Raw genomic sequence first — 55,810 nt, 5'->3', positions numbered from 1 at the left:
ACCGGTGCCCTGAAGCACGGCTCCCACCGCAGGCACCGTCCCGCCCCGGTCGCCGCGGGAGACCACGACACCGTCCTCGTCCAGTACGACCTGGGTGCCCGCGCCCGAGGGCAGCGGTGCCCCGAACTCGGTGGTGAACTCGACCAGGTCGTCCGCGAGCGAACACGTGAGGTCCTGACGGGGCAGCTCGGTGGGCACGGCCCCGGGGCGACCGCAGTTGCGCACCTTGCCCGGCACCCGGTTGACGCCCTCCACCGCGTGGACGGCGGACCCGGCGCGCACGGTGACGCTGCTGGACAGGTCCGCCACCCGGGCACGCCGCCCCCCGTCCTGGAGGACCAGCGCGGCCCGGGAACCGACCGCCATGGACTGCAACTCGCCGTCCACCACCGACAGTCCGGCCGTCGTGCCCTGGACGCCGTCCGCGTCGGATGTCACGAAGAACCCGCCGTTGACACCGACCAGGGAGCCCAGGCGCCGGGCCACGGTGGAGGTCTTCTCGCGGTCGGCGGTGTTGCCGCCGTCGCTGGCCTCGACCGTCCCCCGCAGCCGTCTGGGATCGACCACGGCCACATGGATGCGCTGTGCGTCGGCCGGCTGTCTTCCGTCGTACCCCGTCCACTCCACGGACGTCCGGAAACCCGCCCCCGACACTGCCGAGTTGAGAGACCGGGCCTCGCCCTGGGTGCCGTACCGCCCGACCCTGACCTGCCAGCCCATCGTGCCGCGCGGGGTGTCCGCGTAGGCGTCCCAGGTCACCCGCTCCAACCGGGGCTCGAACCCGGCCGCCCGCAGCTTCTCGGCGGTGGCGTCGGCCCAGGAGCGGTCGCCGAGCAGGGCCCAAGTGGGCGCCCCCGTCAGGCGGTTGACCGCTGGCGCCTGCACCGTGACCGTCCAGACACCTGCGGCCTCCGGGATGTCCAGCACTCCGGTGCGCACTTCGACCCCGGGAGCCACGTACTGCGTGGTCCACGAGATCCGGTCGCCGTCCGCGGCGCTGTCCCGCGCACTCGCGGCGGCGGAGGGGGCGAACGCGATGAGGGTCAGCGCGGTTCCCACCGCGAAGCCCCGTGCGGTCCTGCGGTGTCCACGGTGTCGTGCGTGTTCGAGCGTCGACCTGATGGGCCGACCGCTGCTCTGGTGGCCCGGCTGCGTGCCGCCCGCACCGCCGCCGTTCCCGGCAATCACAGACATGGCTCTCCCGTCCTAGGACCGTGCGGCACCCGGGCGCCGCGCCCGCCATCCCACTCCCGCACGAAGGCCGGCACGTGAAGAAGCGGGCATGAGAAGGGAAAGCTTCGCTGATATCCGCGGGTCCGAGAAGGCGGCCTGTGGAGCGTTTCCAGTCGTCCTTGACAGGTGCCCGACAGTCGAGGCCCGTCGAACACCGGCTCTGCGGGGGAGAGGTGAACCCCTCGCGGGACCGTGCCCGCGTCAGCGGCTCTTGCGTACCCGGGCCGCCGCGCGGGCTTCCGCCGCCTTACGCGCCTCGGCGGCCTTGCGGGACTCCTTCGCGGGCCGGCCCGCCTGGGAACCGAGGCCGCGGAAGGGGGCGTTGCCGGTCTTGGTCTTCGTCACGGTCGGCGGACGCTTCGCCCCGGTGATGGCGGTCAGCTTCGCCTCGCCGGAACGGACCTGGGTGACCGTCGGCCGGATCCCGGCGTCGGACATCATCCGGTTGACGTCGCGTCGCTGGTTGGGCGTGACCAGCGTGACCACGGTCCCGGACTCCCCGGCGCGCGCGGTACGCCCGCCGCGGTGCAGGTAGTCCTTGGCGTCGGCCGGCGGATCGACGTTGACGACGAGGTCGAGGGTGTCGATGTGGATGCCCCGCGCGGCGACGTTGGTGGCGACCAGCACGGTGATCTCGCCGTCCTTGAACTGGCCGAGGGTGTGCGTGCGTTGGGGCTGCGACTTCCCGCTGTGCAGGGCGCCGGCCCGTACGCCGCTGGCCCGCAGGTGACGGGTGAACTGATCCACGCCGGCCTTGGTGTCCAGGAACATCAGGACCCGGCCGTCGCGTGCGGCGATCTCGGTCGCGGTCGCGTACTTGTCGGCCGGGTGGATGTTCAGCACGTGGTGTTCCATCGTGGCGACCGAGCCCGCCGCCGGGTCGACCGAGGTGAGCACCGGGTCGTGCAGGTGGTCGCGGACCAGCTGATCGACGTTGCGGTCGAGAGTGGCCGAGAACAGCAGGCGCTGCCCGTCGGAGCGCACCTGCTCCATGATCTCCGTCACCTGCGGCAGGAAGCCCAGGTCACACATCTGGTCGGCCTCGTCCAGCACCGTGATCCGCACCTGGTCCAAGTGGCAGTCCCGGCGCGAGACCAGGTCGGTCAGGCGCCCCGGCGTCGCGATGAGCACGTCGACCCCGGCCCGCAGCAGCGCCTGCTGACGGTTGATGGACAGCCCGCCGACCACCGTCGCCAGCCGCACGTCCAACGTTCGCGCGTACGGTGCCAGAGCGTCGCTCACCTGCTGCGCGAGCTCCCTGGTCGGCACCAGGACCAGCGCGAGCGGTCGCTTCGCCGCCGCGCGTGAGCCCGCCGTACGGGTGAGGAGGGCCAGTCCGAAGGCGAGCGTCTTGCCGGACCCGGTCCGCGCCCGGCCGAGCACATCGCGACCGGCCAGCGCGTTGGGCAGGGTGGCGGCCTGGATCGGGAAGGGCTCCGTCACCCCGAGGCCGGTCATCGTCCGTGTCAGTTCCGACGGCAGCCCCAGGTCGGCGAAGGAGGCGGCCGGAGGCAGACCAGGGGTCACCGGCTGCGGCGTCGAGGGCTCGCCCGGTGCTCCTTGCGCGCGATGCGGTTCACCCGCGTGGGGGAGTCCGGAGGCCGACGGCTTCGCGTTCATGGGCACCTTTCTGGGTCGGGCGCCCCGGGAACGGCCCGGGGCCCGTACCTCTCGGCACGGGCCCCGGCGAGGTCGAAGCGTGCCCTCATTTTATCAGCGGCGCCCGGAGCCCTGCCGCTCCGGGCGGCGCGATCACCCGACGTGACCGAGCCCTGGATGCCCCGCTGCCTGACGGTTGGGGCCCTTTTCGCCCTGGGCCGGGCGGACTTGGCCGGTCGAATCTTCTCGGACTTCGCCATGGATCATCGCTGTTGCTCTCTGGTGAGGGACCGTTTCACCGTGTAGCGTCACTGTCAGCTGTCGTGGTTCGCAGTACCTGCCCGCGCCTTGGCGCGGGCGCTTTGCTGTGCAGTGCCGGACCAGGGCGATCACCTCCAGGGCCGCGCGGTGCGGCGCCTGACGTCGACTGAGAGGTACCAGCATGGCCAGCGGAACCGTCAAGTGGTTCAACGCCGAAAAGGGCTTCGGCTTCATCGCCCAGGACGGCGGCGGACCGGACGTCTTCGCCCACTACTCCAACATCAACGCCTCCGGCTTCCGTGAGCTCCAGGAAGGCCAGGCGGTCACCTTCGACATCACCCAGGGCCAGAAGGGCCCGCAGGCGGAGAACATCACCCCCGCCTGAACCAGCCCCCTCAGCTCCTGAGGTCGGTGCGATCTTCTGTCGGTCGGCGAGGCGTCCAGTACGCCGCGCCGGCCGACAGGCCGTTGCAGGCCCCCCGCCCCTTGTGTCCCCGTCCGGTGCCAACGCCGTGACATGCCAGGATGTGGCCATGGTGTGGCTGGGGAAACGCGGGTGGCGGACGGTCGGAAGCATGGCCGCCGCGGGCGCGGCACTGGCGGTGACGGCCTGCGGCACGGGCAGTGCCGACGACGCGCGCGCCGAGGACCGCGAGACGAAGTACCGGCGCGTCATCGAGGACCCCCACCCACGTCCCGCCGACGTCATCGAAATGGCCGGCGCCCCCGTCTCCGTGGCCCGCGCCGACGACGGCTCGCTGCTGCTGACGTACGAGGCCGCCAACGTCGAGGACGACGAGGGACCCGCCGCCACCGCCTGGCGCATCGTCGACCCCGGCGGCAGAACGGTCGCCGAGCACGCGGAACACGCGGACGCGGAGGCGACACGCGTCAGCTTCGAGGGCGTACCGGGGGGATTCGTACGGGTGCCCCAGGGGGAGGGCGCCGAGGGAGCCTACGTCCTCGACGTCCACGGTGAGCGGCGCGGGACCGTCGTCGCGAAGACCCCGATGCGGGCCCGGGCGGGCGACGTCCTGCTCACGGAGACGGAACCGACGCTCGTCTACCGTCCCGCCACCCGCACCGTGGCACCCCTGGCCGGGGTGCCGCAGGACGCCGTCCACGTCGCCGTCGACGAGCGCGGCACGGTCTGGAGCCTGGACCAGTCCCTCACCGACGAGCCCGACCGGGTCGTGTGGCAGCGCGACGCCCGGACCCTCGGCTCACAGGCCGTCCCCCAGCCGTACGCGGGCGGCGTCCTGACCGCACGGGGCGACACCGTGGCGCTCGCCCTCACCACGGACGACGGCGTAGCAGGCCTTTTGACGTCCACCGACGCGGGCGCGCACTGGACGACGCAGCACGCCGTCGGCATTCCGTGGAAGAACCTGAAGAGCGGCTCGGACCTGCTCGCCCTGGGGCTCCTCGCCGACGGGCGACTCCTCGTCGGCGAGGAAGGCGGCCCCCACTGGCTCGCCACCGACCCCACCGACACCGCCTTCCGCCGGCTCGAGACCCCGGCCCCCTTCACCTCCCTCACCGCCCACGGCACCACCCTCTACGGCATCGTGGACACCGTCACGTCGACGTACGACCTGGCCAAGGGGGAAGGGCTGTGGATCTCGGAGGACGCCGGGCGCGAATGGCGGCGTTACGAGCAGCGCGGCTAGCGTCGAGGACCTTGGAGTCGCCCGCCGTCGCGGGGAGTTCCACGGTGACGCTCATCCCGCCCGCGGGCCGTGGGGTGAGGGCGAGGGTTCCGTCGTGCGCGTGGGTGATGGACTGGACGATGGCGAGGCCGAGGCCGACGCCGTCGTGATCGGTGTGGATGCGTTCCGTGCCGCGCTGGAAGGGCTCGGTGAGTTTCGAGGCCAGCCGGGGCGCGAGGACGTCGCCGGTGTTCTCGACGGTGAGCAGCACGGTGTCCGGGCCCACGGCGGTACTGACCCGCACGGTGCCCCGCTCGGACAGGTTGTGGACGATCGCGTTGTGCACGAGGTTCGTGGTGAGCTGGAGCAGGAGCGCCGGCGAGCCGCTCGTGGGAGCGAAGTCGGCGCAGGTCTCGACGGTGATGCTGCGCTTCTCCGCCAGGGGCAGAAGGGTCTCGGTGGCCTCTTCCGCCAGGAGGGACAGATCCACCGGCTCTCGGGTGAAGGAGCGCTGGTCGGCGCGGCTGAGCAGCAGCAGCGCCTCGGTGAGGTCGATCGCGCGGGCGTTGACGGCGTGGAGGCGCTCGACGAGTTCGCCGGTGACCCGGCTCGGATCGGTGCGGGCCACGTCGAGAAGCGTCCGCGAGATCGCCAGGGGAGTGCGCAGCTCGTGCGAGGCGTTGGCCGCGAACCGCTGCTGTTCGGCCACATGCGCTTCGAGTCGGGCGAGCATCGCGTCGAAGGCGTCGGCGAGTTCGCGGAACTCGTCCCTGCGGCCCGGCAGCCGGACCCGGTGGGAGAGTGAGCCCTTCGTCGCCCTGCGCGTGGCGTCCGTGATGCGGCTGAGCGGGGCGAGCATCCGGCCGGCGAGGATCCAGCCGCCCACGAGGCCGAAGACCAGCAGGAACGCCAGCACCGCCGCCGCCCTCGGCGCGAACGTGCCCAGCAGGACGGACCGGATGGGGAAGACACCGCCGGTGGGCCGGTCGTCGGGGTTGTAGAGCATCGCGCGGTCGGGGACGTACCGCAGGAGGAACACCCAGACCGCCGCGAGCAGCAGGGTGCCGGCCAGCATGAGGAACCCGGCGTAGCTGAGGGTGAGCCTGACGCGCACGCTCAGGCCGGGTGCCCTATCCATGGCGGCCGCCGTCCTGTCCGTCCTTGGGCCGCGCGTCGATGCGGTAGCCGACGCCGGGCACGGTGGCGATGATCCAGGGTTCCCCGAGGCGCTTGCGCAGGGCCGAGACCGTGATCCGGACCGCGTTGGTGAACGGGTCGGCGTTCTCGTCCCATGCGCGTTCCAGGAGTTCCTCGGCGCTGACGACACCCCCCTCCGCGGCGACGAGCACGTCCAGTACCGCGAACTGCTTCCTGGTCAGCGCGATGTAGTGGCCGTCGCGGTACACCTCGCGGCGGAACGGGTCCAGGCGCAGGCCCGCGATCTCGCGCACCGGAGGCCTGCTGTGGGCCCTCCTGCGGTTGAGCGCCCTGAGCCTGAGCGCGAGTTCTCTGAGCTCGAAGGGCTTGGTGAGGTAGTCGTCGGCGCCCAGCGCGAACCCGGAGGCCTTGTCGTCGAGACGGTCGGCGGCCGTGAGCATGAGGATCGGCATGCCGCTGCCGGAGGCGACGATGTGCCGGGCGATCTCGTCACCGGACGGGCCGGGGACGTCGCGGTCGAGGACAGCGATGTCGTAGGTGTTCACGTCCAGCAGCTCCAGGGCGGTGTCGCCGTCCCCCGCGATGTCGGAGGCGATCGCTTCCAGACGGAGACCGTCGCGGATGGCCTCCGCCATGAACGGTTCGTCCTCGACGATCAATACACGCATGTCATCGATGCTACGAGTCGCCGCATATCGCCGACGTATCGAAAACCGCATACGCGCCCGCAACACCGCGCCGCCTTGACTGGCGGCATGATTCGGACCCCACTGCGCCCCGCGGCGGTCGACGTTGCCTGCCCGCGGATGTACGCCGATCCCACCCAGGCCCCCAGGACCCCAGGACGCAGCAGTGACCGGTGACGCACGAGGACAGACGATGACGGAGCGGGCGGTCACGGCCGGGACCGAGCAGCCGGTGACCGAGCAGACCGGCCCCGGCCACGGAAACCCCGGCCCCGACTCCCGGCGCCCCAGGTCCGGGGCCTGGCGCACCGCCCCGCGCCGGGCGCTCCGCGGCGTCTCCCGGCCGGAGACCTGGAGACGCGGCCCCGTGCCCGCGGTCCTCGCGCTGTGCCTCGGCCTGCTCATGCTGCTGCACGGGCAGGTCACGAACGCGCGGGGACTGGGGAGCCTGGTGGAGACCTTCCTGCCGTGGTTCGGCCTGTTCGTCCCGGTGCTGCTGGTCGCGGCCGTGTGGCGCCGCTCCGCCTCCACCATGGCCGCGCTGCTGCTGCCGGCCGTGGTGTGGCTGAACCTCTTCGGCGGGCTGCTCGGCGACAAGTCCCACACGGGCGGCGACCTCACCGTGGTCAGCCACAACGTCGGCGCCGACAACCCCGACCCGGTCGCCACGGCCCGCGAGCTGGCCGCCTCCGGAGCGCACCTGCTCGCGCTGGAGGAGATCACCCCGCAGGCGCTGGGAGAGTACGAGAGGGAGCTGGCCAGGACGTACCCCCACCACGAGGTCCGGGGCACCGTCGGCCTGTGGAGCAAGCTGCCGCTGTCGGACACCCGCACGGTCGACGTCGCGATGCAGGGCATGGCCGGACCACTCGCCGAGAACCTGTCGCCCGAGGAGAGGGCCGCCACGCCCCGGGCACTGCGCACGACGGTGGCCACGGACCAGGGACCGCTCGCGGTGTACGTGGCGCACCTCGGGTCCGTGCGGCTGATGCCCAGGAACGGTTTCTGGACGGCCCAGCGGGACGCCGGCGCGCAGGCGCTCGGCAGGGCCCTCGCCGCCGAGCGCAACGAGCGGGTGGTGCTGCTCGGCGACCTGAACGGCACCACGGACGACCGCGCGTTGACCGGCCTCACCTCCCGGCTGCGCTCCGCCCAGGAGACCGCCGGGGACGGGTTCGGCTTCACCTGGCCGGCGACGTTCCCGGTGGCCCGGATCGACCAGATCCTGGTCCGTGGCGTGCAGCCGCGGAGTGCGTGGGTGTTGCCGGCCACCGGCAGCGACCACCTGCCGGTGGCGGCGGGGATCAGCTGGTGAGCACCGGGCACCACGGCGGGCGACACCGGCCCGCGGACGCCGACGACATACGGCGGATCGGCCCTGTGCCGTGTGTTCACAGTTGAGGCCAACGCCCTTAAGCTGAGCGGCCTTCGCGTCTGGGGAGGTCTCGTGAAGGGGCTCCGAACGCTCGTCGTCTGCCTTGTGATCACGTGTGCCGCGATGGTGTCACCGGCCTCGGCCGTGACCCCGACCGCGGCCGTGACGCCGACCTGGTCGGCGCTGCCGGTGCCCCCGGCGGCCGCCACGCCGCTGACGGTGGCCGATCTCGCCGCCCGAGGCCCGGCGGAGGCCTGGGCCACCGGCTACGAACACGCCGCCGACGGACTGCGGCCGATGCTGTACCGCTGGGACGGCACGGCCTGGAGCCGGGACACCGGCTTCCCCGGCGCCGGGGAACCGGGCTGGCTGCGCAAGGTGCAGTTCGTCGGCGAGGAGGTGTGGATCTTCCAGAACCGGATGGGCGCGGGCGACATCCTGCGCCGGTCGGCCACCGGGTGGGACGCCCTCCCGCTGCCGCAGACCCTGTGGACCTACCAGGACTTCGCCGCCGTACCCGGCGCCGCGTGGGTGGTCGGCGAGGACGACACCGGGCTGAAGGTGCTGCACCACGACGGTTCCGGCTGGAGCGCCCAGTCCGTCCCGGACGGCGTCCGGTACGTGATGGGGATCAACGCCCGCACCGCCACCGACGCCTGGGCCTGGGCGGACACCGACACCGGCAGCACCGTCCTGCGCTGGGACGGCACGGCCTGGCGGGACGCGCACGTGCCCCTGCCGGCGAACGCCAACGTGCACACCATCCTGCTCGAACCGGCCGGCCGGATCACGATCGGCGGCAGCCAGTACACCGACGGCGCGCCCCGCACCTACCTGATGACCTTCAACGGGCATGCCTGGCGCACCACTTCCCCACCGCTGGGCGACACCTACACCGAGTCCATGGCGCGCGGCGCGGACGGCGCGCTGTGGCTGGCGATGCGCAGCGACCGCGCGTTCCAGTCGAAGTACGCGCGCGTGTCCGGCACCCGTACGACCTTCTCCTACGGCCCGGAGCGCACGAACGCCATCGACGTGCACCCGCGCGCACTGGCGAGGGCCGGGTCCTCGCTGCTGTCGTTCGGGACCGTCGAGATCTACGGCTCCAAACCGAACCTGATGAGCGAGCGGCTGGGAGGCTGACCATGGCACGCAGACTTCTCCTCGCCGTCCTCGCCGTCGCCATGGCGCTCGTGGCCACCCTGAGCCCGGCCGCGGCGGACACCCTGTCCTGGCAGCACCTTCCGGTCCCGGCACAGGTGCGCCCGCAGGCCACGCTGAACGAAGCCGCGGCCACCGGACCGGACCGGGCCTGGGCGGTGGGTGCCGACGCAGTCGGCCGCGAGGCGCCCGGCTTCCCGCTGGTGCTGCGCTGGGACGGGACCGCGTGGCAGCGGCAGAGCCTGCCCGGGGTCGCCTGGCAGGGCGAGCTGCTGTCGGTCGCCGCCACCGCACCGACCGCGGTGTGGGCGGTGGGCCGGGACTCGGCGGGCGGCGCCCGGCTCCTGCGCTTCGACGGCGTCGCCTGGTCCGAGAGCCGTCCCCCGCGCGGGGTCCAGCTGACCAGGGTGGTCACCGGCGGCGGCGAGACGTGGCTGATCGGCTCGCGGGACGGCGTACAGGTCCTGCTGCGTCGGGACGGGCGCGGCTGGCAGGAGGTGCCCGTGCCGCCCGGATGGGTCTACGGCCTGCACGTCCTCGCGGCCGACGACGTCTGGGCCGCGGGCGAGACCGGCTCGGGCGCGGCCGTGTCGCACTGGGACGGGCAGGCGTGGCAGCAGACGGTCGTGGACGGGTACCCGAGGTCGGCCGTGGGCAGTGTGCTCGCCGTCTCCCCGACCGAGGTGTGGGCCGGAGGCACCGGCGGGTTCGTCGGCGGCCCGGTGGGCCGGCCGATCCCGCCCCTGCTGGCCCGCTGGGACGGGCAGAGCTGGAAGCGGGTGACGATCCCCACCGACTTCGGCGGGGTCACCTCCCTGACCCCGGACGCCTCCGGCGAGCTGGGCTGGGTGGCCGTGGCCAACGCGCAGAAGTGGGGCCCGCCGGGCAGCTACCCGCCGCTCGTCCCCGGCCCGGACTTCCTCGCCTGGGACGGGCAGTCGTTCGCCGAGTACAGCGAGCCGACGGTGCCCGGCGAGGGCGACTCCCGCACGCTGCGGCTCGCGCCGGTACCCGGCACGCGGACGGTGTGGTCGGTCGGCCGTGCCACCGGCCCCGAGAACACCTTCGCCCCGCGCATCCTGCGCTTCGGCTGAGACACGGACGCCGGGGCCGCCGTCGCGGAGGGGGTGCATAGGATCACGGAATGGCACTGCGACCGGTTCACGTGAACATGAAGGCCCTGGACGCCTCGGCGGTCGGCCGGTTCTGGGCGGATGCGCTCGGCTGGACCGCCTACAGTCCCGGCGTGACCACCTACGTCGGTCCCCCCGGCGGCCTCGTCTGGCCGGACCCGGCCGTCCTCGGCATCGACGTCGTGCCCGTCCCGGAACCCAGGACGGCGACGAAGAACCGTGTGCACCTCGACCTCGCCACCACCTCCGCGGCCCATCAGACGGAGTTGGTCGAGCGCCTGAGGACGCTCGGCGCGACACCCGTCGACGTGGGCCAGGGGCAGGTGCCGTGGACCGTCCTGGCCGACCCCGAGGGCAACGAGTTCTGCGTGCTGGAGCCCCGGGAGGTCTACCGGGACACCGGGCCGGTCGCCGCGGTGGTCGTCGACTGCGCGGACCCGCGCGCGATGGCCCGGTTCTGGGACGCGGCCGTGGACTGGACCCTGCTCGACGTGACCGACGACCACGCCACCTTCCGCTCCGCCAAGAACACCGGCCCCTATCTCGAGTTCCTCCGCACGCCCGACGCGAAGACCGCGCCGGACCGCGTCCATCTCGACCTGCTGCCGTACCCCGGCGACGACAAGCCGGCGGAGGTCGCGAGGCTGCGGAGCCTCGGCGCCACCGACCTCGACGTGGGGCAGGGAGACGTGCCCTGGACCTGCCTCACCGATCCGGACGGCCACGAATTCTGCGTACTTGCCCCGTCCTGAGACGAGACGGGCGGCGCCCCTTGACGTCAGTCGTCCGCTGTCAGGGGTGCGTCGGAGACCCGCGCCCCCGTGGCACCGCGCGTCACGAGCAGTGCCGCGCCGAGATCGGCCACCATGTGCGGGTCCGAGAGGGAGCGGCCCGTCAGCTCCTCGACGCGGCGCAGCCGGTAGCGGACGGTGTTGGGGTGGACGTAGAGCCGTTCCGCCGCGGTCGTGGCGGAGCCACCGGCGGCGAACCAGCTCTCCAGCGTGTCCAGGAGCCTGACGCGTTCCAGGCCAGGAAGGTCGAGTACGGGTCCGAGCACCACGTTCATCAGGTGCGCGGCCTCCGCGGGTGCGGCGGCGACGAGCATGGCGAGCGGGTTGTCGTCGAAGCGGGCCACACCCGGGGCGTCGCCCGGCAGGCCCGCGAGCGCCAGGCGGGCGAAGCGCAGGGCCTGGGGCGTGTCGCGCAGGGAGGCGAAGGAAGGGCTGACGCCCACGCGGGCGCCGGAGCGCCGCAGCAGGCGCAGGGCCGTGGCCTCCGCCTTCGGTGTGGCGACGGCGATGAGGCCGATCTGCTGGTCCGGCAGCAGCCGCCAGGCGGAGGCCAGATGAGCCTGTCGCAGCGAGGCCTCCGCGCCGGGCAGGGGCTCCACGCCGGGGGAGTCCGCGGACGCCGCGACGACGGTGTAGGGGCCGCGTTCCGGCAGGCCCAGCTCGCGAGCCGCTTCCCACAGGGTGATGCGGTCGGCGATCACGCCGGAGAACAGCGCCTCGACCAGGGCCGAACGCCGGGCGCCGCGCTGCTCGGCCAGCTCGGCGCTGGTCTCCCGGTGCGCGGCCGCCACGGCTTCGGCGTACAGGCCGAACAGGTGCCACAGGTCCGCCGAGCGGTCCACCAGCTGGATGTCGGGGACCAAGGGGTGGGCGCGCGCCTCTGTGAGGATCTCGGACCACACGCACTCGAAGCCGATCCGGTAGGCGTGCAGGATGTCCGGCAGCGGCATGCCCTGCTCGGCGCGGGTGCGGCCGGTCTGCCGGGCGGGATCGGGGTCCGGGCCGATGAGACCGAGCAGATGGCGCAGCAGCAGGTCCACGTTGGCGGTGCAGGACGTGCGCAGCGAGTCGAAGGGGATGAGCGACTCGTCGGCGTACACGGGGACCTCGGAACGGATGCGTTCCGCGATCCGCCCGCCCAGCTCGGGGTACCGGCCGTGGATCACCGCGAGCACGTCTGAGAGGTCCATCAGCGCAGCTTAATGCGGCTGTTTTGTTCGCGGGAACAGTTGGCGGCGTGGGACGGTGTCGTATCGCCCATAGGCGAGGGCCGTGGTTCGGCGCACGATGTCGCCCACGTGAACAACGGATGTCGACGGTGAGTTCGTGGAGGCAGGCATGGCGAATCTGGCGGAGTTCCTGGTGCGGACGGCGGCCCGGCAGCCGCGGCGCCCCGCACTGCGACTGGGCCTCGACAGCGTCTCCTACGGGGAGTTGGACGAGCGCAGCGCCCGGGCGGCCGCGCTGTTGCGGGCCGAGGGCGTACGCCCCGGCGATCGCGTCGCCCTGATGCTGCCCAACGTCCCCGAATTCGTCGTCCTCTACTACGGCGCCCTGCGCGCCGGGGCGATCGTGGTGCCGCTGAACCCGCTGCTGAAAGAACGGGAGACCGCCTACCACCTGACCGACTCCGGAGCCGTGCTGCTCCTCGAATGGCACCAGGCACCCGGCGAGGGCGCCCAGGGCGCGGCGAGTGCCGGAGTGCGGCGCATCGCGGTGGAGCCCGCGTCCCTCGCCGCGCTGCTCGCCGGGCACGAGCCGCTGACCGAGGTGGCGCGGACGGCCGGCGACGACATCGCCGTCCTGCTGTACACCTCCGGCACCACCGGCAAGCCCAAGGGCGCCGCGCTCACCCACGCCGGGCTGCGGCACAACACCGAGATCATGGAGTCCCGGGTCGCGCAGATGACGTCGGACGACGTGGTCGTGGGATGTCTGCCGCTGTTCCACATCTTCGGCCAGATCTGCACGATGAGCGTGGCCATCCGCAGCGGCGCCTCGCTCACCCTCGTGCCCCGGTTCGAACCGCGGGCCGTCCTGGACGCCATCGCCCGGGACCGGGCCACCGTGTTCGAGGGCGTGCCGACCATGTACGCGGCCCTGCTCCAGCATCCGGCGGAGGCGGACGTGTCGACGCTGCGGATGTGCATCTCCGGCGGCGCGTCACTGCCCGTGGAAGTGCTGCGCGCCTTCGAGGAGCGCTTCGGGTGCGCGGTGCTGGAGGGTTTCGGGATGTCCGAGACCAGCCCGGTGGTGACCTTCAACCACGTCGACCGCCCCCGCAAGGCCGGGTCCATCGGGACGCCGATCCAGGACGTGGAGGTCCGGCTGCTGGACGACCAGGGCCAGGACGTGGACCCCGGCGCGATCGGCGAACTGGCCGTGCGCGGCCCGAACGTCATGAAGGGCTACTGGAACCGCCCCGAGGCGACGGCGATCGCCATCCCCGACGGCTGGCTGCGCACCGGTGACCTCGGCCGGCGGGACGAGGACGGTTACCTCTACATCGTCGACCGCAAGAAGGACATGATCATCCGCGGTGGCTACAACGTGTACCCGCGCGAGATCGAGGAGGTCCTGCACGAGCACCCGGCCGTCGGCCTCGCCGCGGTGGTGGGCGTACCGCACCAGGAGCTCGGTGAGGAGATCGCCGCCGCGGTGGTGCTGCGCCCGGGCGCGCAGGCGACGCCGGACGAGCTGCAGCGCTACGTCAAGGACCGGGTGGCGGCGTACAAGTACCCCCGGGCCGTGTGGCTGATGGACTCCCTGCCGACGGGGCCGAGCGGCAAGATCCTCAAGCGGGAGATCAGCGCGCCGGCAGCGCGGCCGAGGGGCTGAGGGCCGGGCCACCGGGACTCGCCCGCGCTAGGTGTGGGGCGGCAGCAGGGGGCCCAGCGGGCCGAGATCGAGGTTGAGGTCCTCCAGCGCATAGCCGTGCTCGGCGCACAGGTCGGCCAGGCGGTCGTGGAGGGCCAGCAGGGTGGCTCCCAACTCCTCCTCCTGTTCGTCGGTGAGGTCTCCCGCGTCCACGCGGCGCAATGCCTGGCGCTCGATGAGCTGGCGCAATAGCTCGACCACGGTGAGCACGAGCTTCAGGAGGTCTTCCTCGACCGTGTCACGGTCGGTGTACATGCGGTGGGCCGGGCGCGGGGCTGCCTCGTCTGGCAGGGGAGGCGCTTTGAGCAGCCGCAGCGCCTGGGACATGCTGTCCCCGACGCCCTCCAGCGCGGGTGCCGGGGGCGGCGACGGGCGAGGGGTCTGCCGCTGGGGGCGTTCGCGTTCCTCACTCACCGGGGCCGCCCTCCTGCGGCGCGATGGCCGGGCGTGTCTCGGAGCTGACGGACACGACCAGGGCGCGCAGGGAGATACGGACGAGGTCGATGCCGGCGATGGAGAGAACGATGTCGCCGGTGATGACGACGCCGCCGCTGAGCAGCCGGTCGAGAAGGTCCACGAGGGCCACCTGGCGCCCGGGAAGCGGCTCTCCGTACCTGTCGACCGTCATGGGGCGCGCTCCTCGCCGGCAGCCGCGTTCCGAGGTTCGGCCGGCGGCATGGCGAAGGAATACGGGGCCCAGGGACCGGTCACCTCGACACGAACGCCGTGGAAGGCTCGGGCGGCCTCGGCGATGGCGGCCCGGAACGGCTCCGCGTACGCGTCGGGGATCAAGTAGGCGTCGTTGAGGACGTTCTCGGCGGGACCGCTCAGGCTGCCGCTCTGGGTGGGGTGGCGCACGCGCTGGGAGGCGTATCGGGAGCCGATGGCGTCGACGGCCGCGGCGGCCTTCTGCGCCTGGCTGTAGACGGCTTCCTGGGCGTTGTGCTGGGCCCTGCGGCGCTGGAGGTACGCCTTGCCGGGAGTGGCGGTGCCGGCGGCATTTCCGCTTTCGGGCGGGGCAGCGGAGGTGGGGTCGAGGTAGATCTTCACGCCGAACTCGGTGTGGTCGGCGAGCTGGGCGAGCCTGTCGGCGAAGACATTGTGCTGCTCGGCGAGCGCTCGGCGGGCGCGGTCGTCGTCCTGGTAGACGGTGGCCATACGAAGGGGCAGGACGGTGGCGTGCAGGGCGAGTGACTGGATGACGTCGTGGTGGGCGCGTGCGACGCTCTCGAGCCACTCCAGGTCCTCGAAGTGGTGCTTCAGTCCGTGCTCGCCGAAGTCACGGTGGGGGACGTGGCCGGCGGCGAGGGCCAGGGGCGGCTGAGCGGCGTCGGGGCCGGCGGTGAGGAGGAGGACGGGTGAGCCGTAGATCCCGCGGAGCCCGGTGGCGGCGTCGCGGAGGTCCGTCGTCAGGGGGGCCACGGCGTAGACGTAGGTGAGGGTGTCGTCAGGTGTGCTCATGTGCGGCGCCCCCGTGCGGTTCCCTCACCCGTCTCGGGCTCCTCGCCGGTGGCACGGGTTAGTTCCTCGCCGTCGACGCGCTCGCGGCGCAGGGCCTCCAACTCGGCGCGCAGGCGCCGGTTCTCCTGCTCGAGAGGGCTGCCCGTGTGCCGGGAGGAGAGTGAGGGGTCGTGCTCCCACCAGTCGATGCCCATCTCTTTCGCCTTGTCGACGGAGGCGACCAGGATCCGGAGTTTGATCGTCAGCAGTTCGATGTCGAGGAGGTTGATACGGATGTCGCCGGCGATGACGATGCCCTTGTCGAGGACTCTCTCCAGGATGTCGGCGAGGCTGGAGGTGCTTTGTCCGTACGGCGTCGGGGCAGCGCGCGACGGGAAGGATCCCAGTCGGTCGGGTAGTGGCTCGGACACGTGGGAAGCCTCCCTTGACCCTCAGGGGTGTTGCCGGCGGAACTCCGCGATCTCTGTCAACCGGTCGATCAGTTCGTCCTCCCGGCGGTCGAAGGTCTCCTCGTCGATCTCGCCGCGCAACAGCCGCTGCTCCAGGTCGGCCAGCTCGCGCCGGACGGGGGCCGGGTCGTAGTACTCCTCTTCGGCCTTCTCAGCGACCCGTTGGGCGGCCCATACGACGGCCTCCACCGGTGCGACGGGAAGGGTGAACAGCCGGCTCAGCAGTCCCATCTCGTCTCCTCCCGCCACGTTCGAAGAATCGTGACTGTCACTGGACGAAGCTGTACGGGGGCAGGGGGCCGGTGAGCCGGAAGTCGACTCCGTCGTCGATCTGCGCGGTGAGGCCCGCCTGCGCTGCCAGGAGGTCGTCCTTGCGCTCGTGCGGCACGAGCAGCGACAGGTTCAGGAAGTCAGGGGGCGAGGGCGGACGAGTGGCGTGCTCGCGCGCGTAGGGAGCCAGTGCGTGGACCAGCCCGGTGGCCAGTGCGTCCTGGCGTTCCTGTACTTCGCGGGCGACGAGTTCGCCGAGCGCGAGAGGCAACTGCGGGTCCTGGGCACCGGATCGGATCCGCTCGTTGAGTTCCCTCGCCTCGGGCGAGTCCCGCAGGATCCGGCGCAGCAACTCGTCCTCGTCCGCCTGGGTCGCCCGTGCGTGGTACTCGGCGCAGCCGTCGAGTCGTTCCAGAGTGGCCAGGTATGCGTCCGGGTTCTCTTCGAGGGCCTGCCGGACGGTCTGCTCGTCAGGGGCGATGTACCCGAACTGCAGCGGCAGGACCACCGCGTCGGCCATGAGGCGCTCCTGCACCTCCTGGTGTGCCTGGAGGTCCCGGCGCTTGGGCCGGATCTCCTCGGAGACGTCGCTGATCACTGCGCTCAGGAGGCCGGCGGTGACGGTGCGCACGGGCGCGGGGTGGGAGCCCACCCCTTGCAGCCCGTCGAGGCGGTGGGGATGCTCCTTGCCGGTGATCGCGTAGACGTAGAGCGTCATGGTCACTCCCTCTCCCGGCGTACCGGACGCCGGGCGGGACGCCGCTTCCTGGGGGCGGCTTCCTCCTCGGCCTCCTCCTCAGGTTCTTCCTGCTTGGAGGACCGGCCGGTGAGGGAGTCGGTCACGGCGTCCACCGCTCCGCTGAGCGCACCCTTGGACTTGCCGCGGGCGCCGCCCTCCATCATCGTTCCGACGACTTCGGGGAGTTGGGCCGGTGCCTTGCGGCCCGCTTCGAGGTCGAGGCGGTTGCACGCTTCGGCGAAGCGCAGGTAGGTGTCCACGCTGGCCACCACGATGCGGACATCGATCTTGATGAGCTCGATGCCCACCAGCGAGATGCGGATGAACACGTCGATGACCAGACCGCGGTCGAGTATGAGCTCCAGGACGTCGTAGAGGCTGCCCGAACCGCTCGGGCCCCTGCTCACGCTGCTGCCGCTCTGCGGCACCATGGTCATGGCGCCTCCCTTCCCGGCGATCTGGACGTCAGGTCGGCCGGTCGATCATTCCTCGGCTGTAGCGGCGGGTCCGTTCGTAGGAGACCAGCTGTCCCTCCGGATCCAGGGTGACTTTGTAGCTGGCCATCACGCTGGTCGTGTCGGGGATGCGTTCCAGTTCGACCACCTCCACCTGCGCCTGCCAGCCGTCCTCGGTCGGCTTGAGGGAGGAGACGGAGTCGGGAGCCCGGCCCAGGAGTTGGGCCAGCTGCCCGGCTGCGGAGCGCATCGCCGAAGCCGCGTTGGGAACCCCGGCCTTCCGCTTGGGGGCGGAGTCGCGGTGTGCGGGAGCCCTGTCCTGCGACTCGACGTCCTCCTCGGTCCGGCGGGGACGGGCTCTGCGCGGTCGTGCCGGTTCTTCGGCCATCGGACGCTCCGCTGGGGGAATACCGAGTCGTGAATCTACAATGTCAGCATATAGGGAAATATGTTCCGCGTCGGGGGTGGGCGGCATACAGGCCGCACGAGCGGGGCGTGCCTCGGTCGGCGCCGTCAAGACAGCAGCCGGCACATCCGCAGACCCACCCGGTGTCCCTGGGCAGCGTCGAAACAGCCCGCAAGCGCCCCGGTGAAGGGACAGCAGCTCATGCAGGACTCGACCAAAATCGCGCTCGCGGCCGCCGTGGCCGGGGGCTATGTACTCGGTCGGACAAAGAAGGGCCGTCTCGCGTTCACTGCGGCGACCTACCTTGCCGGCCGTCGTTTCGCGCTTGAGCCCGGCCAGCTCATGACGCAGGGCCTCGCCAAGCTGAAGGAGACGCCTCAGTTCGCCGAGATGAGCGAGCAGCTTCGCGGTGAGGCTCTGGAGGCGGGCAAGAAGGCGGTGACCGCCGCGGCCAACCGCAAACTCGCCGACCTCGCCGACTCGCTCCACCAGCGGACCTCCGCATTGAGCAGCGGCGGCGCAGCCGAGGACGACGAGGACGACGAGGACCAGGAGGAGCCTGAGGGCTACGAGGACGAGGAGGAAGCCGAAGGGGGAGGCGAGGACGAGGACGAGGAGGACTACGAAGACGCGCAGGCCGAGGAGGGCTACGAGCCCGCGACGGACGAGGAGGAGGACGAGGACGAGGAGGAGGACGAGGACGAAGAGGAGGACGAGCAGGACGAGGAAGAGGGATCCGAAGACGGCTACGAGCCCGAGGAAGAAGAGGAACCCGAGGAGGAGCCTCCGCCTCGCAGGCGCCGCCGGCCCCCGGCCAAGGCTTCCCAGAGCGCACCGGCGCGCAGGGCCCGTCGCTCGGCTCCCGCAGAGCAGCCGCGCCCGGCTCGGAAGACGGCGGCGAAGAAGACCGCGGGGAAGAAGACCGCGGCCAAGGCGCCGACGAAGACCCCGTCCAAGCAGGCGGCCGCGAAGAAGACCGCGCCGTCCAGGACGGCCGCGAAGAAGACGGCGTCGAAGGCTCCGGCGAAGAAGACCGCGGCGCGCGGTTCGGCGAGCAAGGCACCCGCCAAGAAGACGGCGGCCAAGCGTGCCCCGGCGAGCAAGACAGCCGCGAAGAAGACCGCTGCGCGCACTCCGGCACGCAAAACGGCAGCCAAGAAGACCACGGCGAAGAAGACGCCGGGTCGCAAGCCGTCCACGCGGAGGTAGGTCATGACGAAGTCGGACGGCGGCAGCGAGCAAGGGGCCAAGTCCGGGCTCGACCAGCTGCTCTCAGAGTTGACCTCGTTCCTCGAAGCACAGGCCGGGCAGCTCGCGGACAAGGCCACGGACAAGCTGGGGGAGGTCACCGACCAGCTCCAGGACGTCGCGCAGGGCAACGGAAAGCTGTCCGACGTCGCCGGCGTCGGGGGGCGGATGCTGAAGGGCGACTCGCCCGTCAAGGCGATGATGGGCCAGGGGTTCAGCGGTCTCAAGGACAAGGTGACCGAGGGCGCCTCCAAGATGTTCGGCAAGGGCAAGAAGGGCCGTAAGAGCGGCGGCAAGGTCATCAACATCGTCGAGTTCCTCGATGTCGGCCTGCCTGTGCGCACCGTGTACGACCACTGGACGCAGTACGAGGACTTCAGTGGCTTCGCCAAAGGCGTGCGCGACGTCTCCCGCAACGACGACACCACCAGCGACTGGAAGGTCAAGGTCGGGCCGTCGACGCGCGGCTGGAAGGCCACCGTGCAGGAGCAGGTGCCGGACGAGCGGATCGTGTGGACCTCCGAGGGCGCCAAGGGCACGACACGCGGCTGCGTGAGCTTCCATGAACTCACGCCGACGCTGACCCGCATCGTCGCGGTGGTCGAGTACTACCCCTCCGGACTCTTCGAGAAGACCGGGAACCTGTGGCGCGCCCAGGGCCGGCGCCTGCGCCTGGACCTCAAGCATTTCCTTCGGCACGTCTCGCTCACGACCGACGAGGCGGAGGGCTGGCGCGGCGAGATCCGTGACGGCGAGGTGGTCCGCACCCACGAGGAAGCGCTGGAGGAAGAAGAAGCGGAGGACCAGGACACCGACGAGGAGGAAGGCGAGGACGAGTACGAGGACGAGGAAGGGCAGGAAAACGGGGACGAGTGGTCCGAGGAGGACGAGGAGCCCGGGGAGGACGAAGAGGAACCCGAGGCGTACGCCGACGAGGACGACGACGAGTACGAGGACGAGGAGGTCCCCGAGGAGGAGTACGAGGACGAGGACGCCCCCGAGGAGGACGAGGACGAACCAAGCCGTCCGGGCCGACGGCGCCGGTAGGCGCACAGAGGGTCGCGCCATTCGAGCGGCCACCGAGCAGGGGCCGACGTGGGACGTCGGCCCTGGCCCACGGGCTCCCCTGGGTGGAGATGAGTTCAGCTACGTGCTCAGTCGGTGCCCCGGCGCGGGCTCGCGGGCAGCGGCTGGCGCCAGTCGCCCAGCGTCGTGACGAGGAACCGCCGCGCGAGGGGACGTACGGCGTCCCAGGTCGGATCCGTGGTCAGGGACTCGGCCCACGGCCCCGTGCGGCAGGCGGTGTCTATGTCGGCGAGGCGATGGCCGACGGCCCGCAGGGCGTGCAGTTGCTCCGGGTCGAACACGCCCCGCTCCGTGAGCCCCTCGCAGACGCGGCACAGGAGCTCGACCTCGTCGATGAGGGACTCCGTGTCGACCGCGCGCCCGTCGAGCCAGGCGAGCTGATCGCGGGGATCGGCCGCGAGCAGGGTCGTCAGTCGCAGCGTCCAGGTCCGCAGGTTCGCGTCGCCGAGATGGTTCATGCACGCAGCATCGCACCCGGGCCGCGCTCGTCCGCCTCCCCGGAAGAGGTGGGACGGAGGAATTGCGGGGCAGGTGGACAGGGAGCCGTAGCCGTACGACGAGGAGCTTTCACGCCATGGGTAGCGCTGTCCATGTCCCGCAGACCCGGGACATGATCGGAGAGGAACTCTCCGGAGACGAGGCGTTCACCGCGCTCCGCCACTACGGGGGGCTGCGGCTGCTGACCGACTCCTTCGCCCGGTTCCGTTACGCCGACGGCTTCAGCAACGCGCGGGCGCTGGCCTTCCAGGTGGTGCTGGGGCTGCTCCCGTGCACCGTGGCGCTGGTCGGACTGGCCACCTCGGTGCACACGGAGGCGGTGGGCCGGGTCATCGAGCTCACCCTCGGCCATATCGTGCCCGGTGCCAGCGCGGAGATCGTCGAGGACGCCTTCGACGGCTCCCGGCGCACCGCGAACGGCGACGTGTGGAGCACCCTCGCCCTGTGGCTCGGCACCGGCTTCGCCCTGCTGAACCTCGCCTCGGCCATGGGCCAGATCGAGCGCGGCGCGAACCGCATCTACGGCATCGAGCGGGACCGGCCCTTCCCGCGCAAGTACGCCCGGGCGATCGTCCTCGCGTTCGCCGCCGGTCTGCCGCTGGTCCTGGGCTTCGTCGTGCTGGTCGCCGGTCAGGCGGTCGGCGACGCGGTGGCCGAGACCCTAGGCTGGGAGGGCGGCGCCGCGCGCTGGTGGGGTGTCCTCGACATCCCCGTGGGGCTGCTGCTGGCCTGGGTGGCCTCCGCCGTGATCTTCCGCTGGTCCCCGCGCCGACGCCAACCCGGCTACACCTGGCTGGCGTTCGGCTCGGCCCTGCACCTCCTGCTGTGGGTCTCGGCCACCTGGCTGCTCGCCCTGTACGTCGAGGGCAGCGGTGCCTTCGGCGGGGTCTACGGGCCGCTCACCGCGTTCATCGCCCTGTTGCTGTGGGCCAACCTCACCGCCGTGGCGCTCTTCCTGGGCATCGCCTTCGCCGCCCAGCTGGAAGCCGCCCGGGCCGGCATCGAATCGGCCGTCCACCCGGACCCGGGGTCGGGCCCCTGACACGGCACGCCCGCCCGCGGTGCGCCCGCCCGTGGTGCACCCGCCCTCGGTGCGCTCATGCGCTCGCCGCCGCGAGGTCCCGGCGTCCCGCTGGACCACCGGCCCCTGCGGGCCACGCTCACACTCCGCTGACCTTGCCGCTCGCCGACAGCTCGTAGACGAGGGTGACCGTGCGGCGGCCGTTCGGCGGCAGGGCGATGTCCCAGCGGGCGATGCCCTCGGCGTCGACCGCGTCGGGGGCGGGGGAGCAGGCCTCCTCGCGCAGCCGTACCTCCACCGCCGAGACCTCGGAGACCGGGATCCGCTCCCGCAGCGCCACCTTCTGCTCGCCCTGCTCCCCCGGGGCGGAGAAGCGGGACAGGTGCAGCCGGACCGTGCGGGTGACGGTGGTGCGCTGGGTCATGGTCGCGGTGTCGCGGTGCTCCTCCACCTCGCGGACCACCCGGAAGTCGTCGTGGCTGCCGAACGCGAGCTGGAGCGGCGCGCCGGGAGCCGTGAACTCCAGGGTGCCGCGGCCGCCGAACCCGCCGGCGCCGACGAGGTCCACCGGGCCGGCCAGGAGAGCGTGACCGGTCGGGTTGTCGCCGCGCACCACGTGGGTGACGAGCGGGGACAGCTCCGGGGAGCAGGCGTACTCGCTGCGTGCGGGCGTGGTGGCCACCGAGAGCGGTACCCGGTGGGCGTGGCCGTCTGAGGGGATGGAGACGGGCGCGGGCGCGTGCAGGACGCGCGTGCGGCCGCCGTCGTCCACGCCCGGAAGTCCGAGCACCGAGGCCGGGCCGAGTTCCGCGATCTCCTCCTCGCGCAGTTCGACGGCGACCGTGCGCCGCTCCGCGGGGGAGCGGTCCGTGAGGGTCAGCCGGTCCTCCCTGAGCCGGGGAGGCTCGGTGGACAGCGCCGAGCGGGCCGTCGACAGCGTCAGGCGCACGTCCGACCAGTCCTCGCCGGTGAGTTGCCAGACCATCGCGTCGGTCTCCAGCGTGAGCGCGTCCCCGTCGAGCACCGCACGATAGGCGGGACGCCACAGGGCGCACGCGGTGAGGTGGGTCAGCCGCAGACGGGCGGGACCCGCGACGGCGGCCTCGACGGTCAGTTCCACGTGACCGACCAGCTCGGCGGGGCGCCGTTCGGCGAGCTCGATGGCGCGCTCGGCCTCCTGGAGTTCGGTGGCGAGCGTCCGCAACTGGGCCTCGGCGGCGCGCAGATGCTCGCCATGGGTGTCGCGTTCCTCGTCCACCCGGTCCAGTTCGGCGCTCCAACGGGCGGTCTCGGACTCTCCGTGGCCGGTGCCTTCGCCGATCTCCCGCAGCAGGTCGGTGGCGAGGCGGCCCAGCAGGTCGAGGCGGGCGCGCAGGCGGTCCCGCCGGCGCTCCAGCGCGGACCGTTCCTCTTCGATCACGTGGAGGCGCAGCCGCAGGGCCGAGGCGTCGGCGCCGGGCTGTGGTCCTCGCGGTGTCCAGGTGCGCACGACCCTGGCGTCGAGGACGGTCGCCGGATGGTCACCGGCCAGCTCGGCGTGCAGGGTGCGGTCGACGGCCAGCGCGCTGACGGGGCCCAGGCGCAGCCGCTGGACGCCGGCGCGGAGGTCGAGCACGGCGGTGCGCTCGACCTGGGCGCGGTCTTCGAGGCAGGTGACGGCGGTGACGGGCAGTGGGATCGGTTCGAGGTCCGTGGGCATGGTGGGTCAGCTCCTGCGGTTTCCGCCGACGAGGGCCTTCGCGGCCGGGACACGGATCTCGTAGCCGCCGTCGCGGGCGGCAGTGCCACCGGCGGGCAGTTCGACGCGCCAGAGGCGGGTGCCCGGCGCGAGGTGGTCGGGTCCCTCGTGGTCCTGGGGGACCGTCCAGTCGGCGCGTTCCTCGATGCGGACGTCGGCCTCGTTGCTGACCGGCACCTGCTCGCGGACCTCCACGGTGACGGGCCTGGCGAGCCGGTTGGCAAGCTCCACGTGGACGCCGTGGTCGAGCACGGTGACGTTGTTGCGCAGCCCGGCCGTCGACTCCCGCAGGCTCGTGCGCCGGGTGACCTCGATGTCCTCCGCCGGTCCGAGTCCCATCCGGCGGACCCTGCCCGGGGCGAGCGTGGGCAGTGCGGCGGTCAGCACGAAGTCGTCGTCGACACCCACCTCCACGGGCCCGGCGAGCAGCGCCTGATCGGTGGCGTTGGACAGCACCAGCGTCTGATACACCCGCTGCTCCACCGACGGCACACAGACGTACTCGGTCCGCAGACCGACCGGGATCTGCGTGACGGTGACGGTGTGCCAGGTGCCGTCCGAGGGGATGTCGGCGCGGGCGACGGCGTCGTAGCGGTGGTCGAAGGAGCCCGCCGACTCCCGGGGGCGCACGGCGTGGCCGGGCAGGGGCAGCGCGGCCACCGTCTCGGCGCGGCGCCGGTACTCGACGGCGACCGGGTCGTAGGAGGTGGCGGGGAACAGCCGGCCCCTGCGGTTCTCGGGCTCGTCGGGACCGCTCAGGACGAGTCCGGCGTAGTCGAGTTCGGCGCCGCTGGGCTGCGGGGGACCCGCCACCGGTACGGGCGGGGCCGAGGGCGGGGGCGGGGCGAACGCACCCGAAGGAGCCGACCGCATGGCGGCGGGCGCGGCCATGGGAGCACCGGCGAACAGGGGCGGGCTCGGCTGGAGCCGGTCCGCCTGCGGAGGCATCGCCTGGAGACTGCCGGGCGCGGCGGGCCGCGCGGGCGGCGCACCACCGTAGGCCGGTGGCGCGGGTGGCGGAACGGGGCCCCCGGCGACGGGCAGGGCAAGCCCTCCGACGGCCAGGTCCTCGGGCTCGGCGGATGAATCCGGTCGGGAGCCCGCCGAGTCGTAGGCGGTGAAGAGGTCGGCGAGCCCGGCCGGGGGCTCGCGCCAGTCGGCCGGTGCCGGGGCGGGCTGGCGGCGCCCGATCCGCAGCGAGCGCAGCCGCGGCAACTCCGTGTGGCGCTTCAGGTCGGCGGTGGCCAGCGCGATACGCACACCCGTCCAGTCCTCGCCGGTGCGCTGGGCCACGCCGGCCCGCAGCACGAGGGTGCCGCTGCCGTCGCCCTGGCGGTAGGTCAGACGGTAGGCGGGGACCCATACGGCGCCCGGGACCGCGTACTCGACCTCCAGCAGCACCTCGCCGGTGCCGTCGAGGGTGACGGCCGCACCGACCGTGGTGCGGACCTGTCCTGACGGCGCGTCGGTGGAGGCACGGTGCAGCCGGTCCGTGGCGACGGCGCGGTCGTGCTCCAGGCGGCGCAGCTGCTCCTCCAGGGCGGCGAGGCGATCGTGCAGGCTCGTCAGCCGCTCGTCCACGAAGTCCGCGAGCGTCAGCCAGGCCTCGGCGGGGGTGCGGCGATGCGGGTCCTCACGCTTGCGGCCCGGGGGGATCGGGTGGAGGTCGGTGACCTCCTTGATCCGGTCCAGGAGCCGGTCACGGCGCCCCCGGGCCGCGTCACACGCCTCGTCCAGCCGCTCCTTCTCCAGCCGCAGACCGTCCGCGGACCCCGCGTCGGCCGGCTCGGCACCCATGTCGATCCGCACCTCGGTGACCCGCACAGGCGAGTCGCCCACCACGCGGGCCCGCACGGAACCGCGGTCCAGACAGCGCGGCAGCCCCGTCAACAGCACCCGCCCGCCGGGCGGCACCGTACCCCGAGCCACCCGTGTGCACAGCGCCCCTTGCGCGTACACGACGACCGCGTCGAGCGTCGTCCCCCACCGCGCCGCTTCCTCGGATCCCATGTCCCCGGCCCCCCGTCCTGTCCGTGCCCGGCGAAGCCTAACGCCCGTCCGCGATGTGGTGGTTCGAGCCCCTGGCGATGGGAGGGGCGCCTGGGTGCGGAGGTGGCACCACGTGCCCGAGATGTCGGCCACGCTCCGCCTGCCGGCGCCGCCCGCCCCCGGGGCGGCCCGTCACCCCTCCGGCCTCGTCGTCGCCGTCCTCGCGCAGAGGTACGGCCGCGCCAGCAGCAGGCCCGTGCCGGTCAGGGCGATGCCGATGAAGACCGGTGCGAGGTGGACGAAGCTGGTGTAGTGGATGACTCCGTGGACCACCACGGCGGGCAGGAATCCGGCGGTCGCCGCCGCGGCCAGCGTCCAGAACACCCACGCCTCACCGCGCCGCCAGCCCCACGCGCTGAGCAGGACGATCGCGACCGCCGCGGACATCAGGGCGCCGCCGAACCCCGCGCGGTCGTGGGCGATGAATGGCACGAGCCGGGCGTTGACCGTTTCCAACTCCTGCGCGCTGGTGCCCAGGAAGGTCAGATCGGTCGGTACGAAGACGTCGGTCAGGCCGACCACCGAGACCACCGCGCCGCCGATGAACAACCCGACTCCCGTGACGATCAGCAGCAGTTGGCCGGTCAGCGCCCGTCGGCGCTCCGATTCCGGCCCCTCGGGCGCGGTCCGCCACCGCGGTGCGTGCGGGGTCCGGCGCACCCCGGCCATGAACATGGGGAACAGCACGAGGGTGGTGGCCGTGTGCAGGGGCTCCACGAAGCCGGTGCCCAGGAAGTAGAACAGGGTGGGGAAGCCGATCGCCCCGGAGATCAGGTACACCTCGCGGGCCCAGGGCCAGCCGCGTCTGATGCCGCCCAGGGCGAGACCGGTGTAGAGGGCGCCGATCGCCACCATCGTGCCGGCCATGGTGATCCGGTCGTGCTGGAGGAAGTGCACGAGGTGGTGGTTGGCGGCGTGCAGCTCGTGCAGCGTCATACCGAGGTAGTCGCGGTCGTACCAGAGCAGCACCGGCCCGAGTGTGATCGCCGCGGCCCCGAGCCCGGCGCCCGTCATCCCCAGTCCGACGAGCAGCGCCCACCACCAGGCGGGCCAGCGGCGGGGATCGCGGCCCACGTCCCGCAGGCCCGGCGCGGGCGCGGTCGCGGTGGCCGCCTCGACGACCCGCGCGAACCAACCGGGCCCGGCCTCGACGAGCACCCCGGGCCGGGCGAGCACGACCGCGCCCGGTTCCCCGAGCGCGGCGGCCGCGGCGGTCACCGACGGGTCCGTGACGGGGACCATGCGCGGGTCGGCGCCGGTGAACCCGTCGACATGCGGGGCGAGAGCGGCCTCGACGGCGTGGTCCCCGGTCCGGACGAGCAGCGGGATCGTACGACCGGCCGCGGCCTGACGTACGGCCGGTACGTCGGCCGCCGACACGGGCGCCACCTCCACGAATCCGGCGCCCAGCGGCGGCATGGCCCGTACCGTCTCCCGCGCCAGCGAGGGCGGGACGGACATGCCGAGCCGGACGGCCACGGGGACGCCGGCGACGTCCCCGGCGAGCCGGCGCGGCGGATGCCGGTGGCCGAACCCCCGGGCGATCAACCGGGCGCCGACCGGCCGGGAGCCGATCCGGGCCAGCAGCCCCAGCGCGGCCCGCTGCGAACGGCGGCGACCGAGCACGGCGGCGGCAGCTCCACGCAGCGGGTGATAGGTCCAGTCCGGCATCAGAGGGTCTCGTTCGGCATCAGGCGGTCTCGCTCGGCGTCAAGGGGTGTCATTCGGTTCAAGGGATCTCGCTCGCTCGGTGGAAGAGAGCCCCGTTCGGTGTCAGCGGTTCCCGCCGCCCGTCGCGCTCGTTTCCTCGCCGGGCGCCCTCCAGCCCAGCACCGGCGTCATCGAACGCAGCGTCGCGCGCGTCGGCGTCAGCCGGGCGGCGGCGTCACGCAGCAACACCGCCGGCGGCCACGACAGTTGGCCGATCGTGCCGAGCCGGGCGGAGCGGCGCGCGACGGCCTGAGTGCGGGGGCGGCGCAGCAGGTCGTACGAGGAGAGCGCGGCGGCGATGTCCGGGGTGCCGTCGAGGCAGTGGGCGAGGGTGACCGCGTCCTCCAGCGCCTGGCACGCGCCCTGGCCCAGATTGGGGGTCATCGCGTGGGCCGCGTCGCCCAGCAGCGCGACCCGTCCGCGCGTGAAGGCGGGCAGGGGCGGCAGGTCGTAGAGGTCATGGCGCAGTACGGCGTCCGCGGGGACGGCGGCGAGGAGGGCGGGAATCGGGTCCGGCCATGCGCCGAATCGCCGCAGCAGCTCGGCATACTCGGTCGAACCGGAGGCTGTCCCGGCCGGGAGCGAGGCGGTCGCGAAGCAGTACATCCGGCCGTCCGGCAACGCCGTGTAGCCGAACCGCTCGCCGCGCCCCCAGGTCGCCGCGCCCTCGGCGGGCGGCTCGGCGAGGGGCTCGGTGACCATGCGCCACGCGGTGTATCCGGCATACCGGGGGCCGACCGCGTCGGGCCACAGCGCACCGCGCACCACACTGCGCAGCCCGTCGGCGCCGACCACGAGATCGGGCCGGGACTGCCCGCCGCGGTGCTCGACGACGAGGCCCGAGCTGTCGGGGACGTCGTCGTCGCGGACCGCGGACACCTCGCAGCCGGGCCGCAGGCTGTCGGCGGGCAGCGCCTCGGCGAGCACCCGCAGCAGGTCCGCGCGGTGCAGGACCAGCAGGGGGTGGCCGAAGCGGCGCGCCAGCTCCGCGTTGTCCGTACGGGACAGCCACCGGCCCCGGCCGTCGCGTACACCTCCGGTGGCCTCCACGGCGCCGAGCGCCCGTACGGCGTCGGCCAGGCCGAGCGCCTCCAGCGCGTGGAGCGCGTTCGGCCACAGGGAGATGCCGGCGCCGATCTCGGTGAACTCCCCGGCCCGTTCCAGCACCTCGACGCGCCAGCCCCGGCGGTGCAGGGCGATGGCCGCCGCGAGTCCGCCGATGCCGCCGCCGACGATGGTCGCGGCGCGCTGCGGCATGGATCCTCGCTCTGTTCTCAGGGGCGCCGCCCTGGGTCTCGTGGCGGCCGGTCCGGTGCCCAGCGGTATGCGACGGGGCACGGGGTCCGGCTGAGCAGCGCCTGATCACAGCATGTCGACAGGCACCTGTCAACGTGCCGGGGTGGGCCGGCGGGGGAAGGACCGGCGACAACGTCCTTGTGCGCGCTGGTCGGGCGCTGACCTGCCCATGCCCGAGCCTCACGGCCATCGGCCCGCTGATCCGGCCATGGCCGACTCACGCCCCTTTTCGCCCCCTCTCGGGCGGTTCACACTGCGGTACACGGACCTGTGGGGGAGGGCTTCGACGTGACGGGGCGTGGACGGGGCGCGGCTGCCCGCAGACGGCGGGCGGCGCGGCTGAGGTCGGGAGCGACGGGCGGCGGTGTGCTGCTGCTCCTGCTGGTGGTCTTCTGGTCGCGGGTGTGGCCGTACGTCATAGGGGCCGTGGTGCTCGGCGGCGTGGGGGCGGTGGGCTGGTGGTGGTGGCGCACGGACCGGCTCGTACGGGGGCGGGACCGGCTGTGGCGGCAGGAGGAGGCGGTCAAGGCCGGCCGTCGCACGCTCGCGGAGGTGGACGCGATGACCGGCACCGAGTTCGAGGAGCTGGTGGCGGACCTGTGCAGACGGGACGGACTCACCGACGTCCGGCGGGTGGGTGGCGCCCATGACAACGGGGCCGACGTCGTCGGTCGCCTCCCGGACGGCCGCAGCGTGGTGATCCAGTGCAAGCGGTACGCGCCGACCAGCGTGATCGCGAGCCGGGAACTGCGTGATCTGCTGGGGGCACGGGTGCACTTCGGCGCGGACGTCGCCGTGTTCGTGACCACCACGCGGTTCAGCCGCCCCTCCGAGCGGTTCGCGCTGCAACACGACATCCTCGCCGTGCACCGGGACTTCCTCGGCCTGTGGAACAACGGAGCCGGCCTGCTGTCCCTGCTCGCGGTCAACGGCCGAGGGCAGGGCGACACCCGTCATCGGGCGCGCTGGAAGCAGGCGTACGAGAAGTGAGTGGCTCCCTGAGAACACCGGGCCGGTGGTCAGCTCGGGTCGCCGCCGGTCGGCGCGGGCGGGGTGTGTGGGCGGAGGACCATCAGCGGGCCTTCCGGGGTCGCCACCATGGCGAAGGGGAAGCGGTCCAGTTCGAGACAGAGCGCGACGTCGTCGGGGTGGACCCCTTCGCGTACCCCCGTCGACAGTTCGACGGCGGCGCGTGAGGCGGCGGCGCGGCGGAGGAACTGGGTGGCGTCCGTGCCGGGTTCGGTGGCGCGGCGGCGGAACTCGGCGGCGTCTGTACGCGGTTCGGTGGCACGGCGGGGGAACTCGGTGGCGTCCGTGCGCGGTTCGGTGGCGCGCCGGGCGATGTACTGGGCGCACGCCAGGTCTTCGTCGGCCTGTCCGTCCTCGCCGGTGACGACGAAGGTGACGTTCTCGCCCCCGTGCGCCCGCAGGACCCGTGCCGTGGCCCCGGCCACCGCGAAACTGGCGCAGAGCACCAGGGGCGCCTCCCTGACGGCGAGGGCGCCGACCGTGCCGGCTGTGGTCTTCTGCACCACGGTCCGTCCCGCGAGGTCCATGGACCGCAGCAGACCAGGTGAGTTGACCGTGTCGAAACCGGGCGTGGGCGGACCGTCCTTGAGGGTCACCCAGTCCGGGTGGCGCGCCTTGAGTGCCAGCGCCTCCTCCAAGGCCCCGGCGAGCACGATCTTCTCCGCCCCCTGGCCGAAGGCCCAGGCGGCCACGGTGAAAGCGCGCATGACGTCGACCACGACCGCCACGGGCGGGACGTCGACCAGATCGGCGATACCGAGGAAACGGGGCTCCATACGGGTCATGATCGCGCATGCCCGGCCCGGGGAATCGGGGAGTGCCGAGCGTCACGTCGTCGTGCGCGGAAGGCTACCCGAGCCGGAAGCGCATGACCTTCCGCCACCGGCGGGACGTGCGCGACGCTCACCGGGGCGCGTGACAGTATCGGCGGTGAGCGCAGGGCCGCGCGCCGGCGGCGAGGGCAGAGGACGAGGGACATGAACCGGCCACCAGGAATGATGGACGTGGCACGGGAGGCCGGCGTCTCGCACATCACCGTCTCGCGGGTCGTCAACGGCCATCCGTCGGTACGGCCGGAGACCCGGGCCCGTGTCGAGGCAGCGATCCAGAAGCTGGGCTACCGCCGCAACAGCGTGGCCAGGGCCCTCAAGAGCCGCCGTTCCTCGACGATCGGTGTGGTGATCACCGGGGCGGAGCTGTTCGAGCTGCCCCGCATCCTCAGTGGCGTGGAGGCGGCCGCCAAGCGGGCCGGGTACTGGGTGAGCCTGGCGAGCCGGCAGGGCGAGAGCGGCACCGGTGACCTGGTGGAGACGGTGCAGCGGCTCACCGACCAGTCGGTGGAGGCCATCGCGGTCGTCGCCGACCGGCCGGCCGCCGTCGAGGCGCTGACCAGCCTCGTCCTGGACGTGCCGGTGGCCGTGGTGATGTCGGGCGGCGTACCCAACCTCGACCTGAGCTGCGTCGAGGTCGACCAGGAACTCGGCGCCCGGCTCGCCGTACGACATCTGCTCGACCTCGGGCACCGGCACATCGCCCATCTCACCGGCGCCCTGCGCACCTTCGACGCGCGCGCCCGGGTCACGGGCTGGCGCGGCGAGCTGGCGGCCGGGGGAGGCGAAGGCGCCATGCTCGAAGGGGACTTCAGTGCGGAGAGCGGGTTCCGGCTGGCGCACGCGCTGTGTGCGGACCGGTCCGCGCTGCCGACCGCCGTCTTCGCGGGCAACGACCAGATGGCCATGGGCGTGCTGGCGGCGTTCGCGGAACAGGGTGTGAGGGTGCCCGAGGACGTGTCCCTCGTCGGCTTCGACGACATGAAGGGCGCCGGATACCTCGTCCCCGCCCTGACCACGGTCCGCCAGGACTTCGACCACCTCGGCAGCAGCGCCATCGAGCTGCTGGTGCGGAGGCTGGGCGGGGAGCGGGCAGCCCGGGAGAAGCTCACCCCGCAGCTCGTCGTACGGCGCAGTACCGCGGCTCCCCGTACGGCCCGCTGAGGATCGGCGGACCGGCTACGGCTGAGCCGGGCTGTACTCGAACCACCTGACGTGTGCCTCACCGGTGTCGCCGATGCCGTACAGGCCGAGGTGGACGCCCACGAACCCACCGGCGCGCTCGGTGCTGAAGAAGGGGCGTTCGACGCTGCCCAGGGTCGTCCAGGCGGCGTTGTCGTGGACGAGGAAGGTGTAGGCGGAGTCGTCGCTGTCCACCGCGAGGACCACCTCGGTGTCCGTGACGGGTACCGCCGCGAGCCGGGAGGCGACGCCCGCCTCCCGGACCGTGAGGACGACCTGCGGGGCGCCGTCGGTGTCGACGGTGAGGGCCACGGTGGCGTGCTGGTGGTGGTTCTGGAAGACGGCGAGTCCCGCCTCCTGGCTCGGCGCGGTGGCGCTGAGGCCGAGGCGGGTGCTCGCGCGCATGCGCAGATGCTGCTGGCGGCGGGCGATGAAAGCGGGGGTGCCGGTGGAGGTGAGGGGCTCGGGGGACAGGCGGATGGTCAGGCCGCCTGTGCCGGGGTGGGGCGCGACGAGATCGTCGACCGGTCCGCGCAGTCCGGCCCACTCCGGGCCGAGCCCGGGGGCGGTGAAGTCGTCCCGGACGGTGCCGCCCTGGCGCCGGCCCTGCCCCGTGGTTCCCGCCGGTACCCGTTCTATGAGCTGGACCCGTCCGGTGTCCGGCGCGAAGACCGGCCCTCGCGCCGTCCATTCGACGGGGACCAGGAACGTCTCGCGCCCCAGGGTGTGGGTGCCGTCGACCGGTCGTGTGCCCAGGGCGACGGCCCAGGTCTCACCGGCGGGCGTGTCGACGAGGTCGACATGACCGACGTTGTGGATCGGTTCCGCCGCCCCGCGATGGCGGTGGGTGAGCAGGGGGCTCCTGGGGTCGGTGGCGTACGGGCCGGTGACGGTGTCGGCACGGGCGGCGGTCACGGCGTGATGGTGTTCGGTGCCCCCCTCCGCGGCGAGCAGGTGGTACACCCCGTCCCGCTTGTACACGTGCGGCGCCTCCACCCAGGCGCCGCGCATCGCGCCGTGCCACAGGATGTGCGTGGGACCGGTCAACACCTTTCTGCGGACGTCGAGTTCGCGCATCCACAGTTCGCCGGGGCCCGTCACACGCGGCTCGGCCGCGTCGCGGCAGGCGGTGAACCAGCAGCGGCCGTCGTCGTCGAAGAACAGGGACGGGTCGATGCCCTCGGCGTCCAGCCGGACCGGGTCCGACCAGGGGCCGGCGGGGTCCTCGGCGGTGTAGAGGCATGTGACGCCGCCCTGGCGACCCCTGGCCAGGGTCACGACCACGTAGAAAGTGCCCTCGTGGTGGCGGACGGTGGCGGCCCACAGCCCGTCCGAGACGTCCAGCCCGGTCAGCGACACCTGGGAGGGGCGGTCCACCACGTGACCCAGCGGCGTCCAGGTCACCAGATCCCGGCTGTGGAAGACCGGCAGGCCGGGGAAGTACGCGAACGACGAGGTGACCAGGTAGTAGTCCTCCCCGACCCGGCAGACCGACGGATCGGGGTGGTGTCCGGGGAGGACGGGGTTGCTGAAGGTCGGCACGGGGCGCACTCCTGGGCAGGGGGGCGGGGTGGAGGCAAGGTGACAGCGGGGTGGGGCAGGAGGGTCGAGTCGGCGGCAAAGGCGGAGCACGAGACGGGGCCGGGGTGGCCTCGGAGTCGGAGCGCGGGGCCGAGGTGGGGACGAAAGTTGGGCACGGGGCAAGCCATCAGGGCGTGTTAACGTTAACATCACTGTTCATGCCGACCTCTGGAAACACCCACGCCCGACCGTCGTTCCCCGCCGACTTCCTCCTCGGGTCCGCGACGGCCGCCTACCAGATCGAAGGCGCCGCCACCGAGGACGGGCGCGGTCCCTCCATCTGGGACACCTTCTCCCACACCCCCGGCAAAACCTGGAACGGCGACACCGGTGACGTGGCCGCCGACCACTACCACCGCCTGGGGGACGACCTCGACCTCATGGCCTCCCTCGGCCTGCGGGCCTACCGCTTCTCCCTGTCCTGGCCGCGCATCCAGCCCACCGGCCGCGGCCCGGCCAACCCCAAGGGCCTGGACTTCTACAGCCGGTTGGTCGACGGGCTGCTGGAGCGGGGCATCACCCCCGTCGCCACCCTCTACCACTGGGACCTGCCCCAGGCGCTCGAGGACGAGGGCGGCTGGACCAACCGTGCCACCGCTCTCGCCTTCGCCGACTACGCCCGCATCGTCGGCGAGGCCCTCGGTGACCGCGTCGCGATCTGGACCACGCTGAACGAACCGTGGTGCTCCGCCTACCTCGGCTACGGCTCCGGTGCCCACGCCCCCGGCCGCACCGACGGCGCCGCGGCGCTCACTGCGGCCCACCACCTCAACCTCGCCCACGGGCTGGCCGTCCAGCAGCTCAGGGCGGTCGCCACCAACTCCCCCCAGTACTCCGTCACCCTCAACTTCCACGTCCTGAGGGGACAGGGCGACGGCGCCGCCGAAGCCGTACGCCGCATCGACGCGCTGGCCAACCGCTCCTTCACCGAACCCCTGTTGCGCGGCCACTACCCGAAGGACCTGCTCAGCGACACGGCGTCCGTCACCGACTGGGCGTTCGTCCGGGACGGCGACCTCGCCGACATCCACCAGCCGCTGGACCTGCTCGGCGTCAACTACTACGCCACCACCGCCGTCCGCCTGTGGGACGGCAAGGGCCCGCGGCACACCAACGACGGCCACAAGGACATGGGCGGCTCCGCCTGGCCCGGCTCACCCCAGGTCGAGTTCCTCCCGCAGGACGGCCCGCACACCGCCATGGGTTGGAACATCGACCCCGACGGCCTGGAGGAGCTCCTCCTCGACCTGCACGCCCGCTTCCCGGACCAGCCCCTGGTCATCACCGAGAACGGTGCCGCCTTCGAGGACCACCTCACCACCGGCCCCGACGGCACTCCCACCGTCCACGACCCCGAGCGCGTGGACTACCTCCACCGCCACCTCACCGCCGCCCATCGCGCCCTGTCCGCCGGTGTCGATCTGCGCGGCTACTTCGTGTGGTCCCTGATGGACAACTTCGAATGGGGCTACGGCTACTCCAAGCGCTTCGGCATCGTCCACGTCGACTACGAGACCCAGCGCCGCACGCCGAAGGACAGCGCCCTGTGGTTCAGGGAACTCGCCCTGACCCGCACCCTGCCGCCGACGGAGGCGATCCAGACGGAGGCGATCCCGGCCGAGTGATCGGCGACCCGGGGGAGCGGCCGGTGGCGGGCTGTCGGGGCCCGCACGGCTCCAGCCGCTCCCCGGGGAAGCGCGGGCCCGGTCATCAACTGCCCGATCTGCAACTGCCGTTGCTGCCCGGCGGACAGCACACTGACCGGGGCGCGCAGATCCTCCTCACGGAAGAGCCCGAGCGCCGGCCACTCGTCGGCAACGCCGTCGAACGTCGCGTCGGACCTCGCGCCGCCGGCGATCGTCGGTGGCGGTCGCCGCGGCCGTACAAACAGCAAAGGCAAGGAGAGATCTCTCCTTGCCTCTCTCAAGTTATAGCGCACAGGGGGGCTTGCCACAAGGCCCCGGTCAGGGCGCAGACTCATGGGCCGACGCCGCAACCTGCGAGAACGCGGCGTGACTTGAGCTGCCGGGTGGCCATGCGGCGAGGGGCCGCGGACGACGACATGCCCGGCAGAGGTTCGACGGAGTTCAGGGTGCCGGTGATTCGATCGACCGGTGTCGTGCGACAGAGCGCGGTTGCCTCGGAGGTAGCGCAGTGGTGGAGCAGTACGTGTTGGATCTTCAGGACGTGGACGAGTCGCAGGTCGCGCTCGTCGGCGGCAAGGGCGCGCACCTGGGCGGGCTTTCGCGGATCGAGGGCGTCCGGGTGCCGTCGGGTATCTGCGTGACGACGGACGCCTTCCGGCGGGTCATGGCGCAGGCGCCGTCCATCGACGAACGGCTCGCGGAGTTGTCCCGTCTGGACCCGGAGGACCGGGAGGCGATCCGCAGCCTCAGCGCGGATGTCCGCCGGGCCGTCGAGGGGATCGCCGTCCCCGCCGACCTCGCGGAGGAGATCACCCGCGCGCTCGCCCCGTACGGCGCGCACGCCGCCTACGCCGTCCGCTCCAGCGCGACGGCCGAGGACCTGCCGACGGCCTCGTTCGCCGGGCAGCAGGACACCTACCTGAACGTCGTCGGGGCGGAGGCGGTCCTGCGGCACGTGAGCCGCTGCTGGGCCTCGCTGTTCACCGAGCGGGCCGTCACCTACCGCCGGCGCAACGGCATCGACGACCGTACGGTCCAGATGGCCGTGGTCGTCCAGCGGATGGTCTTCCCCCAGGCGTCCGGCATCCTGTTCACGGCCGACCCGGTCACGGGCCACCGGAAGGTCGCCACCGTGGACGCCGGGTTCGGGCTCGGCGAGGCGCTGGTCTCCGGTCTGGTGAACCCGGACGTCTACAAGGTGCGTGACGGTCAGGTCGTCGAGAAGACGATCGCCGCCAAGCAGCGTGCCGTGCGGCCCCTCGCGGCCGGTGGCACCGAAGAAGTCACGATCGACGTTCCGCGGCAGGAGCAACCCGCGCTGACGGATGCACAGGTCGTGCGGCTCGTGGACCTCGGGCGACGGATCGAGGCGCACTTCGGTCGCCCGCAGGACATCGAGTGGTGCCTGGCCGACGACGACTTCCAGATCGTGCAGAGCCGGCCGATCACCACGCTGTTCCCCGTTCCGGACAGCGGCGACCAGGACAACCGCGTCTACGTCTCCGTGGGACATCAGCAGATGATGACCGACCCCATGAAGCCGCTGGGGCTGTCCATGTGGCAGCTGACGGCCATGACCCCGATGCACGCCGCCGGCGGGAGACTGTTCGTCGACGTCGCCGGGCGCCTGGCCTCGCCCACGGCCCGCGCCGGCCTTCTGGACCTGATCGGCCGGGGCGAACCGCTGGTCAGGGACGCGCTGGAAACCGTCCTCGACCGCGACGACTTCGTCCCCTCGCTCCCGGACGCGCCGCCCGTCCGCCCGCCGGCCGGCGGCCCGCCCGCCCCGATCCCCACCGACCCGGCGATCGTGACCGAGCTGATCGAACGAAGCCGGGCCTCTGTCGCCGCCCTGGAGCACGACATCTCGGCGAAGACCGGGCCGGAGCTGTTCGACTTCCTGCTGGAGGCCTTCGCCGAGCACAAGCGGGTCCTCTCCGATCCGCTGAGCATGCAGGCGATCATGGCGGGGATGGAGGCCACGTGGTGGCTCAACGACCACCTGGAGGAGTGGCTGGGCGAGAAGAACGCCGCTGACACGCTCACCCTGTCCGCGCCCGGCAACATCACCTCGGAGATGGGACTGGCGCTGCTCGACGTCGCGGACGTGGTCCGCCCGCACCCGGAGGTGGTGGCGTTCCTGCGCGGCGTCCAGGACGACGACTTCCTGGACGAGCTGGCGAAGGTCGAGGGCGGCATCGCGGTGCGCGACGCCATCCAGGGCTACCTCGACCGGTACGGCATGCGGTGCGTCGGTGAGATCGACATCACCAGGCCGCGGTGGAGTGAACGCCCCAGCACGCTCGTGCCCGTGATCCTTGACCACGTCAGGAGCTTCGAGCCGGGCGCGGCCGGGCGGCGCTTCGAGCAGGGCCGGCAGCGGGCGCAGGAGAAGGAGGCCGAGGTGCTGTCCCGCCTGCGGGCCCTGCCGGACGGGGACGCCAAAGCCGACGAGACCAAGCGGATGATCGACCGGGTCAGGACCTTCATCGGATACCGGGAGTATCCGAAGTACGGGATCATCAGCCGCTATTTCGTCTACAAGCGGGCTCTGATGGGGGAGGCCGAGCGGCTGGTGCGGGCCGGTGTGCTCGCCGAGAAGGAGGATGTCTTCTTCCTCACGTTCCAGGAACTGCACGAGGTCGTGCGCACCCGCCGCGCGGACCGGGAACTCGTCGAGCGGCGCAAGGAGGAGTTCCGCACGTTCCAGGGGCTCACCCCGCCCCGGGTGCTCACCTCCGACGGTGAGGCCCTCACCGGGGCGTACCGGCGCGAGGACGCGCCGCCCGGCGCTCTGGTCGGGGTGCCGGTCTCCACCGGGACCGTGGAGGGAAGGGCCCGCGTCGTCATCGACATGGCGGACGCCGATCTCGAAGCGGGTGACATCCTCGTCACGCCGTTCACCGACCCCAGTTGGTCCCCGCTGTTCGTCGGCATCGCGGGCCTGGTCACGGAGGTCGGCGGCCAGATGACCCATGGTGCGGTGATCGCCCGTGAGTACGGCTTGCCGGCCGTCGTCGGCGTCCATGACGCCACCCGCCTGATCCGGGACGGACAGCGCATCCGGGTGCACGGAACGGACGGGTACGTCGAGCTCCTGCCGTGAGCGAGGGCACGGAGCCGTGAACCGGGGGCGGGGCCGACGGCCGTACGGTCCCGCCTCGGTGTCGGAGGGTGTCCAGGGTGCCCGGCATGACCGCATGGATCGATCGTGGTGTCCTCATGTGGCTGGAACAGGGACCCTGGGTGGACGACGAGACCGTCCTCGTCCACCAGCTCGCAGATCGAAGGCGTACCACGACAAGGACGGCCGGACAGCGTCCTGGGTCGACGAGTGGTGGCCTCCTACCGGTGACGCGACCCGGTGGCCTCCCGCCGGTGAGCGGCATTCAGCCGTCGCGGCCGAGCTCCGCCGGGTCGAACAGGGGCAGCCGGGCGGTGACCCGCTTGCCGACCGGTTCCCGATGGGCCGCGAACCCCTCGACGACGGCCATCACGATCTCCAGGCCGTGCTGGCCCACGCGCCCGGCGTCGGCGGCCTGGGCCATCGGGAGGGTGGGATCGGTGTCCCACACGCTGATCTCCACCGCGTCGCCGATGACGCGCAGTTCCAGCAGTGCCGGCCCGGGCGCGTATTTGAGCGCGTTGGTGACCAGTTCGCTGACCACCAGCTGCGTCAGATCCATGGTCCGCGCCGACACGGGCAGCCCGTGCTCGGCCTGGACCCGTGCCAGGAAGTCCGACGCCGTGGCCCTGGCGTTGGCAATACAGCCGACGGCGCCGTCGAGAGCGACGATCACCTCGGCAGATGCGTCATCGGGCATCAGGGAACACTCCTCGCGCGGGACAGGTCCCCTGCCGACGATCTGCAGTACCCCGTTCATGAGCGCGCGCATACCCCGCAAATCCTTTGCTACTCCTGCGCCTCGAATCCGTGCATGAGTCACCTGTACGCATCGTGGCCGTGGTCCCGGGGCAACGATGCCTCAGACGTCGTCCAGCCCGATCGAGTGCGCAGAGGATACGAGTGGCAGACAACCAGCAAGCAGCGGGGCACGGCCGGCTGACCGTGGACCGGGCCGACATCGACGGCGTCACCGTCCTCAGCCTGCACGGCGAGGTGGACTACGACAGCGCCGACGCCCTCACCCGGGCCGTGCCCCCGGTGGACGGTGCCGCGGGCCGGCGGGTCGTCGTGGATCTGAGTCAGGTGACCTTCATGGACTCCAGCGGGGTCAACGCCTTGATCGCCACCTATCGGGCGACGCAGGCCGCGGACGGCTGGCTGAGGCTGGCGGGGGTGGGCGGTGCCGTACGGCGCACCTTGCAGCTCGTCGGGCTGGACGCCATCGTCACCTGTTATCCCACCGTGAAGGAGGCTCTCCAGTCGTGACAGCCCTCGGCCGTGAGCGGACGTAAACTTGGTCGGGTTCCCCGGAAAGGCACCTTCATGCGTCTTCCGGTCCGCTGATTTCGAGCGGCTTCGTCGCTCGGACCAGGCTTTGGTTGTCACACGACAACTGCGTTAGCCTTCACCGAATTTTCTCATCGTGGGAATCCGTGAACAGCGGAAACGTGAGCGGTGGGCGGGGCCGTTCGCGGCCCGGCGCGGTTCCGAGTCCTCGCCGTGAGGACTCCTGGGGAGCGGAACGAGGGTGCGCATGACCGGCAAGACGATCGAGGCCGTCGAATCGGCCCCGGGCGAGCAGGAGCTGCGGCAACTGCTGGCGGGCCTGACCGCCGTCCGGGACGGCGACTTCGGCACCCGGCTGCCGTCCGACGGCGAAGGGCTGCTCGGTGACATCGCCACGGTCTTCAACGGCATGGTGGACCAGCTGTCGGTGTTCACGTCAGAGGTCACCCGGGTGGCCCGCGAGGTCGGCACCGAGGGCACGCTGGGCGGCCAGGCGGAGGTGCCCGGCGTCTCCGGCACCTGGGCGGACCTGACCGACTCGGTCAACGCGATGGCCGGCAACCTGACCACCCAGGTCCGTGACATCGCCCAGGTGGCGACCGCGGTGGCCAAGGGCGACCTGTCCCAGAAGATCGACGTGCCCGCGCGCGGGGAGATCCTCCAGCTGAAGGAGACCGTCAACACGATGGTCGACCAGCTCTCCGCCTTCGCCGACGAGGTCACCCGGGTGGCCCGTGAGGTGGGCAGCGAGGGACGGCTCGGCGGACAGGCGCAGGTGCCCGGTGTCGGCGGGGTCTGGCGCGACCTCACCGATTCGGTCAACTTCATGGCCGGAAACCTCACGTCCCAGGTCCGCAACATCGCCCAGGTGACGACGGCGGTGGCGCAGGGCGACCTCTCGCAGAAGATCACCGTCGACGCCCGCGGCGAGATCCTGGAGCTCAAGAACACCATCAACACGATGGTCGACCAGCTCTCCGCCTTCGCCGACGAAGTGACCCGCGTCGCCCGAGAAGTCGGCACCGAGGGCAGACTGGGCGGCCAGGCCGACGTCAAGGGCGTCAAGGGCACCTGGCGCGACCTCACGGACTCCGTGAACTTCATGGGTGGCAACCTCACCGCCCAGGTCCGCAACATCGCCCAGGTGGCCACGGCGGTGGCGCAGGGCGACCTCTCGCAGAAGATCACCGTCGACGCCCGCGGCGAGATCCTGGAGCTCAAGAACACCATCAACACGATGGTCGACCAGCTCTCCGCCTTCGCCGACGAGGTCACCCGCGTCGCCCGAGAGGTCGGCACCGAGGGCAACCTCGGCGGACAGGCGATCGTCCGGGGCGTGTCGGGGACCTGGAAGGATCTGACCGACAACGTCAACGTGATGGCGTCGAACCTGACCGGCCAGGTCCGTTCGATCGCCCAGGTGGCCACCGCGGTGGCCCGCGGCGACCTCTCGCAGAAGATCACCGTCGAGGCCAAGGGCGAGGTCGCCGCCCTGGCGGACGTCATCAACACGATGGTCGACACGCTGTCCGCGTTCGCCAACGAGGTCACCCGCGTGGCCCGCGAGGTCGGCACCGAGGGCCGCCTCGGCGGGCAGGCGCAGGTGCCGAACGTCGCGGGCACCTGGAAGGACCTGACGGACAACGTCAACTCGATGGCGAACAACCTCACCGGGCAGGTCCGCAACATCGCCCTGGTGACGACCGCCGTGGCCAACGGCGACCTGTCGAAGAAGATCGACGTCGACGCCCGGGGCGAGATCCTGGAGCTGAAGACCACCATCAACACGATGGTCGACCAGCTGTCGTCGTTCGCCGCCGAGGTCACCCGTGTGGCCCGCGAGGTGGGCAGCGAGGGCCGGCTGGGCGGCCAGGCCGAGGTCGAGGGTGTCGAAGGCACCTGGAAGCGGCTGACGGAGAACGTGAACGAACTCGCCGGGAACCTCACCCGGCAGGTGCGCGCCATCGCCGAGGTCACCAGCGCCGTCGCCGAGGGCGATCTCACCCGCTCCATCACCGTGGAGGCCTCGGGCGAGGTCGCCGACCTCAAGGACAACATCAACTCCATGGTGGAGTCCCTGCGCGAGACCACCCGGGCCAACCAGGAACAGGACTGGCTCAAGACCAACCTCGCCCGGATCTCCAGCCTGATGCAGGGCCACCGTGACCTGCCCGTCGTCGCCGAGCTGATCATGGACGAGCTCGCGCCGCTCGTCACCGCCCAGTACGGCGCCTTCTACCTGGCGGAGGACACCGAGCGCGGTCACGAGCTGCGGCTGGTGGGCTCGTACGGCTATCCGGACGACGCAGAGCGTCCGTCCCGCATCCCCGTGGGACGCTCGCTGGTCGGGCAGGCCGCCCGCAACCACCGTGCCATCACCGTGGAGGAGCTGCCGCCCGGCTACGTCACCATCTCCTCGGGCCTGGGACACGCGGTCCCCACCGCCCTGGTGGTGTTGCCGATCGTGGTGGAGGACCAGGTGCTCGGCGTGATCGAGCTGGGCTCCGTCACCCGCTTCACCCAGATCCACCAGGACTTCCTGACCCAGCTGATGCCGACCATCGGCGTCAACCTCAACACCATCGTGGCCAACGCCCGCACCGACGAGCTCCTCGACGAGTCCCAGCGGCTGACCGCCGAACTCCAGGCCCGCTCCGAGGAGTTGCAGGTCCAGCAGGACGAACTCCAGCGGTCCAACGCCGAACTGGAGGAGAAGGCCTCCCTGCTGGCCTCGCAGAACCGCGACATCGAGGCCAAGAACCTCGAGATCGAGCAGGCGCGGCAGGAGCTGGAGACCCGCGCGCAGGAGCTGGCGCTGGCGTCCAAGTACAAGTCGGAGTTCCTGGCGAACATGAGCCACGAGCTGCGCACCCCGCTCAACAGCCTGCTGATCCTGGCCCAGTTGCTCGCCCAGAACCCCTCGCGCAACCTCACCCAGAAGCAGGTCGAGTACGCGGGCATCATCCACTCGGCCGGTTCGGACCTGCTTCAGCTGATCAACGACATCCTCGACCTGTCGAAGGTCGAGGCGGGCAAGATGGACGTCGCCCCCGAGCGCGTCCCGCTGCGCCAGCTGCTGGAGTACGTCGAGGCGACGTTCCGGCCGATGACGACGCAGAAGAGCCTGGACTTCGCGGTGGCCACCGCCCCGGGCACCCCCGCCGACCTGCTCACCGACGACTCCCGGCTGCGGCAGATCCTGCGCAACCTGCTGTCGAACGCGGTGAAGTTCACCGAACACGGCAGTGTGGAACTGCGGATCGAGCCCGCCACGGACCAGGAGGTGCCCCCGGGTGTCCACCGTGGTGGTCCGGTCGTGGCGTTCCGGGTGAAGGACACCGGCATCGGCATTCCGCAGCAGCAGCTGGAGACGATCTTCGGCGCGTTCCAGCAGGCCGACGGCACCACCAGCCGCAAGTACGGCGGCACCGGGCTGGGGCTGTCGATCACCAGGGAGATCGCCCATCTGCTCGGCGGAGCGGTCACCGTGGACAGCACGCCGGGTCAGGGCAGCACCTTCACGCTCTATCTGCCCGTCGCCCGCGCCGACTTCGAGGACGTGGTCAGCGGCGTCCCGTCGCTGGAGCAGTCCGGCGAGGGGGACACCGACGACGAGCTGCCCGCTGCCCCCGCTCAGCCCCAGCGGCGCAGGCGGCGGCTGCTGGTGGTCGAGGAGCGGTTGCGCGGTCTGCTCACCCTGGTCGCCGAGCGCGCTGTCGGAGACCTCGTTCCGGACCCGGACGACCCGCGCGGGAAGATCGACATCATCACGGCCGTCGGCGCCCAGGAGGCCGCCGGCGCCCTGGCCGCCGAACCCTGCCACTGCGTCGTGCTGGAGCTGGGCATGCCCGACGACGAGGGCGTGCGGCTGCTGGAGGCCATGCAGGGCGACTCGGCGCTGGCGAGCGTGCCCGTCCTCGTCCACACCAGCCACCGGCTGGACGTGGCGAAGGAGGAGATGCTGCGCTCCCGCGCGGGCGGTCGTCCGCTTGAGTTCCTGGCCAGCCTGGACGAGCTGCGCGAACACATCACCCTCCACCTGTCCGCCGAGGAGCCGGGCGACGTGTTCACCCTCGTGCACGGGGACGAGCAGCCCCAGCAGCCGGTCCAGCCGGTGATGGACGACTCCTTCCTGGGCCGTACCGTTCTCGTGGTCGACGACGACGCGCGCAACCTCTTCGCGCTGAGCGGGGTGCTGGAGCTGCACGGCTTCCAGGTCCTGCACGCCGACAACGGCCGCAAGGGCATCGAGATGCTGCTCGCCCACCCGGAGATCTCGCTGGTGCTGATGGATGTGATGATGCCCGAGCTGGACGGCTACGCCGCCACCGCGGAGATCCGCCAGATGCCCCAGTACGCCAACCTGCCCATCATCGCCGTCACCGCGAAGGCGATGCCGGGCGACCAGGAGAAGAGCCTCGCCTCGGGCGCGAACGACTACGTCACCAAGCCCGTCGACGCCAACGACCTCATCGGCCGGGTCCGGCACTGGCTGCCGGCATGACACCAGCTCATGCCGCGTCGCCCGCTCGCCGACCCCGCGCCGTCCCCGGACGCTCGAAACGAGGAACACTTCTATCGTGAGCCGACTACAGCAGCCGCCCGACCCGGCCGGCGCAGGTGAGCAGTCCGACGACGCCCCGGCGACCGGCATCGACCCGGCCCTCGGGCAGGCGCCGGCGACCCTGCCCGCGGCCCGTCGCACGGACGTGACGGCGGCCGGGGCCGACGGCCGGGACGCGGACGAGGAGATCTCTCCCGTCGGCCGGCTCGCGGCGACCGTGGAGCGGCTGCGCAACGAGGTACGCGCGGCCCAGGCCGAGGCGGACGGGCGCGCCCTGATCGAACTGGCCAAGGGCATCCTCGTCGAGCGGCTCAGGTGCGGGCCTGCGCAGGCCGCGCGGCAGCTGGCCGAACTGACCGAACAGGCGGGCGTGACCCCGCTCGAGTTCGCCGTGGAGGTGATCAACCAGGCCTCGCGCGACCGGCTCTCCGAGGTGACGGCGGCCTTCTTCGCCGCCACGACGGGCGAGGGCGCCCCCTCTTCCGCGCCGGGTCAGAGCCGGCCCGCGGTGGGACTGCGTTCCGCGGAGAGTGCCGCACTGGCCGCCCAGGACGCGCAGACCGTCGCCGAGTCCCTGCTCGCGCACGCGCTGACGCCGCTGGGCGCGGTGGCCGTGGCCATCTGGTCGCTGGGCGCCGACGGCTCGCTCACTCTCGCGGGCAGTGCCGGATTCTCTCCCGCCGAGGCAGGACGCTGGCGGCACGTGCCGCCGGGCGTGGCGACCGTGGCCCGCCGTGGTCTGACCGAGCGGACGGGGCAGTGGATCGACCGCCTGTCCAGCACCGGTCTGCCCACCATCGGACAGCATCTGCATCCCGACGGGGGCCGGGTCGCGGTGCCGGCCGGCACCGCGGGCCGTCTCCATGGCGTCCTGGAGATCGTCTGGCCGACCCCGCTGGAGCCCCAGCCCCCGCAGATCGTCCGCCAGGTCGAGGCGCTGGCGGAGCTGTGCGCGCACACCCTGGAGACGAGCGGCCTGCGGTACGCCGACGAGATCCCCGGTCCCCGCGGCCTGCCCGACGCCGTCGAGCTGATGGACCTGGCCGACGGCCTGCACGACCCCGCCCTGGTGCTCGTCCCGCACGTGGACACCGGAGGGGAGCTCGTCGACTTCCGCATCCACCACGTCAACGCCCGCTTCCTGGACCCCGCGGGCCGGCCCCGGGGGGTCGTCAGCGGGGCCCTGCTGCTGGAGGCGTATCCGCTGGCCGCCGGCGAGAGCGGGCTGTTCGAACAGATCGAACGCGTGCACGCCACCGGAGAGCCCTTCCGGGCCCAACGCATGCGGCTCACCGCGCTGGTGGACGACGTGCCCCTGGCCGCGGTCGCCGACGTCAGCATCAGCCGGCACGGCGGAAGCGTCCTGCTCATCTGGCGCATAGAGGACGAGACGGCACGGCTGGCGAACCTGCTCCAGCACGCCCAGCGCCTGGGCCGCGTCGGCGGTTTCGAGGAGAACCTGCTGACCGGTGAGATCACCTGGAACGGCCAGCTCTACCACCTCTACGGCCAGCCCACCACGGTCGGCCCGGTGCCACTGGAGGACCTGTCCGCGCACGCCCACCCGGACGACGCGGTGGCCATCGGCCGCTTCCTGCGCACCCTGCTGCACCATCACCGGCCGGCGTCCACCGCCTTCAGGCTGCAACGCCCCGACGGGGTGACCCGGCACCTACGGGTGGCCGCCGAACCGGTCCTGGACTCCGACGGCCGGCTGAACGTCGTACGGGGCGCCTACCAGGACATCTCCGCACACCACTGGACCGAGGTGGCGCTCGCCGCCACCCGCGACCAGCTCGCCCACACCGAACAGCAGGCCAGCGAGCGCCACCGTCTGACGCTCCAGCTCCAGCACGCGATCATGCCGCCGGCGCAGGCACCGCTGGAGGTGCCCGGACTGCGCGTCGCGGTGCGTTACCGGCCTGCCGAGACGGAGCAGCTGGTCGGCGGCGACTGGTACGACGCCGTCGTACTGCCCTCCGGGAAGATCCTGCTGTGCGTCGGCGACGTCGCCGGCCACGGCATCGAGGCCGCCACCAGCATGGTCGTCCTGCGCAACGCGTTGCGCGGACTCGCGGTCACCGGCGCGGGGCCCGGTCAGCTGCTGTCCTGGCTGAACATGGTGGCCCACCACCTGACGGGCTCCATCACCGCCACGGCGGTGTGCGGCCTGTACGACCCCGAGCGCCGCAGCCTGCGCTGGGCCAGGGCGGGCCACCTGCCGCCGGTCCTGGTGCGCGGCAGCGAGGCCGCGCCGCTCCCGCTGATGACGGGGCTGCTGCTCGGCGCCGTTCCGGAGACGACGTACGAGGAACACGAGATGCAGCTGGCGGTCGACGACACGCTGCTGATGTTCACGGACGGCCTGATCGAACGGCGTGACCGTTCCGTGGAGGAGTCCCTCGGCCATCTGCTGACCACCGCGCGCACCCAGCAGCCCACCCTGGACCAGCAGCTGGACCGGCTGCTCACCCACAGCAGGTCGGACACCGACGACGACACGTGTGTCGTGGGGATCCGGGTGACCTAGACACCTGTTCGGCCCCCTCGTCGGGGCCGGCGCCGTCGCGCTGGTCGTCCGAAAGGCGCGTAGACCTCGTTTCCCTGGGAATTCAGGAAACCGCAGGGAAAACTGAGCCGGCCGACGGACGTCGTGGCTCCGAGCGGGGAAGGTGAGATGGCAGCCGAACACGGTCAGCACGCAAGTGAGCTGTCCGGGAGTGTTCCGGAGCGGGCCGCACGTTATGCGGGTGAACTGCACGACGTGACGGACGCACGGCTCGACGCGGAGCGGTTCCTGGAGGACCTCACGCGGGTGACGCCGCCGTCCGCGCCCGAGCACTGGGACGACATCCTGCTGGTGGTCACGGAACTGACCGCGAACGCGGTGCAGTACGCGCCGGGCCCCTTCGGGCTCCGGCTGCGCCGGACCTTCGACGGCGTGCACGTCGTCGTCCATGACACGAGCAGCACACCCCCGGCCCCGCGCCCGTTCCAGCGCGACGGGGGCGGCGGGGTCGGCTGGTACCTGGTCGAGACGCTGTGCACCCAGGTCAGCGTCGTCATGACGGACGACGGCAAGGACGTGCACGTGTTTCTTCCGTGGTAGGGGCGCGCTATCGGGCGCGCAGCGGTACCAGCGCGCTGATCGTCTTGCCGCCCTCGGGGCGCGGCTCGACGGCGACCTCGCGGGTCAGCCGGTGGACGAGCGGCCAGCCGTAGCCGTGTGCCGCGCCAATGCGCGCGGGCAGGGCGCCGGAACCGTAGGCGGCGTCGGGAATGGTGTCGCTGCGGTCGTGGACGGCGAGGCGTACGCCGTCGTCGGTGACGGTGATCTCGAACCCGGCCAGTCCGTCGCCGTGCCGGATGGCGTTGGTGACGAGTTCGGAGACGACGAGAAGCAGGTCGATGACGTCCTCCTCGCGTGCCGTACGCGATGTGGAGTCCCACTGCTGCCGCACGACCGCGCGGGCGTGGTCGCGTGCCTCGGCCGCGGTCGTCACCGTGGGGGTGACCGGCGTGCCGTCGCTCACACGACCGTCGCGCGTGGCCTGGTGCTCCGACGGGCTCATCGGTCCGTCACAGCCCAGGGCGCCTCCCTGGTCGATGGGACATCGAGGACGAAGGACCTCGCGACAAGTGTCACTGCAAACAGCCTTTCGGTGCTCTGTGGAACGACGTCGTACGACCCCGTCGTCGACGAGGGCCTGCCGCTCGCCGGGCGGCCGACGGGCAGGGCAGCGGAGGTTTGACCTCCCAGGTCGCCTGCGTCGGGTGCTCATACCAGCAGATACCCTGCTCGCCCTCGCACATTCGGTACGACTTTCCACCGAGAACCGGAAAGGGTCCGTCCGGTCAGCTGGGTCCAGGGGAGCTGAGATACCGGTCCCACCGGTCGTGGGGGCTCAGTTCGGCGGCGAGGCTGAGCAGGCGGCGCGGCTGGGGATGAAGGCCGACGATCCGCAGCAGCCCCCCTCGGGGGGTGAGGGCCTGGTCGATCGTGAGAACGAGATGGAGCAGTGCCGAGTCCACGAAGCCGACACGGGCGAGGTCGAGGGTGACGCGGCGCACGGACGACGGCAGTCGGGTCGCCGCGCTCTCGATGGCGGGCCGTACACGGTCGTCGATGTCGCGGTCCACGGTCAGCTTGGCGGCCTGACCGCCGGGGCTGAGGGAGATGAGAGTGCCCATCGTTTCGTGCCCCCTTCCTGGGGGTTGAAGGCCGAGGAACGGCCGCAGGGCTTCCTCCACCGTGCCACGGACCGCGCCGCACGTCGAACTGCCCGGTGAGAGCCGGTGCATGACCTGCCCGTTCGGGGGTATTCGCGCATCCGCGGTGCCCACCGCGGGCGAGAGGCCATCGCGCCCTGGCCGTATTACGCGCTGTTGTTGGAGGTACACGTGTCCATTGCCCAGAACCCCTTGTCCGTGGAGGTCACACTGCCCCGCGAGGATGTGGCCCTGATCACGGTGCAGGGCTATTTGGACGTCGACACCGCGACCGATTTCCAGCACCACCTGGCCAACCAGTTGCATCACGGCCGACGGCACTTCCTGCTCGATCTCTCGGACGTCCCGTTCATGGACTCGTCCGGCATGAACATCATTCTCCGCCTCTACCAGGAGACCCGCGGCCCGGGCGGCAGCGTGCACATCATCTCGCCCACGCCGGCCGTGCGGCGGATTCTCGATCTCACCGGTGTGAGCATCACGGTCCCGGTGTCCGAGAGCACCGAGCAGGCGCTCGCCCTCGTCGATCAGCTGCAAGCCTGACAACAGTTGCCCTTTGACAACTATGAGGCGGACCCAACAGAGTGGCTCGAGTACGGGGGAGGGGGTGGTGATGCAGCCTCGTCAGGCGGTACGGGCCGCCGTCTCGCCGCCCTCTTGGATCTGCGCGGCCGCGGCGACGCAGAAGGCCTCCAAGCCCCTCAGCAGCGCCGACCGCCGCCCCGCGGGCATGTCCTCCAGCACGGACTGCAAGGCGCTCTCCCGGCGGGCGCGCAGATCGGTCAGGAAGGCCCGTCCGCGCCGGCTCAGGTACAGCTCCAGCTCCCGCCGGTTCGCGGTGGCGTCCCTGCGCTCCACGAACCCCACCGCCTGGAGCCGGTCGCACAACCGGCTCGTCGACGGAGGCGTGGACCCCAGCGCGTCCGCGAGCGTGCGCAGGTTGATGCCCTCGTTGTGCTCCAGGACGAACAGCACACGCAGCTGCGGGGCCGAGACCGGCGCCGTCGAGGCCCGTCCCCAGAGCACCTCGAGCAGCTCGGCGGCCCGGGAGGTCACGCGCGCGACCTCCTGGGGCTGCGGGCGCGGGTCCGAGATCGTCACCCCGACACCCTCTCAGGCTTCACCGGCGCTGTCAGCCTGCCTGCGCGCGCGTCGCCCGCGACCGGGCAGCTCGAACGGACGGGGACGATCGCCGAGACAGCGCCGCGGCGGCGGCACCCCCTCGCACGGAAGTGGCATGACCGACAACGTGAACAGACTCGCGGCCGCCGAGCGCGCCCTGCGCTCCGCGGCCTCCTACCAGCTTCCGGAGACCGCCCGTGAGGTGCTGGGCGGCCGGTACGGAGCAGAGAGCGTGGAGCTCCTCCTCGTCGACTACGGGCTGAGTGTCCTGCGGCCCGTGGGCGCTCCGGAGGAGTCCCCCGAGGGCCTGCCCGTGCACGGCAGCGCCGCGGGACGCGCCTTCGGGGCGCAGCAGCCGTTCGTGACGGAGGACGGCGGCCGGGTACGGGTGCATCTGCCGGTCACCGCGCGCGGTGACCGGCTGGGCGTGCTGTCCGTCACGCTGCCGCCCGGCGCGCGGCCCGACGACGATCTGGCCGAACTCGCCGCGGTGGCCCAGGTGCTGGGCCACGAGGTGGTGGTGGCCGAACACGCCACCGACCGCTACCACACGGCGCGGCGTGAGGACCGGCTCACGCTGGCCGCGGAGATGCAGTGGCAGCTGCTTCCCGGCCGCTCCTGTGCGGGACCCGAGTTCGCCCTGGGTGCCCAACTGGAGCCCGCGTACGCGGTCTTCGGGGACAACTTCGACTGGTCGACGTCCGCCGACCGGCTGCTGCTGTACGTCACCGACGGCATGGGTGACGGCATCGAGGCGTCCCTGCTGACCAGTCTGGGTGTCAACGCCCTGCGCAACGCGCGCCGGGCCGGGCTGTCCATCGCCGACCAGGCCGCTCTCGCCGAACAGGCGGTCTACGGCCACTACCGGGGCGAGAGGTACCTGTCGGTGCTGCTGGTGGACCTCGAACTGTCCACCGGGCGCGTGCAGGTGGTCGAGGCGGGCTCGCCGCGGATCCTGCGGCTGCGGGAGGGCAATGTCACACCGATCGTGCCAGAGGCCCAGCTCCCGCTCGGCATGTTCGAGGAGACGGACTACGTGGCGCAGGAGTTCTTGCTGGAGCCCGGCGACCGGCTGCTGTTCGTCAGCGACGGGGTCCACGCGGTCGCCGGGCCGGGCGGCGAGGCGTACGGGGAGCGCGCTCTGGCGCGGGCGATCACGGCCACACGGCTGGTGCCGGCCGCCGATGTGCCGGCCGCCGATGTGCCGGCCGCGGTGCTCCGGGAACTGAGCGGTCATCGTGGCAGCCCGGAGCCCGACGACGACGCGTTGGTGGTCTGTCTGGACTGGTTCGGACAGGGGGCGGCGACGTAGGGCGACCGGCCCGAACCCCCGGACCCGGGTAATGGGCCGGGCTGGTTACAGTGGTCGATCGGCAACGGCCCGCAAGCGTTTGCGGCGGACCGGAACGGCGACCGCTCCCGGACCGGCCGCACCGCAGTCACCGGGCTCCACGCGACGCGCACGACCCCGAAGAGGAGATGAACAGGTGCCGGAACAGCAAGCGGCAATACAGCAAGGATCACCGGCTCGGCAGGTAGGGGAGTTCCTGCACCGCCACCGGGTACAGATCGCACAGCGCTGGGCCGACGAGCCTCTGTTCCGCAGTGTGTTCACCCTCTCGCGGGACGAGGCCGTGGAGGCGGCCCGCACCGTCGTCGAGGCACTGGCGCGGGTGGCCGACTCGGACCGGGTGCACGACACCGACGCCGAGGGATTCGCGGTCGTACGCGAGCAGTTGGCCCGGATGGCCGCCGCGCGGTCCCGCGCCGGGGTCACCATGGCGCAGGTGTCCGCCGAGGTGGAGGCGCTGCGCCCGCCCGTCGCCGAGCAGCTCGTCGAGGAGTTCCAGGAGACGTCGGCGGAGCAGGTGCGGGAGTGCGCCACCGCCTTCACCGTGCTGATGGGGACCCTGCGGCTGGTCGTTCTGGACACGGCGCTGTCCGAGGGGCAGGCGCTGATCGAGCGCCAGCAGCTCCAGCTGCTCGAGGTGGCCACCCCCGTGATCAAACTGTGGGAAGGCGTCGTCGCCGTACCCCTGATCGGAACGCTCGACAGCGCGCGCAGCCAGGTCGTCATGGAGACGCTGCTGAACGCCATCGTCGACCAGCACGCCCGCTTCGCCATCCTCGACATCACCGGCGTCCCGACGGTGGACTCGCTCGTGGCCCAGCACCTGATGAAGACCGTGGCGGCGGCCCGCCTGATGGGCGCGGAGTGCGTCGTGTCGGGCATCCGTCCGGCGATCGCCCAGACGATCGTCCACCTCGGACTGGACCTCGGCACCGTGATCACCCGCGCCGGCCTGGAGGACGCGCTGGCCTTCGCGCTCCAGGAGCTGGGTGTCGGGATCCTCGCGCCGAAGTCCGGAATCACGGGGGCACGATGACCGACGGCATCCACCACGGCCTCGCAGCCCACGTCCCGGTGCTGCGGCTGGGCGACGTGCTGCTGGTCACCCTCCAGGGCGAGCTGCACGACAGCATGGCGCAGCAGCTCCTGCATGACATCGCCACCACGATCGCGGACAGCAGGGTCACCGGGGTCGTGATCGACATCTCGGGCGTCGAGATCGTCGACTCCTTCCTCGGCCGTGTGCTCGCCGAGATCGCGGCGAACGCCTCGCTGCTGGCGGCGAGCACCGTCGTGGCGGGGATGCGTCCGGCCGTGGCGATCACCCTGGTCGAACTGGGTCTGACGCTGCCAGGACTGCGTACCGCCCTGAACACCGAGGCCGCCCTGGAGCTGCTGTCGCGCAGCACCCCTGCGGCCGGCCACGGTCGAACGCCGCGGGAGCACGCTTGATGCCCTCCTCCACGGCCGTCGAGGCGACCCTGCAGATCCGCTCCGACCTGGATCTCGCATGGGTGCGCCAGCATGTGCGGCAAGCCGCCGGACTGCTGGGCTTCGGTCTGGTGGCGCAGACCAAGCTGGTCACCGCGGCCAGCGAACTCGCCCGAAACACCCTGGTGCACGGTGGGGGCGGCCGGATGGAGTCGTCCGAGGTGGTCCAAGGACCGGCGCGCGGCCTGCGGCTGGTCTTCTCCGACGAGGGACCTGGCATCCCCGACCTGGAGCGGGCGCTCACGGACGGCTACACCTCGGGCGGCGGGCTGGGCATGGGGCTCGGCGGCGCGCGGCGCCTGGTGCACGAGTTCACGGTCGACAGCACCCCCGGAGAGGGCACGACCGTCACCGTGGTCTGCTGGGCCTCGCCGCAGCCGCCCCGACCCTACGGAGGGTCCTGATGCCGCGCGTGTGGGACGTACCGGTCCAGGACACCACCCGGGTGCGCGACGCCCGGGTGGCCGCGGAGCACGCCGCGACCCTCGCCGGCCTCGACGAGGCACGCACCGCGGCAGCCGCCCTGGTGACGACGGAACTGGCGACGAACCTGGTCAAGCACGCCCGCGGCGGCCGCCTGCTGATCGACGTGGTGCCCGAGCCGGAACCGGTGGACGCCGACGCCCCGGCACAGCTCGTCCAGATCGCGGCGATCGACCACGGCCCCGGCATCCCCGATGTCACCGCCGCACTGCACGACGGCTTCACCACGGCCCGCACCCTGGGCGCGGGCCTGGGTACCTGCCGACGCGTCGCCGACGGTTTCGCGGTGCACAGCGCGCCGGGCCGGGGCACCGTGGCCGTGGCGCGCGTCGGCCCCGCCGGATGGAAGACCGCACCCGACGCGTGCGGCGTACGGGCGGGCGGCGTCAACCTCCCGTTCGGCGGCGCCGAACACTCCGGGGACGCCTGGGTGCACGCCCGGCACGGCGACCGCGTGACCCTGATGCTCGCCGACGGCCTCGGCCACGGAACCCAGGCGTCTCACGCCTCGACGGCAGCGGCGCAGGTGGTCCGCGACTCCGCCCACCTCTCCCCGGCGGACCTGCTGAGCCGTCTCGACGCCGGCCTGCGCGGCACCCGGGGCGCCGCCGTGGCCGTGGCCCAGGTCGACTCCGCCGCCGGGACACTGCGGTTCGCCGGTCTCGGCAACGCGAGTGCCTGGCTGTGGGAGGGCGACGCCTGGCGCTGTCTGCTCTCGCGCCCCGGCATCGTCGGCGTGCACCGCCCGCGAACCCTGCGCGAGGACGTCAGACGGTGGGGCGCCGACCGCGTACTGCTGCTGCACAGCGACGGCCTGCCGGGCCGCGGCAGACCGCCGGCCGCGCCGGACCTGCTGGCGGCCGACCCCGCGGTGCTGGCCGCCGTCACCCTCCGCGACAGCGGCAGCGCGGCCCGGCCGGCCCGGGACGACACCACCGTGGCGGTCCTCAACCCGGCACCTGGGGAGGGCCGTTGAAACGCACCTGGGAGATCGACAGCGTCACCGACGCCACCCTGGCCCGTATCGACACCGCCCGGCTGGCCTCGGCGTACGGTCTGACGCCCCTGGAACGCACCCGCCTGACCGCCACGCTCAGCACACAGCTGCGGCAGTGCCTGGCCAAGGGCGGATCCTGGCTGCTCACCCTGGACGTCACCGACGCGTCCCCGCAGGCGCACCTGCACGTCACGCTCACCTCGACGGACCCCGCCGCACACGCCCCGTGGCACACCACCCTGACCTGCGCCGGAACACCGCTGGCGGACGACGGGCCGGTGACCGGGGCCCCGGAGACCCTCGCTCAGTCCCTGCTCGACGCCGACGAGGACGCCGCCCTGCTGCTGGAACGGCTCGCCGAGCAGGAGCAGTTGGTGGCGTTCCACCGGGAGGAGCTCCATCAGACCAACCAGGGTGTGCTGGCCCTCCACGCGGAACTGGACGCCGCCGGACAGGCCCAGCGGGAGGCGTTCGCCGCCGAACACCGGGCCCGCCAGGAGGCCGAGAGCGCCCGCCGGCGCCTGACCTTCCTGGCCGACGCGAGCGCGGCCCTGACCGCCTCCCTGAACCACGACGAGGTCGTCCGCCGGCTCTCGGAACTGCTCGTACCGGAGTACGCCCGCAGTGTCGACGTGTGGCTCTTCGACGGCGACGACGACCGGCGCCCGCCGGCCTCCCACCCCGCCGCCGCGGTCACCGCGGCCCGCACCGGACGGCCGCAGTACGCCGCCCTCAAGCCCGGCGGACTGCCCGGCGTCGACGACCAGCCGGCCTCGGCCCTGGACCCCGAACGCCCCCTGCTGTGCGTCCCGTTGCCCACCCGCCGGGCACCCCTGGGCGTGCTGACCCTGGTGCCGCCCGGCGACCACTGGGACCCCGACGACGCGGTCATGATCATCGAGTTCGCCCGGCGCGCCAGCATCGCGATCGACAACGCCCGGCGCTTCGAGCGCAATCGCGACATCGCCGAGACCCTGCAACGGGCCCTGCTCACCGACCTGCCCAGGACACCGGCGCTGCGGCTGGCCGCCCGCTATCTGCCGGCCACCCACGGGCTGAACATCGGCGGTGACTGGTACGACGCGTTCCGCCAGCCCGACGGCTCCCTGGTCGTCGTCATGGGCGACGTCACCGGACACGGGCTGCGCGCCGCCGTCATGATGAGCCAACTGCGCACCGCACTGCGCGCGTACGCCGTGGACGGCAGCAGTCCCGGCACCCTGCTGACCCGGCTGCACGAGTTCCTGCACCACCTCCAGCCGGACCTGTACGCCACCGCCGTCGTCGCCCGCTTCCACCCCGACCGGCCCACCCTCACCTGGGCGGCGGCCGGTCACCCGCCGCCCCTGCTGCGCACCCCCGACGGCCAGGTGCACACCCTGGACGCCAAACCCGGCGCCATGCTCGGCATCCCGCTGAGCCAGGAGATCGAGGACCACGTCGAGCCGCTGCCGCCGGGTTCGACGCTGGCCCTCTACACGGACGGCCTGGTCGAACGCCGTGCCCAGGGCATAGACCCGGGCATCGCGCGCCTTGCGGCCGCACTCCAGTCCTTCGGGCCGGCGGACCTGGAGCAGGACCTGGACAGCTCCGCGGACCGGGTCCTGGTCCCCATGCTGAGCGACTCCGAACGCGACGACGACGTGTGCCTGTTGCTGTGCCATGTCGCGGAGCGGACGTAGGACCTCGTCGGGCCTCGCCGGACCTCAGAGGGTGACGGTGCCGGTCACAGCGCCCGTGCCGCGTAGGCCCTGACGTCCGCGTCCGAGTCCGTGGTCGCGGTGGACAGGGCCGCTCGGGCGTCGGCGGTGGCCCGGTGGCGGGTCAGGGCGCGCACAACTGCCTTGCGGACGTCGGCGTTGGGATCGGCGAGGGCCTTGGCGAGGGCCGGGACGGTGCGCTCGGGGTCGCCGGCGGACAGTGCGGTGGCGGCGCCGGCGCGCACCTGCCAGGCGGGGTCGGCGAGGGCCGCTTCCGCGTGGGCGGCCAGGGCGGGCGGGCAGCCCGTCGTGCCGAGCGCCTCGTAGGCGGCTCCGCGGACCAGGGCGTCGGGGTCGTTCACGAGGTGCGCGAGGGTCCCGCTCGCCTCGGGGCCCGCGGTGGCCAGGGCCTTGGCGATGGTGACGCGCACCTCGCGGGAGGGATCGACGGTCGCCGCGCGGGCCACCTCCCCGACGGCCTCGACCGAGACCAGGGCACGTACGGCCGCGATGCGGACGGTGATGTCCGCGTCCGACAGCGCCGCCGCGAACAGCCCCTCGTCACCCAGCCGCAGAGCGCGCAGGACGTCCAGGGCGGCCGCTCGGACCACCGGGTCGGACTGGGACAGGGCCGTGGCGAGGCCGTCGCGCAGGGCCGGCTCGGGAGGCAGCGTCTCGACCAGCTCCCGCAGCGAGGCGGCCGCGGCGGCCCGCACCCCGGCGTCGGAGTCGGCCAGCGCCGCGGCCAGCGCCGGTCCGGTGCCCGCGGGGACGGTCTCCGTCAGGACCGTCACGGCCGTACGGCGCACTGCGGGCTCGGGGTCGGCCAAGTAGGGGGTGA

50 protein-coding genes (2 of these 50 running past the window's edge) are annotated in these 55,810 nt (G+C 72.3%); 25 read left to right on the top strand and 25 right to left on the bottom strand.

Annotated elements, in window-relative coordinates; genetic code table 11:
- Nucleotides 1–1,059, bottom strand: the 5' portion of a protein-coding gene (locus ACH41F_RS06555) for a phosphodiester glycosidase family protein (RefSeq protein WP_398833476.1). Its footprint begins 501 nt before the window's first position; the window shows 1,059 of its 1,560 coding nt (coding positions 1–1,059); the start codon lies at nucleotides 1,057–1,059; its stop codon lies off the left edge, out of view.
- 375 nt (nucleotides 1,060–1,434) lie between these two features.
- Entirely contained in the window at nucleotides 1,435–2,853 is a 1,419-nt protein-coding gene (locus ACH41F_RS06550; RefSeq protein ID WP_398833474.1) for a DEAD/DEAH box helicase, read from the bottom strand.
- Between the two features lie 421 nt (nucleotides 2,854–3,274).
- Between ACH41F_RS06550 and ACH41F_RS06545 the strand changes: the two genes are divergently transcribed.
- Nucleotides 3,275–3,478, top strand: coding sequence for a cold-shock protein (locus tag ACH41F_RS06545; protein ID WP_037751662.1), 204 nt, complete (start codon nucleotides 3,275–3,277; stop codon nucleotides 3,476–3,478).
- Between the two features lie 190 nt (nucleotides 3,479–3,668).
- The gene (locus tag ACH41F_RS06540) at nucleotides 3,669–4,763 is read left to right on the top strand and encodes a hypothetical protein (RefSeq protein ID WP_398833472.1); all 1,095 of its coding nucleotides are present in this window, start codon (nucleotides 3,669–3,671) and stop codon (nucleotides 4,761–4,763) included.
- Here ACH41F_RS06540 and ACH41F_RS06535 read toward each other — a convergent pair.
- Nucleotides 4,672–5,880, bottom strand: a complete 1,209-nt coding sequence (locus ACH41F_RS06535; RefSeq protein WP_398833470.1) for a sensor histidine kinase — start codon at nucleotides 5,878–5,880, stop codon at nucleotides 4,672–4,674. The two genes, ACH41F_RS06540 and ACH41F_RS06535, sit on opposite strands and share 92 nt — an antisense overlap.
- Nucleotides 5,873–6,568 (bottom strand): response regulator transcription factor, encoded by a 696-nt coding sequence (locus ACH41F_RS06530; RefSeq protein WP_398833468.1) that lies wholly within the window; start codon nucleotides 6,566–6,568, stop codon nucleotides 5,873–5,875. Before ACH41F_RS06530 ends, ACH41F_RS06535 begins: the two co-directional genes overlap by 8 nt.
- A gap of 211 nt (nucleotides 6,569–6,779) precedes the next feature.
- Here ACH41F_RS06530 and ACH41F_RS06525 point away from each other — a divergent pair, with 211 nt between their 5' ends.
- From ACH41F_RS06525 to ACH41F_RS06510, 4 genes are all read left to right on the top strand, one after another.
- Nucleotides 6,780–7,901: an endonuclease/exonuclease/phosphatase family protein gene (locus tag ACH41F_RS06525; RefSeq protein ID WP_398833466.1), complete on the top strand. Its 1,122-nt coding sequence runs from the start codon at nucleotides 6,780–6,782 to the stop codon at nucleotides 7,899–7,901.
- 132 nt (nucleotides 7,902–8,033) lie between these two features.
- Nucleotides 8,034–9,104, top strand: a complete 1,071-nt coding sequence (locus ACH41F_RS06520) for a hypothetical protein (RefSeq protein WP_398833464.1) — start codon at nucleotides 8,034–8,036, stop codon at nucleotides 9,102–9,104.
- Nucleotides 9,105–9,106: 2 nt separating this feature from the next.
- Nucleotides 9,107–10,216: a hypothetical protein gene (locus ACH41F_RS06515; RefSeq protein ID WP_398833462.1), complete on the top strand. Its 1,110-nt coding sequence runs from the start codon at nucleotides 9,107–9,109 to the stop codon at nucleotides 10,214–10,216.
- Nucleotides 10,217–10,266: 50 nt separating this feature from the next.
- Nucleotides 10,267–11,007 (top strand): VOC family protein, encoded by a 741-nt coding sequence (locus ACH41F_RS06510; protein WP_398833460.1) that lies wholly within the window; start codon nucleotides 10,267–10,269, stop codon nucleotides 11,005–11,007.
- A 26-nt stretch (nucleotides 11,008–11,033) separates the two neighbouring features.
- Here ACH41F_RS06510 and ACH41F_RS06505 read toward each other — a convergent pair whose 3' ends face one another.
- A complete protein-coding gene (locus tag ACH41F_RS06505) occupies nucleotides 11,034–12,236 on the bottom strand; it encodes a helix-turn-helix domain-containing protein (protein ID WP_391232056.1) in 1,203 nt (400 codons plus the stop codon).
- A gap of 148 nt (nucleotides 12,237–12,384) precedes the next feature.
- On the opposite strand from ACH41F_RS06505, the gene ACH41F_RS06500 reads away from it, so the two are divergent.
- Nucleotides 12,385–13,884, top strand: coding sequence for a long-chain fatty acid--CoA ligase (locus tag ACH41F_RS06500; RefSeq protein ID WP_398833458.1), 1,500 nt, complete (start codon nucleotides 12,385–12,387; stop codon nucleotides 13,882–13,884).
- Nucleotides 13,885–13,911: 27 nt separating this feature from the next.
- Here ACH41F_RS06500 and ACH41F_RS06495 read toward each other — a convergent pair whose 3' ends face one another.
- From ACH41F_RS06495 to ACH41F_RS06460, 8 genes are all read right to left on the bottom strand, one after another.
- Nucleotides 13,912–14,250 carry a gas vesicle protein K gene (locus ACH41F_RS06495; protein WP_398833662.1) on the bottom strand — a complete coding sequence of 113 codons (339 nt, stop codon included), beginning with the start codon at nucleotides 14,248–14,250 and terminating at the stop codon, nucleotides 13,912–13,914.
- Nucleotides 14,251–14,329: 79 nt separating this feature from the next.
- Nucleotides 14,330–14,551 carry a gas vesicle protein GvpJ gene (locus ACH41F_RS06490; RefSeq protein ID WP_391232059.1) on the bottom strand — a complete coding sequence of 74 codons (222 nt, stop codon included), beginning with the start codon at nucleotides 14,549–14,551 and terminating at the stop codon, nucleotides 14,330–14,332.
- Complete coding sequence (locus tag ACH41F_RS06485; RefSeq protein ID WP_398833456.1) at nucleotides 14,548–15,384, bottom strand: GvpL/GvpF family gas vesicle protein; 837 nt, start codon at nucleotides 15,382–15,384, stop codon at nucleotides 14,548–14,550. Before ACH41F_RS06485 ends, ACH41F_RS06490 begins: the two co-directional genes overlap by 4 nt.
- Complete coding sequence (locus tag ACH41F_RS06480; RefSeq protein ID WP_398833454.1) at nucleotides 15,381–15,794, bottom strand: gas vesicle protein; 414 nt, start codon at nucleotides 15,792–15,794, stop codon at nucleotides 15,381–15,383. The genes ACH41F_RS06485 and ACH41F_RS06480 overlap by 4 nt, the downstream gene beginning before the upstream one ends.
- Nucleotides 15,795–15,815: 21 nt before the next feature.
- On the bottom strand, nucleotides 15,816–16,064 hold the full coding sequence (locus ACH41F_RS06475; protein WP_391232063.1) for a gas vesicle protein GvpG: 249 nt from the start codon (nucleotides 16,062–16,064) through the stop codon (nucleotides 15,816–15,818).
- A gap of 37 nt (nucleotides 16,065–16,101) precedes the next feature.
- Nucleotides 16,102–16,821 carry a GvpL/GvpF family gas vesicle protein gene (locus ACH41F_RS06470; RefSeq protein WP_398833451.1) on the bottom strand — a complete coding sequence of 240 codons (720 nt, stop codon included), beginning with the start codon at nucleotides 16,819–16,821 and terminating at the stop codon, nucleotides 16,102–16,104.
- 2 nt (nucleotides 16,822–16,823) lie between these two features.
- Nucleotides 16,824–17,279 carry a gas vesicle protein GvpJ gene (locus tag ACH41F_RS06465; RefSeq protein ID WP_391232066.1) on the bottom strand — a complete coding sequence of 152 codons (456 nt, stop codon included), beginning with the start codon at nucleotides 17,277–17,279 and terminating at the stop codon, nucleotides 16,824–16,826.
- Between the two features lie 28 nt (nucleotides 17,280–17,307).
- Nucleotides 17,308–17,685 (bottom strand): gas vesicle protein, encoded by a 378-nt coding sequence (locus ACH41F_RS06460; RefSeq protein WP_398833449.1) that lies wholly within the window; start codon nucleotides 17,683–17,685, stop codon nucleotides 17,308–17,310.
- 219 nt (nucleotides 17,686–17,904) lie between these two features.
- Between ACH41F_RS06460 and ACH41F_RS06455 the strand changes: the two genes are divergently transcribed.
- Nucleotides 17,905–18,912, top strand: coding sequence for a histone protein (locus tag ACH41F_RS06455; protein WP_398833447.1), 1,008 nt, complete (start codon nucleotides 17,905–17,907; stop codon nucleotides 18,910–18,912).
- 3 nt (nucleotides 18,913–18,915) lie between these two features.
- On the top strand, nucleotides 18,916–19,998 hold the full coding sequence (locus ACH41F_RS06450) for an SRPBCC family protein (protein ID WP_391232069.1): 1,083 nt from the start codon (nucleotides 18,916–18,918) through the stop codon (nucleotides 19,996–19,998).
- 107 nt (nucleotides 19,999–20,105) lie between these two features.
- Here the strand turns inward: ACH41F_RS06450 and ACH41F_RS06445 are convergent, their stop codons facing one another.
- On the bottom strand, nucleotides 20,106–20,495 hold the full coding sequence (locus ACH41F_RS06445) for a hypothetical protein (RefSeq protein ID WP_391232070.1): 390 nt from the start codon (nucleotides 20,493–20,495) through the stop codon (nucleotides 20,106–20,108).
- A gap of 116 nt (nucleotides 20,496–20,611) precedes the next feature.
- Here ACH41F_RS06445 and ACH41F_RS06440 point away from each other — a divergent pair, with 116 nt between their 5' ends.
- Entirely contained in the window at nucleotides 20,612–21,577 is a 966-nt protein-coding gene (locus ACH41F_RS06440) for a YhjD/YihY/BrkB family envelope integrity protein (RefSeq protein WP_391232071.1), read from the top strand.
- A gap of 118 nt (nucleotides 21,578–21,695) precedes the next feature.
- Here ACH41F_RS06440 and ACH41F_RS06435 read toward each other — a convergent pair whose 3' ends face one another.
- From ACH41F_RS06435 to ACH41F_RS06420, 4 genes are all read right to left on the bottom strand, one after another.
- Nucleotides 21,696–23,255 carry a mucoidy inhibitor MuiA family protein gene (locus ACH41F_RS06435; RefSeq protein ID WP_398833444.1) on the bottom strand — a complete coding sequence of 520 codons (1,560 nt, stop codon included), beginning with the start codon at nucleotides 23,253–23,255 and terminating at the stop codon, nucleotides 21,696–21,698.
- 6 nt (nucleotides 23,256–23,261) lie between these two features.
- The gene (locus ACH41F_RS06430; protein WP_398833442.1) at nucleotides 23,262–25,304 is read right to left on the bottom strand and encodes a DUF4139 domain-containing protein; all 2,043 of its coding nucleotides are present in this window, start codon (nucleotides 25,302–25,304) and stop codon (nucleotides 23,262–23,264) included.
- A 171-nt stretch (nucleotides 25,305–25,475) separates the two neighbouring features.
- Nucleotides 25,476–27,014, bottom strand: coding sequence for a hypothetical protein (locus tag ACH41F_RS06425; RefSeq protein WP_391232074.1), 1,539 nt, complete (start codon nucleotides 27,012–27,014; stop codon nucleotides 25,476–25,478).
- A gap of 102 nt (nucleotides 27,015–27,116) precedes the next feature.
- Nucleotides 27,117–28,310 carry an FAD-dependent monooxygenase gene (locus ACH41F_RS06420; protein ID WP_391232075.1) on the bottom strand — a complete coding sequence of 398 codons (1,194 nt, stop codon included), beginning with the start codon at nucleotides 28,308–28,310 and terminating at the stop codon, nucleotides 27,117–27,119.
- Between the two features lie 405 nt (nucleotides 28,311–28,715).
- Here ACH41F_RS06420 and ACH41F_RS06415 point away from each other — a divergent pair, with 405 nt between their 5' ends.
- Nucleotides 28,716–29,339 (top strand): restriction endonuclease, encoded by a 624-nt coding sequence (locus tag ACH41F_RS06415; RefSeq protein WP_391232346.1) that lies wholly within the window; start codon nucleotides 28,716–28,718, stop codon nucleotides 29,337–29,339.
- A gap of 29 nt (nucleotides 29,340–29,368) precedes the next feature.
- On the opposite strand, the gene ACH41F_RS06410 is transcribed toward ACH41F_RS06415, so the two are convergent.
- Complete coding sequence (locus ACH41F_RS06410; RefSeq protein WP_398833439.1) at nucleotides 29,369–30,154, bottom strand: 2-phosphosulfolactate phosphatase; 786 nt, start codon at nucleotides 30,152–30,154, stop codon at nucleotides 29,369–29,371.
- Nucleotides 30,155–30,355: 201 nt separating this feature from the next.
- Here ACH41F_RS06410 and ACH41F_RS06405 point away from each other — a divergent pair, with 201 nt between their 5' ends.
- Complete coding sequence (locus ACH41F_RS06405; RefSeq protein ID WP_398833438.1) at nucleotides 30,356–31,372, top strand: LacI family DNA-binding transcriptional regulator; 1,017 nt, start codon at nucleotides 30,356–30,358, stop codon at nucleotides 31,370–31,372.
- A gap of 15 nt (nucleotides 31,373–31,387) precedes the next feature.
- Here the strand turns inward: ACH41F_RS06405 and ACH41F_RS06400 are convergent, their stop codons facing one another.
- Nucleotides 31,388–32,932, bottom strand: a complete 1,545-nt coding sequence (locus ACH41F_RS06400; RefSeq protein ID WP_398833436.1) for a glycoside hydrolase family 43 protein — start codon at nucleotides 32,930–32,932, stop codon at nucleotides 31,388–31,390.
- 197 nt (nucleotides 32,933–33,129) lie between these two features.
- Between ACH41F_RS06400 and ACH41F_RS06395 the strand changes: the two genes are divergently transcribed.
- Together ACH41F_RS06395 and rph are read left to right on the top strand one after the other, a co-directional pair.
- Nucleotides 33,130–34,596: a GH1 family beta-glucosidase gene (locus tag ACH41F_RS06395; protein ID WP_398833434.1), complete on the top strand. Its 1,467-nt coding sequence runs from the start codon at nucleotides 33,130–33,132 to the stop codon at nucleotides 34,594–34,596.
- Between the two features lie 529 nt (nucleotides 34,597–35,125).
- Nucleotides 35,126–37,723, top strand: a complete 2,598-nt coding sequence (gene rph, locus ACH41F_RS06390) for a rifamycin-inactivating phosphotransferase (protein WP_398833432.1) — start codon at nucleotides 35,126–35,128, stop codon at nucleotides 37,721–37,723.
- Nucleotides 37,724–38,006: 283 nt separating this feature from the next.
- On the opposite strand, the gene ACH41F_RS06385 is transcribed toward rph, so the two are convergent.
- Complete coding sequence (locus tag ACH41F_RS06385) at nucleotides 38,007–38,441, bottom strand: ATP-binding protein (RefSeq protein WP_391232081.1); 435 nt, start codon at nucleotides 38,439–38,441, stop codon at nucleotides 38,007–38,009.
- A gap of 203 nt (nucleotides 38,442–38,644) precedes the next feature.
- Between ACH41F_RS06385 and ACH41F_RS06380 the strand changes: the two genes are divergently transcribed.
- The 4 genes from ACH41F_RS06380 (at nucleotide 38,645) to ACH41F_RS06365 (ending at nucleotide 46,704) form a co-directional block, all read left to right on the top strand.
- Nucleotides 38,645–39,010: an anti-sigma factor antagonist gene (locus ACH41F_RS06380; protein WP_391232082.1), complete on the top strand. Its 366-nt coding sequence runs from the start codon at nucleotides 38,645–38,647 to the stop codon at nucleotides 39,008–39,010.
- 268 nt (nucleotides 39,011–39,278) lie between these two features.
- Nucleotides 39,279–43,535, top strand: a complete 4,257-nt coding sequence (locus tag ACH41F_RS06375) for a HAMP domain-containing protein (protein WP_391232083.1) — start codon at nucleotides 39,279–39,281, stop codon at nucleotides 43,533–43,535.
- A gap of 76 nt (nucleotides 43,536–43,611) precedes the next feature.
- Nucleotides 43,612–46,125: a SpoIIE family protein phosphatase gene (locus tag ACH41F_RS06370; protein WP_398833429.1), complete on the top strand. Its 2,514-nt coding sequence runs from the start codon at nucleotides 43,612–43,614 to the stop codon at nucleotides 46,123–46,125.
- A gap of 147 nt (nucleotides 46,126–46,272) precedes the next feature.
- Complete coding sequence (locus ACH41F_RS06365; protein WP_391232084.1) at nucleotides 46,273–46,704, top strand: ATP-binding protein; 432 nt, start codon at nucleotides 46,273–46,275, stop codon at nucleotides 46,702–46,704.
- Nucleotides 46,705–46,711: 7 nt separating this feature from the next.
- Here the strand turns inward: ACH41F_RS06365 and ACH41F_RS06360 are convergent, their stop codons facing one another.
- Together ACH41F_RS06360 and ACH41F_RS06355 are read right to left on the bottom strand one after the other, a co-directional pair.
- Nucleotides 46,712–47,167 carry an ATP-binding protein gene (locus ACH41F_RS06360; RefSeq protein WP_398833427.1) on the bottom strand — a complete coding sequence of 152 codons (456 nt, stop codon included), beginning with the start codon at nucleotides 47,165–47,167 and terminating at the stop codon, nucleotides 46,712–46,714.
- A 283-nt stretch (nucleotides 47,168–47,450) separates the two neighbouring features.
- On the bottom strand, nucleotides 47,451–47,786 hold the full coding sequence (locus ACH41F_RS06355; protein ID WP_398833425.1) for an STAS domain-containing protein: 336 nt from the start codon (nucleotides 47,784–47,786) through the stop codon (nucleotides 47,451–47,453).
- Between the two features lie 210 nt (nucleotides 47,787–47,996).
- On the opposite strand from ACH41F_RS06355, the gene ACH41F_RS06350 reads away from it, so the two are divergent.
- Nucleotides 47,997–48,368: an anti-sigma factor antagonist gene (locus tag ACH41F_RS06350; protein ID WP_391232348.1), complete on the top strand. Its 372-nt coding sequence runs from the start codon at nucleotides 47,997–47,999 to the stop codon at nucleotides 48,366–48,368.
- Nucleotides 48,369–48,449: 81 nt separating this feature from the next.
- Here ACH41F_RS06350 and ACH41F_RS06345 read toward each other — a convergent pair whose 3' ends face one another.
- Nucleotides 48,450–48,926: a MarR family winged helix-turn-helix transcriptional regulator gene (locus ACH41F_RS06345; protein WP_398833423.1), complete on the bottom strand. Its 477-nt coding sequence runs from the start codon at nucleotides 48,924–48,926 to the stop codon at nucleotides 48,450–48,452.
- 136 nt (nucleotides 48,927–49,062) lie between these two features.
- On the opposite strand from ACH41F_RS06345, the gene ACH41F_RS06340 reads away from it, so the two are divergent.
- The 6 genes from ACH41F_RS06340 to ACH41F_RS06315 all read left to right on the top strand — a co-directional run bounded on the left by ACH41F_RS06340 (nucleotide 49,063) and on the right by ACH41F_RS06315 (nucleotide 54,951).
- The gene (locus ACH41F_RS06340) at nucleotides 49,063–50,259 is read left to right on the top strand and encodes a PP2C family protein-serine/threonine phosphatase (RefSeq protein WP_398833421.1); all 1,197 of its coding nucleotides are present in this window, start codon (nucleotides 49,063–49,065) and stop codon (nucleotides 50,257–50,259) included.
- Nucleotides 50,260–50,434: 175 nt separating this feature from the next.
- Nucleotides 50,435–51,334, top strand: a complete 900-nt coding sequence (locus tag ACH41F_RS06335; RefSeq protein ID WP_391232089.1) for an RsbRD N-terminal domain-containing protein — start codon at nucleotides 50,435–50,437, stop codon at nucleotides 51,332–51,334.
- Nucleotides 51,331–51,750, top strand: coding sequence for an STAS domain-containing protein (locus ACH41F_RS06330; protein WP_391232090.1), 420 nt, complete (start codon nucleotides 51,331–51,333; stop codon nucleotides 51,748–51,750). Before ACH41F_RS06335 ends, ACH41F_RS06330 begins: the two co-directional genes overlap by 4 nt.
- Complete coding sequence (locus tag ACH41F_RS06325) at nucleotides 51,750–52,193, top strand: ATP-binding protein (protein WP_391232091.1); 444 nt, start codon at nucleotides 51,750–51,752, stop codon at nucleotides 52,191–52,193. The genes ACH41F_RS06330 and ACH41F_RS06325 overlap by 1 nt, the downstream gene beginning before the upstream one ends.
- Nucleotides 52,193–53,248 (top strand): SpoIIE family protein phosphatase, encoded by a 1,056-nt coding sequence (locus tag ACH41F_RS06320; protein WP_391232092.1) that lies wholly within the window; start codon nucleotides 52,193–52,195, stop codon nucleotides 53,246–53,248. Before ACH41F_RS06325 ends, ACH41F_RS06320 begins: the two co-directional genes overlap by 1 nt.
- Nucleotides 53,245–54,951 (top strand): SpoIIE family protein phosphatase, encoded by a 1,707-nt coding sequence (locus tag ACH41F_RS06315; protein ID WP_391232093.1) that lies wholly within the window; start codon nucleotides 53,245–53,247, stop codon nucleotides 54,949–54,951. The genes ACH41F_RS06320 and ACH41F_RS06315 overlap by 4 nt, the downstream gene beginning before the upstream one ends.
- Nucleotides 54,952–54,995: 44 nt before the next feature.
- On the opposite strand, the gene ACH41F_RS06310 is transcribed toward ACH41F_RS06315, so the two are convergent.
- Nucleotides 54,996–55,810 carry the 3' portion of a fumarate reductase/succinate dehydrogenase flavoprotein subunit gene (locus tag ACH41F_RS06310; protein ID WP_391232094.1) on the bottom strand. Its footprint extends 1,936 nt past the window's final position, so the window shows 815 of its 2,751 coding nt (coding positions 1,937–2,751); its start codon lies off the right edge, out of view; the stop codon is at nucleotides 54,996–54,998.

It is taken from the genome of Streptomyces sp. NPDC020489, assembly GCF_044386545.1.
Lineage (GTDB): Bacteria > Actinomycetota > Actinomycetes > Streptomycetales > Streptomycetaceae > Streptomyces.
The sequence above is the reverse complement of the archived record's forward strand: the minus strand, read 5'-3'. Positions and strand labels throughout refer to the sequence as shown.

What these genes read in the sequence shown, in the direction of transcription:
- ACH41F_RS06550 (WP_398833474.1), bottom strand. Translation starts at nt 2,853, where the DNA reads ATGAACGCGAAGCCGTCGGCCTCCGGACTCCCCCACGCGGGTGAACCG.
- ACH41F_RS06545 (WP_037751662.1), top strand. Translation starts at nt 3,275, where the DNA reads ATGGCCAGCGGAACCGTCAAGTGGTTCAACGCCGAAAAGGGCTTCGGC.
- ACH41F_RS06540 (WP_398833472.1), top strand. Translation starts at nt 3,669, where the DNA reads ATGGCCGCCGCGGGCGCGGCACTGGCGGTGACGGCCTGCGGCACGGGC.
- ACH41F_RS06535 (WP_398833470.1), bottom strand. Translation starts at nt 5,880, where the DNA reads ATGGATAGGGCACCCGGCCTGAGCGTGCGCGTCAGGCTCACCCTCAGC.
- ACH41F_RS06530 (WP_398833468.1), bottom strand. Translation starts at nt 6,568, where the DNA reads ATGCGTGTATTGATCGTCGAGGACGAACCGTTCATGGCGGAGGCCATC.
- ACH41F_RS06525 (WP_398833466.1), top strand. Translation starts at nt 6,780, where the DNA reads ATGACGGAGCGGGCGGTCACGGCCGGGACCGAGCAGCCGGTGACCGAG.
- ACH41F_RS06515 (WP_398833462.1), top strand. Translation starts at nt 9,107, where the DNA reads ATGGCACGCAGACTTCTCCTCGCCGTCCTCGCCGTCGCCATGGCGCTC.
- ACH41F_RS06510 (WP_398833460.1), top strand. Translation starts at nt 10,267, where the DNA reads ATGGCACTGCGACCGGTTCACGTGAACATGAAGGCCCTGGACGCCTCG.
- ACH41F_RS06505 (WP_391232056.1), bottom strand. Translation starts at nt 12,236, where the DNA reads ATGGACCTCTCAGACGTGCTCGCGGTGATCCACGGCCGGTACCCCGAG.
- ACH41F_RS06500 (WP_398833458.1), top strand. Translation starts at nt 12,385, where the DNA reads ATGGCGAATCTGGCGGAGTTCCTGGTGCGGACGGCGGCCCGGCAGCCG.
- ACH41F_RS06495 (WP_398833662.1), bottom strand. Translation starts at nt 14,250, where the DNA reads ATGTCCCAGGCGCTGCGGCTGCTCAAAGCGCCTCCCCTGCCAGACGAG.
- ACH41F_RS06490 (WP_391232059.1), bottom strand. Translation starts at nt 14,551, where the DNA reads ATGACGGTCGACAGGTACGGAGAGCCGCTTCCCGGGCGCCAGGTGGCC.
- ACH41F_RS06485 (WP_398833456.1), bottom strand. Translation starts at nt 15,384, where the DNA reads ATGAGCACACCTGACGACACCCTCACCTACGTCTACGCCGTGGCCCCC.
- ACH41F_RS06475 (WP_391232063.1), bottom strand. Translation starts at nt 16,064, where the DNA reads ATGGGACTGCTGAGCCGGCTGTTCACCCTTCCCGTCGCACCGGTGGAG.
- ACH41F_RS06470 (WP_398833451.1), bottom strand. Translation starts at nt 16,821, where the DNA reads ATGACGCTCTACGTCTACGCGATCACCGGCAAGGAGCATCCCCACCGC.
- ACH41F_RS06465 (WP_391232066.1), bottom strand. Translation starts at nt 17,279, where the DNA reads ATGACCATGGTGCCGCAGAGCGGCAGCAGCGTGAGCAGGGGCCCGAGC.
- ACH41F_RS06460 (WP_398833449.1), bottom strand. Translation starts at nt 17,685, where the DNA reads ATGGCCGAAGAACCGGCACGACCGCGCAGAGCCCGTCCCCGCCGGACC.
- ACH41F_RS06455 (WP_398833447.1), top strand. Translation starts at nt 17,905, where the DNA reads ATGCAGGACTCGACCAAAATCGCGCTCGCGGCCGCCGTGGCCGGGGGC.
- ACH41F_RS06450 (WP_391232069.1), top strand. Translation starts at nt 18,916, where the DNA reads ATGACGAAGTCGGACGGCGGCAGCGAGCAAGGGGCCAAGTCCGGGCTC.
- ACH41F_RS06445 (WP_391232070.1), bottom strand. Translation starts at nt 20,495, where the DNA reads ATGAACCATCTCGGCGACGCGAACCTGCGGACCTGGACGCTGCGACTG.
- ACH41F_RS06440 (WP_391232071.1), top strand. Translation starts at nt 20,612, where the DNA reads ATGGGTAGCGCTGTCCATGTCCCGCAGACCCGGGACATGATCGGAGAG.
- ACH41F_RS06435 (WP_398833444.1), bottom strand. Translation starts at nt 23,255, where the DNA reads ATGCCCACGGACCTCGAACCGATCCCACTGCCCGTCACCGCCGTCACC.
- ACH41F_RS06430 (WP_398833442.1), bottom strand. Translation starts at nt 25,304, where the DNA reads ATGGGATCCGAGGAAGCGGCGCGGTGGGGGACGACGCTCGACGCGGTC.
- ACH41F_RS06425 (WP_391232074.1), bottom strand. Translation starts at nt 27,014, where the DNA reads ATGCCGGACTGGACCTATCACCCGCTGCGTGGAGCTGCCGCCGCCGTG.
- ACH41F_RS06420 (WP_391232075.1), bottom strand. Translation starts at nt 28,310, where the DNA reads ATGCCGCAGCGCGCCGCGACCATCGTCGGCGGCGGCATCGGCGGACTC.
- ACH41F_RS06410 (WP_398833439.1), bottom strand. Translation starts at nt 30,154, where the DNA reads ATGGAGCCCCGTTTCCTCGGTATCGCCGATCTGGTCGACGTCCCGCCC.
- ACH41F_RS06405 (WP_398833438.1), top strand. Translation starts at nt 30,356, where the DNA reads ATGAACCGGCCACCAGGAATGATGGACGTGGCACGGGAGGCCGGCGTC.
- ACH41F_RS06395 (WP_398833434.1), top strand. Translation starts at nt 33,130, where the DNA reads ATGCCGACCTCTGGAAACACCCACGCCCGACCGTCGTTCCCCGCCGAC.
- ACH41F_RS06385 (WP_391232081.1), bottom strand. Translation starts at nt 38,441, where the DNA reads ATGCCCGATGACGCATCTGCCGAGGTGATCGTCGCTCTCGACGGCGCC.
- ACH41F_RS06375 (WP_391232083.1), top strand. Translation starts at nt 39,279, where the DNA reads ATGACCGGCAAGACGATCGAGGCCGTCGAATCGGCCCCGGGCGAGCAG.
- ACH41F_RS06365 (WP_391232084.1), top strand. Translation starts at nt 46,273, where the DNA reads ATGGCAGCCGAACACGGTCAGCACGCAAGTGAGCTGTCCGGGAGTGTT.
- ACH41F_RS06360 (WP_398833427.1), bottom strand. Translation starts at nt 47,167, where the DNA reads ATGAGCCCGTCGGAGCACCAGGCCACGCGCGACGGTCGTGTGAGCGAC.
- ACH41F_RS06355 (WP_398833425.1), bottom strand. Translation starts at nt 47,786, where the DNA reads ATGGGCACTCTCATCTCCCTCAGCCCCGGCGGTCAGGCCGCCAAGCTG.
- ACH41F_RS06340 (WP_398833421.1), top strand. Translation starts at nt 49,063, where the DNA reads ATGACCGACAACGTGAACAGACTCGCGGCCGCCGAGCGCGCCCTGCGC.
- ACH41F_RS06330 (WP_391232090.1), top strand. Translation starts at nt 51,331, where the DNA reads ATGACCGACGGCATCCACCACGGCCTCGCAGCCCACGTCCCGGTGCTG.
- ACH41F_RS06325 (WP_391232091.1), top strand. Translation starts at nt 51,750, where the DNA reads ATGCCCTCCTCCACGGCCGTCGAGGCGACCCTGCAGATCCGCTCCGAC.
- ACH41F_RS06320 (WP_391232092.1), top strand. Translation starts at nt 52,193, where the DNA reads ATGCCGCGCGTGTGGGACGTACCGGTCCAGGACACCACCCGGGTGCGC.